The sequence below is a fragment of the Rahnella variigena genome, from assembly GCF_003610915.1.
Classification (GTDB): domain Bacteria; phylum Pseudomonadota; class Gammaproteobacteria; order Enterobacterales; family Enterobacteriaceae; genus Rahnella; species Rahnella variigena.
Genome location: NZ_NSDJ01000001.1, coordinates 3226997 through 3284667, shown reverse-complemented (window position 1 = coordinate 3284667; position 57671 = coordinate 3226997). Strand labels below are relative to the sequence as shown.

Here is a 57671-nt window from a genome sequence, read left to right as displayed (position 1 = left end):
ACTGAGTGCCTATGTGCCGCAGGCCACTGAAAATCTTGATATAAACCGCAAGCGTTATGACATTACCGTACCGCAAATCGGCGTAAATATGCGCCCGCGCAACTCGGTTGATCTGAAGCGCTGGGATAACGGTATCGCCGCCTTTATGCTCAATTACAGCTATTCCGGCTCTACCACGCAGCGCGACGACAGCGGTCAGTCAAAGAGTAACTTCGTTAACCTGCGCAGCGGGGCTAACCTCGGCGCATGGCGTCTGCGTAACTACTCGACTTACAGCGACCAATATACCGAAGGGACTCACGGTGGCGATGACACCAATACCCGTGACTTCGAATCAATTAATACCTACGTGCAGCGTGACGTGCGTTTCCTGCAGGGCGGGCAACTGACGCTGGGCGAATATTCCACGCCCGCCGACGTGTTTGACAGCATCCAGTTTACCGGTGCGCAACTGGCCTCCGATGACCAGATGCTGCCGGACTCCATGAGCCAGTTTGCGCCGACAGTGCGCGGCATGGCTGTCGTGTTATTGATCGGGGGCGTGAATAATGCCATGGCGCTGGGTGTGTGTAGTTATCTTTCCAGACAGCCACTGATTACGGTAAACATGAACGTGACTTCACAGCAGGACTGGCCAAATGGATTCGTCATCGGGGGAGTGGCTTACAGTACAGCCTACAAAGTGGCTGAGAATTGTTCGGGCGAGTATCAAATGACGAAAACAATGAATACCGCTGTCTACCCTTCCTCCACCTCCACGATATTTAAAAGCGGTGTCGAGGGCGTGGGTATCCGGCTCACGATAGGCGGTACCCCTGTGTCTACGGGGGCTAATCAGACCAGTGGTAACGGTGACGGTTCGAGCCCGATTAATCTGCAGAATGTTGACGTTGAACTCATCAAAACAGGGGATATCGTTCCCGGCTCTGTGACTCCCGGAGAGTTAGCCACCGTTGAGATGAAAGACAGCGCAGGGACAAGACAGGTATTAACTATAAATATAGGCTCGGTTAATATTAAGCAAGCTTCCTGCGAAATCACCGGTTCCAGTGCTATCCCTGTCCCAATGGGCGATGTGATGAAAGAAGATTTTCAGGGCAAAAACTCAACGCTGAAACCCCAAAATATCAATATCCCTCTGCAATGCAGCGCGCAAACCAGGGTGAATATCAATTTTGATGCGAAGTCATCACAAGGCAACGGCATCATTGACCTGACGGCGGGCGGAGCAGAAGGTGTGGGCATTCAGCTGAAACTAAACAGCACGCCGGTGATATTTAACAAGACTCTGTTTGTGGCACAGGCCACCGAACAAGGTGCATTTAACATCCCGCTGACCGCGGCCTATATACAAACTGCCGATGATATTGCACCTGGTTCAGCCAATGCGGTGGCGAACTTTACCGTCACCTACGAATAATGTTCAGACATAACCGGCGGCTGATCCTTGAGAGATGCCGCCGCGCTGCACTCTGTTACTGATGTTATCCCGTCTGACCTTCAGCATCACACTACCGCCTTCAAATAACCGCTCCAGTAAAACTCCTCCACACCGTTCAGCAAGATTTCTGAACCGTCCGCACTATCTTAAATTCATAATAGAACTGCTTTTGATTGAGAAGCTGCGGCAGCTGAAACACAGCCAGCGAACGTTAGCGCGCAGTTAAAAAAACGCAGAATTCCAAAGGGTTTCGTTTAAAAACCCTTTGGGGCCGTGTGGGTCAACGCCCACGACCTTGAATCTGAATTCGATTTTAAAAGCGCTAAAGGTCGCCCACCTGCAAAACCTGATATCCGAAGAAGGGCGCACTTGCTGCGCCCTGGATTAACCCGCTATTCAGAGGTAGCCGCTCTTTTGTATGCAGGCCTTAAAGGCCTTTCAACAAACTCCATTGTGACTGGATTAAAGTAACGACTAGGCCAAATCGTGGAGGGAGGAACTCCAATTGCCTGACCGATCAACAATTCGCCTTTTGGCCACGGGCGGGACAAGGCATTAGACAAAGTGGATGAGCCCAGCCCTGCCGCGCGTGATACTGCGGCCAGAGTGGTACCTTTTTTGCGCAGTGCCGCAATAATGTCGGCAGGGTGCCAGTCCTGAAAAGGAAAAGATATGTTGGGTGGATAGTTTGTGGTCATTTCGCAGTTTCCGTTGCAAAGCGATGAGATAGCTACCACAAGAGGTGCAAATCTCTGGGGGTGATAGCTCAGACGGAGTTTGCACTACCGGGCACAACGGATGCCGGCCAGTCCGGAGACTGCCCCCTCTGAGCCACCATTGAGACGTGCATATTACACGAAAGCGTAATAAGCAACAGGTGTGCAAAGGCCTCGATATATAACGTAAACTATATATATCGACGTTGTGACATCCGGGGTGCAAATCCCGGCCACGGATTTTGCCGTAGCAAATCCACTATAGCGTAAATAGGTAGCGTAAACCAAGCGGATAAAAACGTGCATAAATGTTGATTTAATTAGGGTTTTTATCTGTTCAGCTAATACCAAAAAAAAGCCTCCCACATCAGGGGAGGCTTGAACCATTGCTATCAACGGGTTGGATGATTCACTTCTACCGGACGCAAATCAAACAGCAATACTTCTGCCTGATCTCCGTCGGTAAAGGTCAGTTTATCTTCCTGACGAACCCGCGCACCGTCGCCGGTTCTGAACTCGATACCGTTCACTTTAATGCTGCCGCGTGCTACATGAATATAGGCATAACGGTTCGGGTCAAGATCAACTGTCGCCTGTTCCGCGCCATCGAAGAAACCTGCGTAAATCTTCATATCCTGACGAACGGTCAGCGAGCCCTTGTCACCTTTTGGCGAGACGATCAGGCGGAACTGACCGCGTTTGTCTGCTTCAGGGACAGACACCTGCTGATAACCCGGTTCGGTGCCGTTTTCCGCTGGCACAATCCAGATTTGCAGAAAATGCACGCTTTCGTCGCCGGAGTGGTTGAACTCACTGTGCGTCACGCCGGAGCCCGCGCTCATCAGCTGTACATCCCCCGGGACGATCACTGAACCAGTACCCATCGAATCTTTATGCGCCAGTGCGCCTTCCAGCACATAAGAAATGATTTCCATGTTGCTGTGAGGATGCGCGCCAAAGCCGCGTCCCGCTGCCACCTGATCATCGTTGATAACCAGCAGGTCTGAGAAACCGACCTGTTTTGGATCCCAGTAACTGGCGAAAGAGAAGGTGTGACGGGAATGCAACCAGCCGTGGTCACCTAAGCCGCGTTGTTCAGAGAGACGTTGTTCGATCATGGTGTACTCCTCAGTGTGTCAGGGAGGAAGTGCGTTTGCGCTTCCGATGAACAGAGAATACACGTAAACTAATTTGCTCAACAATGCGGTGGTTTGACTATCACTGTCACGTTTTAGTTGACAAAAATGCGGCGTGCCAAAGAGGAGAGAAAGTGATGCAGATAGAAGATCTTCGTATTTTCGTCGCGGTGATTAAAGCCGGAAGTTTCACTGCCGCTGCCGAACAGCTGTTGTTGTCGAAACAGTACGTCAGCCGCCGTATGGCCGCACTGGAAGCGGGGCTGAATGCCCGTTTGCTTAACCGTAATACCCGCAAACTGTCGGTGACCGAATCCGGTCAGCTGTTTGCCGGACACGCGCAGCGCATCCTCGACGATATAGAAGAAGCGGAGCGGGCGGTGTCGCAAAAGCGCCAGGTGTTGCAGGGGTCTTACCGCCTGAGTATTCCGATGTCATTTGGTATCAGCCATCTTTCACCGCTAATTGCCGAATTTCTGAGGCAGCATCCGGCCATTCAGTTTCAGGTGGATCTGGTGGACCGGTATGTCGATCTGGTCGGTGAAGGCTTTGATATTGCGCTGCGTATCGGCAATCTGGCCGATTCTTCGCTGGTGGCACGCCGTCTCGGTGAGCTGAAACGGGTGATATGTTGCAGCCCGCAGTATCTGGAACGCATGGGGACGCCGCAAACGCCGGAAGACCTGCTGCAACATCAGTGTCTGCGTTATGGCCGTGAAGGGCAGACGGGCTGGGAGCTGGATCATAACGGCAAGCGCCGGTTATTCGAAGTGCGCGGCCCGATTGTCAGCAACAACGGCGAAGTGCTGCGCGATGCTGCCGTGGCCGGACTCGGGCTGGTGTTATTGCCAGAATTCATCGTCGGACCGGCGTTGCAGTATGGCGCACTGGTGCGGGTACTGGACGATTTCCACCCCGGCGCGCTGGATCTGCATGCCATTTATCCGCAGCATCGTCAGCGCAGCGAAGTCACCCGCGTGTTTCTGGACTTTTTACAGGAGCGGCTTAAAGCGCAGCGCGTCTCTGCGGCGTGATTTGCCGGATAAAGAGCGCCCGGAACGAAAACTCTGCTCAGGCAAGTTGGCAGGATCAGGCAAGAAATAAAGAGAACTGTGGCTTGCTGCTGCGGGCTTTAAATCTATAGTAAATGGGTCATTAACACTTCAGGAGCTGACTGATGAAAACTGTTGGATTTGCGGCCTACGATCCTAAAAAACCGCTTGCTCCGTACGCCTTTGAGCGTCGCGGCCTGCGTGATAACGATGTGGCAATGGAAATTCTGTACTGCGGTGTCTGCCATTCAGATTTGCATACGGCGAGAAATGACTGGGGCTGGAGCTATTATCCGATTGTTCCCGGCCATGAAATTGTCGGACGCGTAACGCAGACTGGCAGCCAGGTCAGCCGGTACAAGATTGGCGATCATGTCGCGGTTGGTTGCATGGTGGACAGCTGTCAGGAATGCGATCAGTGTAAAAAAGGCGAAGAACAGCTGTGTCGTGAAGGGAATACCGGGACGTACGCCGGTTATGACCGTTTCACCAAAGAACCGACACAGGGCGGATATTCCAAGCATTTAGTGGTGCGCGAAGAGTTCTGTCTGCGTATGCCGGAAGGGTTAGATCTCTCCAAAGCTGCGCCATTGCTGTGTGCCGGGATCACCACCTGGTCGCCGCTCAAAACCTGGAACGTCAAACCGGGCAGCCGTGTGGGCGTGATTGGTCTGGGTGGTCTGGGTCATATGGCGGTGAAACTGGCGGTCGGTCTGGGTGCGGATGTCACCGTGGTCAGCCGTTCGAATGCCAAAGAAGCCGACGCACTGGCCCTGGGGGCTAACCGTCTGCTGGTTAGCGCCGACAGCGATGCCATGGCGCAGGCACACGATCATTTCGATTTAATCATCGATACCGTGCCGGTGAAACATGACGTCACGCCGTACCTGCCGTTGCTGGATGTGGACGGCACGCTGGTGCTGGTCGGGCAGGTCGGGCCGATGGACGAGTTCAACACCGTTCCGCTGCTTTTAGGCCGTCGTCGCGTGGCCGGTTCGCCAATCGGCGGGATCCGCGAAACTCAGGAAATGCTCGATTTCTGTGCTGAGAAAAACATTCTGCCGGATTGCGAAATGATCCGTATGGATGAAATCAACGAAGCGTTCGAGCGCATGGAAAAAGCGGACGTGCGTTATCGTTTCGTGATTGATATGGCTTCTCTGGATGCGCCTGCGACAGTCTGATCAGCAGGATCACTGAGCAGTAACAGAAACAACAATGGCTCCTGAACAAGGAGCCATTTTTTTATGCAGAAACGGGCAGCGATCCGCGTCTTTTCAGCGGTACGGTGATGAAAACCAGGCACAGCACCACCAGTCCGATTCCCGTCCAGCCGAGCGCGGGCAATCTTTCGCCGACAATCAGCACCGCTAATACCGCCGCCACAGCCGGTTCCAGCAGGGTGATGGTGGTCGCCATACTCGCCGGGATCCGCGCCAGCGCATAGCCGAAACAGACGTACCCTACGAACATCGGGATCAGCGCCATGTAAGCGCCGACCGCTGCATTATTCCACGACGCCAGCAGCGGGCCGCCGGTGACAAACAGCACCGGCATCAGGAACAGGCCGCCGAGTCCGAAGGTGGCGCCCATCGCGGCGCGGGAGCCTATTCCCCGCTGCATGAGATGGCGTGCCGCCCAGGAATAGAGTGCGTAAGTCAGACCGGCAAGCAGCCCGAGCCCGATCCCGGCAATGACGCCGGAACCCTGACCGGTTGCCGCATGACCGGCACTTTCCGCCACGCACAGTAAAATCATGCCCGCCACGCCGATGGCAGCGCCGGTCATCCAGCGGCGTGAAAGACGTTGCCCGTCGAGCGAATACTCAATCAGCGCTGATAACAGCGGGGCGGAACCAATGGAAATTACCGTACCCACCGTGACACCGGCCAGATGCATGGAGGCGTAAAATGCCAGCGGATAAATACCCACCGCCAGCGCGCCGGTCAGTAACATGCGCCAGTTCTGGCTAAACCGGTGGCGGCTGGCAATTATGCCTTTGGCGGAAATCAGCGCCTGCAATAATCCGCCCAATCCCATTGCCACCGCACCGATCGCCAGCGGACTGACGTCAGGCGCAAAGGTCGCGGCGGTGCCGGTCGATCCCCATAAAACGGATGCGAACAAAACGGCGAGGATCCCCAGCATGCGTTCCCTGCGGGCGACGATCATGACGCCTCCATCATTTCAGCGGCCATTGCCATTGCCTGACGCACGCACCGGCCATTGCCTTCCAGTCCGGCACGGGAGATCGCGCCTTCCAGAAGAAACGAGAAATGGCGCGCCATCAGCTGTGCTTTGGCTTCGTCAGCCGGGAACAGTTCGCAAAGATGCGCGGTCACGATCGCTTCCACCTGTTCTTTGTGTCCGCGCACGGCAACGCGTCCGGGCGCACCGGCGGGCAGTTCAGCCGCGGCGTTCAGCAATCCGCAGCCCCTGAATCCGTGTTCGTAAGAAAACTCAGCGTGATCGTCGTAAGCCTGAAAAACGGCCAGCACTTTCTCTTTCGCCGTGACCGCGTTTTCCAGTCTGCTGGCGTAAAGCTGCAACCATTCGTCGTGACGGATTTCAATGTACGTCGCCACCAGTTCGGCTTTGGATTCGAAATTGTTGTAGAGGCTTTTTTTCGCCACACCGGCTCTTTTAATAATGGCGTCGATACCAGTGGCGGCGATGCCGTCGTTATAAAACAGTACGCGTGCTGCGCCCAGAAGGCGGTCGCGGGCGCTTTGCGGTGAAGAGTCTGATGTGGACATAGGTTTCTCGTCGCAATGAATTTGCAGTAGGTATACCAGTCTACCTACTTCATGTAAAGCGGGACAACGATAAGAGAAAGTAACGATTTTGGCCGTGCCTTTATTGTGGGAAAGGGACATAATCCGGCAAAAGCCGTGGAGAGACAGCAGGTTGGGTTCATCCGGCGGGCAGCATTGTCGTTAACTTTCGGAGAGAAAAATGATTCATGAATGGCTGAACACCTTACATCTTATTGCTGGCATGTTATGGACTGGCGGGTTGCTGGCGCTGGCATTAGTCAGCGTGGTGTTTCGCAGTGCGGGAACCGGCGCAAACGACGGGCTGCGGGCGCTGGCCGTCACCGTGCAAAAATGGAACCGCTGTATTACCAGTCCGGCGATGATCCTGCTGTGGGTGGCGGGGATCTGGATGATTGTCAGTCACGGCCAGTTCCCGCACGCCTGGCTGCTGATCAAAATGGTGGTGGTGCTGGTGCTTTCCGCGCTGCACGGTCTGCTTTCCGGCAACTTACGTCGTCTCGCCAGCGGTCAGCCCGCGAAAGATTTTGCGCTGGTGCGCAAAGCCGGAACTGTGATTGTCATTGGCGTCATCATCATCGGCATTATGGCCATCATCCGGCCTTTCTAAGATTCTGATTTTAAAGAAGTCAGGCAGATGGCAGAGCAGGAAATCCACGTGAAAGCGTGGATTTTTTTATGTAGGGAGGTACAGATTATCAGCGGTGATTAATAGTCAGGTATGTTTTGTTACAATCTTGAATCTGGTGCAGGAATTGGCAGCGTATAAAATAGTGTTTTGAAACACGCTGAGCTGTTGATTTAACGATGAAATGGTTAACAAAAAATGCGCTCTTGTTCTCAGTCAAAACCTGTATTGCGGCATTTTTAGCCTTATATATAGCCCTCGAACTCAATCTCGATAAACCGGCCTGGTCGATGGTGTCGGTGTACGTCATCTCACAGCTTTATTCTGCGTCAACACTTTCCAAAGCCACGTACCGCTTTCTCGGCACCGTGCTGGGCGGCGTTTTTATCTTTCTGGTCTATCCGTTTACGGTCACCGACCCGGTGCTGTTCAGCCTCAGCGTGTCGCTGTGGGTGGCATTTTGCCTGTATCTTTCGCTGCATGACCGCACGCCGAAAGGCTACGTTTTTATGCTGGCGGGCTACAGCGCGGCGATCATGGGATTTGCCGACGTCGATACCCCGATGTCGATCACTTATACGGTGATTTCGCGTGTCGAAGAAATCACCGTGGCGATTGTATGCAGTACGCTGATCCACATGCTGGTGTTTCCGGTGCGCATGCGCAATTTGCTGGAGAACAGCGTCAACAACTGGTACGAAAGTGCCAAAAAGCTGTGCAATGAATTACTGACCGTCACCGCTAAAGATCCGCTGCCGGAGCGGGAACATATTCTGGTGCAGATGGCTAACTATCCGCTTAGCGTGGAAACGCTGATTACGCACTGCGTGTTTGAAGGGGATTCTGCCCGCAGGCTGATCCGCCTGGTGATGGCACAGTATCAGCATTTGTCGTATCTGATCCCCACGCTGACGGCCATCGAAAAGCGTCTGAATCTGCTGGCCGAACAGCAAATCCCGTTTCCTGATTTTGTCTCAGAGACGTTCAGCCAGTTTCTGCTGTGGCTGAACAGCGCCGAACTCAGCGGTAATGCGCAGGGCATTCAGGCGGAAATCCGTGCGTCGCAGGCCCGCATCAAAAATCTTTATGAAAGTGGCGAAATGACGCCGGAAGAAGGGCTGCTGTTCACCGGCCTGCTTGAGCGTTTGCAAAACTTTGTTCACATCACTGAATCGTATTACGGCGTAACCGAGCGGGTGACACAGTTCAGTAAAGAGAAAAAGCGCAGCAAAATAAAACTGGGGCTCAGGAAGCATATTGATGAAGGGATGATTTTACTTTCTGCGTTTTGCGCCTTCACCGCCACCATGATTGGCTGCCTGTTCTGGATAGGCACCGGCTGGCGCGACGGGGCATCTGCGCCGATGATGGCAGCGGTTATCTGTTCGTTCTTTGCCTCGCTCGACAGCCCGATTGCCTCGATGAAAGTCTTTTTGAAAGGGGTGCTGATCGCCATCGTTATCAGCGTGATTTACGCGGTGATCTTCATCCCGATGGCGATCACCTTTGAGTCGCTGATTATCTGTCTGGCACCCGGTTTGCTGGCGCTTGGGCTGGTCATTGCTAATCCTTCGACCAATTTTATCGGCCTGATTATCGCCACGCAGATCCCGGGTTTTATCGGCATGGGGCATGATTTTAAACCTGACGTGCTGGTGATTGTGAATGCGGCGATTTCGACGATTGTCGGGATAATGATTGCGCTGCTGACCACCGCGCTTATCCGTAATAAGCGGCCTTCATGGACGGCCAAACGTGCGCTGCGCAAAGGCATCAAAGAGCTATTACAGTTCACCAGCGAAATCAAAATCAATGCGTCTTCGCTGCGCGGAAGGCAGCAATACGTCGCCAGTATGCTGGATAAAGTGAACATTATTTTGCCGCGTAACAAAGCGGATCCGTCACCCAAAGTGGCGCTGGGCGGGAATCTGATCACCGAAATCTGGCTGGGCGTGAACTGCTATGATTTTTATGCCCGGCATCAGGACGTATTGAAAAATCATAACGTTGAAACGGAAGTGCTGATGTATGAGATTAATAATTACATCAAAAAGCGGCTGAAAAATATCTACATCGGACCGCCGGATTCGTTGCTCAATGCGCTGAATCAGGCGCTGCTGCGGCTTGAAGCGTTATGTCGTGCGGACATCGAACTGTTCACGCCGCTGTTCCATCTGTTCAACATCCGTATGGCGCTGTACCCGACCGCACGCTGGCCGGAACTGGCGTAACTCTAACCGAAACTGCCCGCGCCGCTGTTCCTTAAGATGAACCCGCGGCGCGGGTTTTTTATGCTTCGTTTTGTACCAGTGCAATCAGCGTGCAGGGCACCGGCGGGGTATTGCCGTCCCTGAGCACCACCAGCGTGTCGTTTTCCCGCACCGCAAACAGAGGCAGCACGCCGCTGTTTTTCTCCAGGTAATCTATCCAGCCAAAACTTTCATTCAGCTGCGTGGCTTTGATCACCGCACCTTTCGCCAGCAAAGAGCTGAGCTTCGAATAGGTGGTATCGCTGTTGAACACCACTTCATTACGCTGAAAACGACTGTTTTCCTGCGAGCGGGCACCTTTGAGCGCGGGCCCGGAGCGCACGGCAAACACCTTTTCCCGGCCGAAAATATGCCCGAAATGATACACCGCCAGCGCATTCTGATGACGGTTAGGTGAAAGCGCCAATACCTGCGATACACCGCTCAGATCGAGAAAGTTTTCGGCATGTTCTGACCACGCATTACCGTAATAGGCCGGAATGCCGTCCATCCGTGCCTGCCGGTAATATTCCCAGCTGCTGTCGGTGAGGCGCACCGGAATATCCTGCTTTATCAGCACTTTCGCCAGCATCCGCGCCACGCTGTTCGCACCGACGATCAGCACGCCGCGCGGCGTTTTCTGCTGTACCCGCAGCGCACGGGCAATCGCCCGGCTGGTCAGGCTTTGCAGCACCACGGTGCCAATGATAATGGCAAAGACCACGGTCACCAGTTTGTCGGCCTGCGGATAGTTCATGCGTTGCAGCGTCAGGGCGAACAGCGAACTGACCGCCGCCGCCACGATGCCGCGCGGAGAAATCCAGCACAGCAGCAGACGGTCACGCCAGTGCAGGGAAGAACGCCACGTCGAGACGGCAATACACAGCGGGCGGGCGATAAACTGCACCACCAGCAACAGGCCAATCAACGGCCAGCCCATTTCCACCAGTGCATGAATATCGAGGCGCGCCGCAAGAATGATAAACAGTGCGGAAATCAGGATGGCCGAAAGCTCTTCTTTAAAAGCCAGAATGTCAGTGGTATCGACATCGCGCATATTCGCCAGCCAGATGCCCATGACGGTGACGGTCAGCATGCCGGATTCATCTGCAAGGGCATTGGAAAGCCCGAACGCGGTCAGCATCACTGCCAGCACGCCGAGGTTTTGCAGATAAGCGGGGATCCACACACGGCGCAATGCGACGCCCAGCACGTAACCAAAAACTGAACCCAGTATCAGCCCGGCGGCAGCGGTTTCGCCCAGCGTCCAGATAAGGTGCGTCAGCGATTCAGCGTGTTCACGCAGGGTAATAAATTCAAACACCAGCAGAGTAAAAATCGCGCCCACCGGGTCGATCACAATCCCTTCCCAGCGCAGCACCTGGTTAATGGCTGCATTCGGACGCACCACGCGCATTAACGGCGCAATCACAGTCGGGCCGGTTACCACGGTCACCGCACCGACCAGTGCGGCCAGTTCCGGCTCAAAACCAAGCAGCCACCAGCAGGCGAGGCTGATCACGGCGAACGTTACCAGCATCCCGATAGTGACGAGATTGCGCACCACGCCGCCCAGTCCGCGGACTTCGTCCACACGCAGCGTCAGCGCGCCTTCAAACAAAATGATGGCAACCGAGATCGACACCAGCGGAAACAGCAAATTGCCAAACAGGGCATCAGGCTGGATGACATGCGTCACCGGGCCAAGTACGACGCCGAGTAACAGTAAAGGCAGGATGGCCGGGATTTTTAATAACCACGCCAGCCACTGCGCCAGCAAGGATCCCAGACCAATGATGACCAGCATCAGCGGGGCGGATAACAGCATAAAATTTCCCTTTTATTGAAAGACACGAAAGACCAGCTGACGGCCATAGACAAAGTTTTTTAATGAGCATAATCGGGCATCAAAAAGCCCGCAAATTTGCGGGCCTCTTTTTATTGCATATAAACAAAATTATTGTATAGAAACAAAAATCTTATTTTTTCTTATACACATCGGCATTGCCGTGAATTTTGTTGTTGGTGTTGCCTGAGGTTAATACGATAACATCACCGCCTTTTTTATCTGCCTTCTTGGACAGATCTTCCAGCGCGCCAGACTGAGACGTTTTATTCGACGTGCTGACCGTACCGATTTTGGTGTACTGAGATTCTACTTTTTCGAACTCGGACTTTTTCATCAACTGAGCAGAAAAAGCACTGGAGGAGATCAAGCTTGCCAGAGCCACTGCCAGTATTACGCTAATTTTTTTCATGTATGCCTCAAATGTCAGAATGCCCGTTAAGGGAAGATGTGCTTGCCATAAGCGAATTTATAATTACCCTGTTGGCGACAAACCTTGCTGTAAAACAACGATTTATCGCTAACATTAAGTAATAGGCAAGGAAGTTAATAATTTCAATGCTGAAATAAAATATTTAGCGATAAGTGCGTTTTTTGGCTTTTTATGCTACCTGATTTGGTACGGTGTCAGTCATTGCCCGCCAGCAGTCAGATTAATAAGGAAAGTATGTTTTCACTTGAATCTCTTGAAGCACTGCTCAGAGCGCACGGGCTGCTGATTATGACGCCGCTGGCCATACTGGAAGGGCCGGTAGTGACGGTCATCGCCGGTTATTTTGCACGTCTCGGCTATTTAAGCTTAACCGGGATTTTTGCTGTGGTCATGGCCGTGGAAGTGTTCGGGGATCTGCTTTTTTACTCGCTGGGACGCTGGGTGATTGGCGCGGACGGCAAACCACCGCGCTGGCTTATCCGTCTCGGCCTGACGCAGGAACGGCTGGATAAAGTGGTGAGCAGTTTTGCACGCAAATCCGGACGATTGCTGGTGCTGGGTAAACTGACGCATTCCGCTGGCGCGCTGGTGCTGACCGCTGCGGGCATGGCGCGTATGCCGCTGGTGCCTTTTCTGTTCTATAACATTATTGCCGCCATTCCCAAGACCTTGTTTCTGCTGGCTATTGGCTGGTTGTTCGGCGATATCCTTGCCGAAGTGAATAACTGGCTCCTTTACGCCTCTTTCATCGTGCTGATTGTGGCGGGCGGGGTGATCGTGAACTGGCTGAAATCAAAACAATAATCGCGTGAATTTTCATCTGCTTACAATTCACCCCGGTTTTTCGGCAAATTTACATTTCTCACGCAATCTGTTGCAAATCCACATACTCCATTCCTTTCCAGCCATAGCGCCAACTGATATCAATTATCATTAATAATTTGATAATGCTTCTTGTTGCTGGAGTCGCCTTTGTTAGCCACCTTTATTATCGGTTTGCGTGAGGGTCTTGAAGCCGCACTGATTGTCGGCATTATTGCGGCCTTTTTACGTAAAAACGGCAAAAGTCTTTTTGCGATGTGGGTGGGCGTCGTGCTGGCGCTGGTGCTCTCCGTCATAGTCGGTATTGCGCTGGAAATGACAGAGCGCGCTTTGCCGCAGGCCAGTCAGGAAGGGATGGAATCGGTTATCGGCGCGATCGCGGTGTTCTTTGTCACCGGCATGATCATGTGGATGAATACCCACGCTCACAACATGAAAAAAGAGCTGGAAAACGAAGCCGCCGAGGCCATCAGCCAGTCCAGCGCCTGGGCGCTGGCCAGTATGGCGTTTCTGGCGGTGCTGAAAGAAGGTTTTGAAACCAGCGTATTTCTGCTGGCGACGTTCTCGGTGGCGCAGTCCGCGATGTGGGCCGCTGTCGGCGCAGTGATCGGCCTTATCGTTGCGGTGATCATCGGCTGCGGTATTTATTTCGGCGGTATCCGCATCAACTTATCGCGCTTCTTCCGCTATACCGGCCTGTTCCTGATCCTCGTGGCAAGCGGACTGATCATCACTTCACTGCAAACCGCACACGAGGCGGGCTGGCTGAATATCGGTCAGCAACGTATTGCCGATCTCTCGTGGCTGGTTCCGCCGGGCACCATCCGTTCCGCGCTGATCACCGGCGTGCTGGGCATTCCGCCCGATCCGAATCAGATCCAGACCGTGGCGTGGCTGCTGTATATCGGCATTGTTTCGGTGAGGGTGTACTGGCCTGCCCATCGTCGTCCGGCTGCGAAAAAAGCAGCGCGTCTTTCTCTGGCTTTCGCCGGTGTGATGGCGCTCGCCGCGCTGGGGCTGTTTCTGTTTTATCCCCCGTTTACCCTGCAATTGCCGGACAACGCGCCGCTGGTCAGCGACGCGCAGCAAACGCCTGCCGGTCAGGTGCAACTTCTCGTCACCGCCGGTAACGGCTATCAGCTCAGTCTGCAATCCGCCGCTGGCAAGATTACGCAGATAGCGCTCCCTGTGGAAAAAGCCACAATGGGTGAACGCGCAGGACTACCGACGCGGGAATGGAACACCAAAACGTCCCTGACGCCCGCCGGTGCGCCGGACATTGTCACGCTGGATCGGGTGGTGGCGCTTTACGGTAACCGTATTCCCATCGGCCTGAATCCGGCCATACATCCGGGGCCATATCAGGCACAGTGGACGGTGCATTGCAACGTTCATGTTACTGCTGCCGGTGACAGGTTACTCGACGCCAGCGGGCAGGCCGAAGAAGTCATCACGCTTTCGGGCAGCGGCCTGCAATCGCCGCGCACCGTCACGGTTCGCACACCCACTGCCGATGTTTCTGCCTGCAACTGGCAGGTGAGCAACGCGTATCAGCTGCACGTATCTGACGCTCTGCAACAAAGACAAACTTATCAGGACACTTATCGTTTCCGGGCTTACATGCTGCCAGCTTTGCTGGCGGCGCTGGCCCTGATTTTTGCTGTATCTGCACTGCGGATTTTACTGCAATTCCGTCATAAGCGGTCATCTGTCAGCCGGGAATATGACCTGTCATTCGGTTCCCAATCACACAAACATTTGCCAAAAAATAAAGGATAAGTAATTCATGCGTAAGAAGAATTTTAAGAAAAAAGAATCGCTGATGACCGCCGCGGGCCTGACGGCAATGTTGATGTTTTCGCTTGATGCGCCAGCCAGTGCCTCACAGGCACCGGTGACGAACGGCGTTTCGCAGGTGAATATCACCATGACCGGCGACAAGGGCGGCACCTGTGTGGTGGAACATAATTCGGCAAAAGCCGGTCCGGTTACATTTAACGTGGTCAATAAAACCGCGACGGCCATTACCGAACTGGAACTGCTGAGCAACAATCGTATTCTGGGCGAAAAAGAGAACCTGGCGCCGGGGCTTCCGGCGGTCAAATTCACCCTCACGCTGGATGGCGGCAAATATCAGATTTACTGTCCGGGCGCAGAACATGAGATGACGGATTTCACCGTGACCGGTGAAAGCGCCGCGCAACCGGCGGGCAGCACCGCAACCATTCTGGCGCAGGGCACCAAAGATTACGCCACCTACGTCAACGGCGTGGTGGATGCGATGGTGGTGGCGGTTAACCGCCTGAAAGCCGACATCGATGCTGGCGACCTGGCTACCGCAAAGGCAGATTATGCCAAAGCGCGTCCGTTCTATGAGCGTATCGAATCAGACGTGGACGGTTTTATTCTGCCGGGCTTCAAGGCGACGGATAACGCCGGCAACCTCGATTACCTGATCGACATGCGTGCTTCAAATCTCGATCCGAAAGCGGGCTGGCACGGTTTCCACGCCATCGAACGTGACCTGTTCGGTCAGGGAAAAATCACCCCGGAAACCAAACAGCTGGCGGCTGAATTGCAGAAGAACGTCGCACAACTCGATACGCTGACCAAAGCCCTGACGTATAAACCGGAAGATCTGGCTAACGGTGCTGCCGACCTGCTGGAAGAAGTGCAGAACACTAAAATCAACGGCGAAGAAGAAGCGTTCAGCCACTTTGATCTGGTGGATTTCGCCGGTAACGTCGAAGGCGCACAACAGGCGTTTGCCTTCCTGCAACCGGGTCTGGAAAAAATCGATCCGGCGCTCACGAAGCAGGTCGCCGCGCAATTCGCTGCGGTCCATACGCAGCTGGAAACCTACCGTGATGCCAGCGTCCCTGGCGGATACAAACATTACACTGCTGAACTCAAAGCCTCTGATGCTGCGAAGCTGAGCCGTGCTATTCAGGCGTTGCAGGAACCCCTGTCTAAAATCGGTGAGAAAGTGGCGGCTAATAAGGGAGCCTGATGAATGAGTGAACAACGCGAACCGGCCAGGGAGGCCGGTAAGTTTTCCCGCCGTGATGTGCTTAAAGGCGCGGTAGCCGGTGCCAGCGCCCTGGCGATCCCGACCGTTGCCCACGCGCACGGTCAGGCGGTGGCGGCACAGGATCCTGAAGACAGAATCGATCTGTCGCGTCAGTATCCGTTCTATGGTGACGGCGGGCAGGTCGGCGTCACCACGCCGCCGCAACGCCATATTATGTACATGACCTTTGATCTGACCACCACCAGCCGTCAGGATTTACAGGTCTTGCTGGCTCGCTGGTCATCGGCGATTGCGCAGTTGATGAAAGGCGGCATTATCGGTCAGGTGGAACCGGCGCGTGACAGCGGCGTGGGAATGGACACCGGCGAGGCGATGGATCTCGGTCCGGCGTCACTGACCGTCACCGTCGGACTAGGTCCGCGCGTCTTCACCGACACTTTCGGGCTGGCGAAACAAAAACCGCCACTCATGCGTGAGCTGATGAAGCTGCCGAGTGACGATATGCAGCCGGAACTGACCGGTGGCGATCTCTCGTTGCAGGCCTGCGCTGACGATCCGCAGGTGGCGTATCATGCCATCCGCGATTTAGCGCGTATCGCCAAAAGCACCGGCGCGGCAGCGACACGCTGGACAGTCATGGGCTTTGGCCGCGCATCTGCCGGTAAAGGCCAGTCCACGCCGCGTAATCTGTTCGGTTTTAAAGACGGCACCCGTAACATCACCGAGAAAGAAGATTTTGATAAGTATGTCTGGATCAACGATGGCGGTCCGGCGTGGCAGCAGCAGGGCAGTTATCAGGTGGTGCGGAAAATCAAAATTCATATTGAAAGCTGGGATACAGACCGGGTCAGTGACCAGAATAATGTGTTCGGACGCCATAAAGTTTCGGGTGCGCCGCTGACCGGCACCAAAGAGTTTGATACCCCGCACTTCACCCAAAAGGATGCCGATGGCAATTTAGTTATTCCGGCAACCGCGCATATCAGTCTGGCGGCACATGAAAACAACGGCGGGATTAAAATCCTGCGCCGTTCTTATAATTACACCGACGGGCTGAATAATATGGCGCAACTCGACGCCGGATTGTTGTTCATCAGCTATCAGAAAGACCCGGTGCAGTTCGAAGCCTTGCAGACAAAACTCGGTGCATCGGACGCGCTGAACGAATACATCTCGCACATCGGTTCGGGGATCTTCTTCGTGCCACCGGCACCAAAAGAGGGCTCTTATATCGGGGCGGAGATGTTTGAGATGTGACGGTGGAAAGGTTTTACGCTGCATGAGGTTGAGGGCAGCGTAAAACCGGTGTTGCACTCTGAGGGGCTGGTTTGTGCCAGAAGCGGACGTTAGTTAACCCAGTTAAGTGAAATGCGAATACATTTTGCGTTAACTGTTATGGCCAGTGAATGTTTCAGATGGCTTTCTCACTGGCCAGTCGTCATGTCATTTAATTCAGTTCTGCGGCGTGCCCGGTTTTATCCGTAAGACCGGACAACACCGCTAGTATCAGTGCAATGACAGACAATATAGCGCCTGCCCAATTTGGCGATTGCAGACCGAACCCTGCAGTAATCACCGCGCCACCCAGCCAGGCTCCCACGGCATTACCGAGGTTGAAAAGACCGATATTAACCGCAGCGGCCAGCGTGGGGGCACCCGCTGCCCGTGCTTTATCCATCACCAGTTTCTGGATAGGAGAAACTGTCGCAAATCCAAACGCAGCCATCAGGAAAATGCAGAGAGCTGACATAACCCGACTGTGCGCTGTAAAGTTGAATACCACTAACACGACGGCCTGAGCAGCCAGGGTGATATAGAGCATCGGCATAAGAGCGCGATCGGCATACCGGCCACCAAGCTGGTTTCCCGTAAACAATCCCAGTCCGAACAGCAGCATCAGCCACGCGAGGCTGCTTTCACTGTATCCTGCCAGATCCGTCATCATTGGTGCGATGTAGGTAATTGATGTAAAAAATGCCCCCGGCCCGAAAACAGTAATGCCCATTGCCAGCAGCACGTTGACGTTTTTGAAGGCGTTAAACTCATGCGCAAATCTCTGGTTCTGGGGTTTTGGCTGGTGCGGGATGAGCATTCCGATACTGATAACCGTAATGACCCCTATCACCGCTATTGCCATAAAGGCATCACGCCAGGAGAGGTGTTGACCTATCCAGGTACCTGCGGGTACGCCTATAAGGTTTGCGACGGTCAGCCCCATAAACATGAACGCAATGGCTCTCACGCGCTTAGACGGTGCAACCATATCTGCTGCAATAATCGAACCAAGGCCAAAGAAAGCGCCGTGCGTCATCGAAGTAATAATTCTGCCCAGTATGGCAATGCCAAGTGTCGGGGCAAACGCCGTCACCAGGTTACCGGCCACGAAGAGCAGCATCAGGAAAACCAGCATGGCTTTACGCGGGACTTTTGAACCCAGAATAATCAGGGCCGGTGCGCCGACGAAGACGCCCAGCGCATACGAGGTTGCCAGATAACCGGCAACGGGGATGGTGACGTTAAAATCAACGGCAATGACGGGAAGCAGTCCGGCAATGATGAATTCAGTGGTTCCGATACCGAATGCACCTATTGCCAGCGCCCACAGAGCTAATGGCATAACAAATATCCTGTAAGTAACATTATGTTTTACGTGTGAACTGCTCCGGCATACGGGAAAAGTTTCAGCCCGTAAGGCAACAAAAGCAGCGGGACGATAAGGATATAAGTTTGCTTAAAGGCGATAAACAGCCCTGATATCGCCTCAGTGGCGACAAAATGTCTACTTCAGCGTGCCGAAATAGCCTTCCCCGGCCTTTTTTAGCAGTTCGTCAACGATGAGGCGAACTCTCGGTATGAGGTGCCTTGTTCGGGGCCAGATGACGTTCAACTCAACCGGGATGGGGGCATGGTCTGCCATCACGGAGATCAGGTTGCCTGCGGCGATATGGCTGTTAACCATAGACTCAGGAAACTGCGCTATCCCCAAGCCAGCCAGACAGGCCTGAATCATGGCATCTCCGTCGCTTATCTGATGTGCTGTGGGGGATATAAATTTTACTTCACGCTCCCCGACCTTTCGCAGCCGCCAGGCAAGGGGCGCGCCCCGACGGTAGCCCATGATGCAGTAGTGGCTTTTTAAATCCTCCATATCGGCAGGCAACCCATTCTGTTCAAGGTAGGCCGGAGAGGCGCACAGGATAAGCCGCTGCTGGCTTAGCCGACGGGCGATCAGCTCATCGGTGCTCTGTAGCTCCCCAAGGCGCAGAACCAGGTCAACGCCTTCCTCCACCGGGTCAATAAGACGGTCATTGAACGTGAGCGCCAGCCGCAGGGCCGGGTAGCGGGTCATCATCTCGATTAATACCGGCATCATCAGATTCCGTCCGAAAGACGCAGGCATATCAATACGGACCGTCCCGGCGGGATTTTCCTGGCGTCTGCTGAGCGTATTCTCGGCAGAGTCGAGAATTTCAAGCGCCGAGAGGCAACTGGTGAGGTAGGCCTCTCCATCACTCGTCAGGCTCAGTTTACGCGTTGAACGGTGAAAAAGGCGCGTTCCCAGTCTCTCCTCAAGCCGTGCAACACTTTTACCAACGGCCGATTTAGTAATACCCAACTGCTCCGCGGCCTCAGTGAAGCTGGTCGATTTCGCCGTAATAACAAAGTTGGTAATTCCTCGCAGGGATTCTGCTGAAAGTCCGGTAGACATAAAGTTGACTCTGTGACGACTCATAGTGTGTTTATCGATGTGTAATTCTATACCAGGCTTATCGCTATCAGTAAACAAAGCACTGGCAACCGCCGGATAATCCTTTTTTTAATTACAGGGGACAGCCATGTCATATGAAAAACCACTCAAATTTGTATCTCTTCTGGGTAGCCTTCGCAAAGCATCTTTAAACGCCATTGTGGCGCGCAATCTTGCTTCACTTGCACCACACACATGTGGAGATTAGCGCTCTCGGCTCTGTAGGAGAGATACCGCACTATGATGCAGACCTTCAGGCGCATGGCTTCCCCGATGCGGTGGTGACAATGGGAAAAACAATATCGGCAGCGGATGCGCTGATTATCGTCACGCCTGAATATAACTACTCCGTCCCGGGCGCCCTGAAAAATGCGCTGGACTGGCTTTCCCGCCTGCCGGACACCCCAGTTGCCGGCAAGCCTGTCGCCATACTGACGGCATCACCCGGGGCGATAGGCGGTGCGCGTGCCCAGTATCACCTGCGCCAGATTCTGGTCTTTCTGGACGGACGGGTTCTTAACAAGCCTGAAGTCATGATCGGGCAGGCACCCTCCCGACTGGACCCGGAAAATGACAGCTTAACCGATGCGGACACCCGCAGCCTGATATCAGCTCAGCTCGCTGCACTTGCAAAAATGACGGCCAACCGGGGCTGATTATCCCATCACACTTATCCGTAAACCCAGAGAGAGAAATTTATGTCTACTGAAACTATTCGCGGTATGGACCACGTTGGCATCACCGTTTCTGATATTGATGAGGCGACACGCTTCTTCGAAGAAGCCTTTGGTGCAGAAGTTATCTATGACTCCGTTTCACGATCGGATGAGGACGTGAAAGGGGAAGAGACGGAAAACATCCTTAATCTGTTTCCGGGAACACGTATCACCACGGTCAGGATGATGACGCTGAAGCACGGGCCGGGGCTTGAGCTTTTTGAGATGAAGGGGCCAGAGCAGAATCAATCTGTGCGGCCAAGCGACTACGGGTTACAGCATTTCGCCGTATACGTTGATAATATTAATGAGGCCATCAGCCTGTTTGAACGTGCCGGGGGGAAAATGTTTACCTCTCCTCAGCCGCTGATGTTTCCAACTGAGGTCGGAGACAACAACTTCTTTTGTTACGGCCGCACGCCGTGGGGCAGCGTCATTGAGCTGATCTCTCTGCCCTCAAGAATGCCTTATGAAGATCACACGTCTTTGCGCCGCTGGAAACCCTGAATTTGACCGGGTGCGTCAGAACAGGCGTACCCATAAGATTTGAACGTCCGATTTTCGCTCTTTGCGGGCGCTGGCCAGCGCCTGTCTGCTTTGTGCCAGGAGCGGACATCAAATCATGCTATCAACATAAATGATGGTTTAGTAAAACCTCAAAGAAGTTAACCGGAGTAAAAAATGCGTAGGATCATTGTTGTGGAGTATGAAGAGCAATGGCATACCCGATATGAGGCTGAAAGGGGCTTATTACAGAACACGCTGGGGAAGGTAATTTCACAGGTTCATCATATTGGCAGTACGTCTATACCGGGGCTATCAGCAAAACCAATCATAGATATATTGCTGGAGGTATATGATCTGGATGAGCTGGATAAATTAAACTTTGCAATGGAGCGTGCCGGATACTGCGTTCGTGGTGAAAATGGAATTTCAAATCGAAGATATTTCACTAAAGGAGAAGAGCACCGTAGTCATCACGTTCATGCTTTTGGTGTAGGCAATCCTCAAATAGTAAAACATCTGGCGTTCCGCGATTATTTGAGAAAAAACAAGAAAGAAGCTGATGAGTATGCTGAGATAAAGCATGCTGCAGCACTGGCAAGTGAGGATAATATTCCTCTCTATAGTACTCTTAAAGCCGACTTTATCGCTCATCATCTCCGGCTGGCACTTAGAGACTACAAATAACAAAAGTTACTTTCGGCACAAATGCATGATGTGGTGGTATGTCCGCATTTCGCTCACAGCCGACCTTCAGCTCAAACAGTTCGTCCTCAACGTGCCAGGAGCGGACGTTGAAGATCCGTCCAACAAAGGAGTTGGGAAGAAGTTTTTTTTGTAGAAAATCCGCTCAGTATGAGTACTAAAGAAAAAAATAGTGCATACTTTGCGCAATACATTTATGGATAGCGATCTTCATCCGCATGGAATTTTGGACGTGATTGATTTCATCAATTTTAATGACCGCCATAAGAAATTCAGTTCTTTATTACCACATGCTAAAAATGTGGCTGAATATTTGATAGCCGGATTAAACATTCGCATCTTTGAACCCACAAGCGTAGTCGAGGATGTTCTTATCGTTTACCACGGTGGGGGAGTCAACTCAGATGCTGGTTACGATATCCTTGCTCACCAGATAAGTCATCGTGGATCTATTTGTACATGCCTCATAGATATCCGTGGGCACGGGCGCTCATTGGGTTATAAAGGAAGGGTTTCTAATCCTAAGCAGGTCTGGCTGGATATCGACACTGTTCTTGAGCATGTGCGCGTAAAGTTCCCCAGCGCCAGAATCCATCTGCTTGGTCATTCAAGCGGAGGGGGAATGTTGATCAATTACTTTACACGCTTCACACCCTCCCAAAAAAGTGACAGCCTGATTTTAATTGCGCCAGAGTTTGGGCCTTTTGCGCCAGCTAAAATTTTCAGAAGAGCAATGGTTCCATTCGCGTCGGTGAGCAAGTGGCCTTTCATACTCAATGCGCTCAGTGTGGGATTACTATGTGGTGACAGTTATGCAGTTACTCTTAATTTCCCCAATGAGGTTATGCTATTAAGGCCTGAATTCGTTCAGCGATACAGCGTGAATATGGCGAATGCTTTGACGCCGCGTCAACCTGCAAGGCAAATTGCAGCATTGCCATTACCTGTAACTGTTCTGATTGCAGAAAAGGACGAGTTATTTGATGCAAGACAATTGTCAGAATTTGTAGAAGGATGTGGTAACCCGAATTTATGTAGTATGATTATTGAGCACAGTAAACACTTAGATTGCATTTTTGATGTTAGTGAAGAAATTTGTCAGCATTTGAAGAGGTGCATTTCCAGGCAAAGCATATTGTGAGTATCTAGTTCTGCTAAATTAGCTCTGATCATTATTGAAAGCTATTCGCTAACAGCGGACCTTCAACTCGGTCAGTCTGTCCGATAAATGCCAATAGCGGAAATTACTAACATCGCGTTCGATTAAAAGTTAGGGAGCACGTCAAAATGAATTACATTAAGTATTGGACTAACAGAAAATAGTAATGGACCTTTTAATCAGTAAGGAAAAGAGCGCATGATTATACCCACTCTAAAAACAGATCGTTTGCTATTAAAACCATTAGTTTCCAAAGATGCGCTCCAGATTCAGAAGCTCTATCCGCGCTGGGAAATTGTGCGTTATATGGTGTCATCAGTTCCCTGGCCCTTTCCTGACAATGGTGCAGCGCATTACGTGAATAATGTCGCGCTGCCCGCTATGGCAAAAGGCCATGCCTGGGTTTGGACCATACGGCAACGGGATAACCCTGACAATTTGATAGGCGTTATCTGCTTGGACGAAGCGGAAGATAATAATCGTGGTTTCTGGTTAGTACCTGAGTATCAGGGGCAGGGATTAATGAAGGAAGCAAGTATCGCGGTGACAAATTACTGGTTTAATACTTTGAAGAAGCCTGTTTTACGAGCCCCAAAAGCGGCCGAAAATATACGTTCTCAGCACATTTCAGCCAGTAGCGGCATGCGACTAATCAAAACGGAAAAGAAACAGTTTGTCAGCGGTCTTCTGGACTCAGAATTGTGGGAGATTACTCGTGATGAGTGGAATGCCCATCACTCAAGCTAACAGGATACAATGTCAGCTCCTCGCTCATAGCTGCCGGTTAGATACCCATACACCGGGTGAACAGCTCAGACATGTATTAAAAGTTCTACATAAAGATTTTGTTGTGACGGGCGGTCAGCCTGTATTGAACAGACGGAAGGGTCTGTCCAGATAGCGCGAGAATTTAATGGCAGGCAATAAAAATGCCGCTTATGCGGGCTATATTGTACATAGCTGCACAATCAACTGGATCGTAAACTCTCAATTGCACTGTTGCTAAGCGTGAGAACCGATTTAACGCTGACGCTGATCCTATCGATAATGGCCTGCCGGGGGCCAAGACGCCATTCTTCACTGTTATAAAAAAATTCCTGAGAGGATTTCAGCTGGGAGAGGCTGTCATAAGCTCTAATCAGATAGTATGCGTCGTCGTCATGGGCTGATATACCAAAAGAAATAATATCCATACCCGCTGAACGGTGAAGTGGAGCACTCTCCTCCGTCATGATTCTGTGGAAATCTTTCCCTGTGCCGGGTTTTAGGGTGTACAGCAAGAATTCGACTGTTTTCATCTTTGATATCCTTTTCATTTTTCTCATCATAGCGAATTATTAGCCGTGGAGCCGTGAACTTGTCAGAATTGACGCAGCGTCCAGATTGACACTGGTTCTTTCCTCATCATGCTGTGCCTGAGCGTCTCCAGAGTGCCTAAAGCGGACATTGATTAACCCCGGAGCCAGGGGGTGAAAGTAAATCCGGTAAGCAACCCTTCAGGGCTGAGTAGCCGAGTGACTGTTTGCGCTCATAGTTCTGTGCAATCACTTTATTTTTTATTCAAAAAAATTGATGAAAAACACATTCACTTACATTTGTTTACTTAAAGCAGGCGATTTTAGAGAATACATTACACAAAGAAAATGTGGCTATCCTTCTGCCGTAAAGAAACAAAAAAAACGTGTCAAAATGATTTGCATATTTAATTTTCCATTTATGTTGTGAAAAGGAATTCAAAATAATGAGACATGTCCATTTTAGTATTTTTTCCATTTTTAATCATCAAGTGATGGCTTCAGCATTTTTGATTGTCTTTTTATTTTCCCCGGCACCATGTGGAGCATATGAGGAGATCGATCTCCCGGACGTGAAGGTTCTTTTAGATCCTCCTGAAATATATAGCAGGGGGGATGTGCTTTATTATAATGGAATAATTACAGACACTTCTTACGTTGCTGTTTTGAATCTAACCATAAATCATGACATCAAAAAAATATCTATAAATAGCATTGGTGGTGATGCCAGAAATGCTATGGAGATAGGTGACTACATCTACAAAAATGGCCTCAGTGTTGATGTGCGTAGTGTTTGCGCTTCTGCCTGTGCTAACTATATTTTCCCGGCCGGGAAGAATAAATATCTAGGTAATAATTCATATCTTCTGTGGCATGGTGGTGTCAACGGCCCTGAGAGAGAGGTAACAGTATCAGGAAATATTTCTAAAGATGATTTTTTTATGCTTCAGGAATTTAAAAAATTAAAAAATGATGACATTGCATTCTATAGAAGAATTGGTGTGAACATCAGGGTGTCATTTTGTCCGCAATTAAAAGATGACTATAAAGAAAGATTTCCGGAGAAATGGTTTTCATACCCTCCGGAAGACTTGGAAAAATTTGGTATAAAAAACATTCACTATGCCATTTCAGCTTCTCAATGGATTCTCTCCATGAGAAATAAGCACGTTATTTTTGCCAGTTACTGTAATTAAGAGAAACAACAATGCGTGAGCTTTCTTTAAGTGAAATCCTTACGTCCTTTGTGAGTACCGCCCCATCATCTGTATCGGGGCGGATCGAGTGTGTATTTATTGACAGTGCAATCGCACTACGTTCAGAAGCTATATGTCACTTTCAAGCTTCCAGTGGGCGATGCTTTTCGTTGCACAATCGGGCTGTTGCGTGCATCACCAGCCAACTGCGTAAAGCCTGTTGCGGCAACCACGCTCCAGTCTTGGTTGAACTTGTGTGTCCAGTCCATATTCAGTGAATAGGCATAAATCCCGGAACCGGCATCATATTGACTAAACCCCGATGCGGCTGACTGTGATGAACTTACCCCGTAGTAAGTTTGCATATAGTTGCCTGTTCCCCAACTGCTGGTCAGCGCCATCGTCACGGTATTTTCCGATGAGCTATAAAGCGGGCTGATAATGCCGAAATGCAGGGCCGCGCCATTGTCCCGCTGAGAAAATGGCACCTCAGCCTGCAATTGCAAATGAAGCCAGTCGGTGACCTTATACCCCAGACCCAATGCCCCGATAGCCGAGCCTTTGACATCGCCCATACCCCGCAAGTCGTCACTGCCATCGCTCAGTGAGTCGCTGTCCACGTCATGATCCTTACGGCCTGCGCGATAGCTCAGCGCAGTACTGTAATCCAGCTTGCCGGTGCTGTTGCCGTAACCGATACCCCGCGTGGTACTCACGAAGAACCCATTATGCATCGAGTAATCAAGCACCAGGGCTGTCGTGACGCGGTTTTCATCCGAACCAGAATAAAGTGGCGTAACATCCACGCCTCCTCCCAACGTTAAGGCGTTACCCTGTTGTGGTTCTGCCGCAAGTGTTGGGGTGGCCAGTAACGCCAGCAGCGCGCCCGGCAGCATTTTTATCAAGGTGCGTCCTGAGAGTGAATAGGGGAACTTATGACGCAGTTCGAAGTTGCTCATTAAAGAAGTCCTTATGGATTCAAACGATTACGATGCAAGTGGGTTTTAAACGCCAGAACGCTCAGTTTGAATACGCACCCTAAAGTTCTCATGAGCTAAAAATGAAGAAATACTTAAGCACGTACCGGTGACACAAACCTGATAAATTTCCTGATACCGTTTTTTTCTTCAGACGTTCTTCATTCACTGTTGATAACGTAACTATTGTGAAAATTCTCCTCATCGAAGACGACCTGGATCTCGGCAACGGCGTACGTATTGCCCTTGCAGATCAAGGATTAGATGTCATATGGGTTCGCCGCAAAGTGGATGCGCTGCATCAACTCGATGCCTGCGTGCCGGAACTTGTGTTGCTCGACCTCGGACTGCCCGACGGCGATGGCATGAGCCTGATGGCGTACTTGCGCCAGCAGCTCAAGGGGATCCCCGTCATCATTCTGACCGCGCGCGGCACTCTGCAGGATCGCCTGTGCGGGCTGGATGCCGGTGCCGACGACTATCTCGTCAAACCTTTTATTCTTGCCGAGTTATTGGCCAGGGTGAGAGCCCTTGCGCGACGCAGTTACGGTTTTGAGAATGAGGTGATAGAAATTCGTGGGTTATCTCTCCACGTGCCGACTCGTCGCGTGACAGTGAGCGCGCGGAATGTTGAGTTGACGGCAAGTGAATACGCGCTGCTTGAAACTTTAATGATGCGCACTGATCGCGTGCTTACACGAAGGTTTCTGGAAGAAAGGATATTCGGCGCAAAAGAAAATATGAGCAATGCACTCGATGTGCATATGGGTAATTTACGTCGCAAAATCGGCGACGGCTATGTACGAACGGTGAGGGGCGTAGGGTATGTCATTGATACTGTGCCGATTCAGAAAGGGGCTGGTTGATGCGAAATTTTTGGCGCCACCTGAGAACTCCAACGCTCGTACGGCGAATTATGATCGCCCAGATGCTACTGCTTACACTGCTTTGGTGTCTTTTTCTGACCTACATTTTGTGGGAGAACTTGCGTAGCCCCCCTATGCTAACGGGCAACAATACCTACGAAACCATTCTTACATTGGTTGATCGTATGGATGATCGCCCGCAGGATCGCAACGCGGTGCTGGAAAAGTTCAGCACCGCGTTGCGGGAAGGTTATGGCGGAGGTGAAGATCCGAAACTGTCAATCAGCCTAATCGTTCGGAAGAATAAAGAGATAATTTATTCATCTGATGGCGCTCCGGCAGGGGTGACAAACACCCTGTATGGGAAAATTCAGAGCATTCAGAGTGAAGGTCGCACCTGGACTAGCCGTACTCTCAAGTCCGGGAGATCCGATGCGGAGGTAACACTTGTCACGCCTGCCGGCGGCTGGAACTTTTTTATATACCTGAACTCGCGTGGATACTACATATTGCCGCTACTGGTGTGCATTCCTTTTCTTTTGTTTCCCGCGTGGCTGTCAATCCGTATTGCAATGCGCCCCTGGAACAAGGTGATAAATGAAATTTCCTTACGAACTTCAGAAGATCTCTCTCCCTTAAAAGAAGTGCCAAAGCACATGGAGCTTCGCCAAATGGTGGACGCTACTAATCTATTTCTCGCCAGGGTGCGAGAGAGTTCTGATAGGGAACGGGTTTTCATTGCAGATGCCGCTCACGAACTGCGTACCCCACTGGCTGCGATGCGAATCAATGTGGAGGCTTTGCAGTCCTATGTAAGCAGCGATAATCAACAGGAGTTACTTGCAGGGATTATTCGCAGCAACAGCCGTGCAGCGCGTCTTGTCAATCAGTTGCTGCTGATGATGCACAGCGAAGTGCGCATTGACACTGTTATGGAGCCTGTGCCGCTGACAACGCTCATACAAGAGCGAATGGCTGCACTGGCACCGCTGGCGGCTGAGCGCAGGATTGAGCTCGAATTCTACTCTGATGATGAAGTCTGGATCACAGGCGTCAGGGAACGCCTGATGTCGCTGATTGATAATTTAATTGAAAATGCCGTGAAGTACAGCCCTGAGGGCGGACGGGTTGAGGTAGATGTACGATCACTTGATAAATCTGCTCAGCTACGTGTTTCAGATGCAGGGCCCGGCATTCCATTTGAATTGAGGGAGCGCGTGTTCGATAGGTTTTTTCGCGATCCCAATCAGATACAAAGCGGGAGTGGACTGGGGCTTGCCATAGTCAAAGCGGTTGCGCAGCAACATAACAGCAGCGTATGCCTGAGTACGTCTGCAGAAGGTGGGCTCATGGTTACTGTTGACTTTCCAAACCACAAGTCCGCCTGAAAGAAAACATGATTTTGATACCAGCCCAGCGGAGGGCCTCTGTCAGAACAATGGAGTTGAAATTGAAATATTTGACGCTGTCTACACTATTATTTTCTATCTCAATCAGCGGGTGCGCCATAACCGTCAGCGAATTAAAAAGCAGTCAATCATCCTATGACGGCAGCTTCACGAGCAAGACGGAGCCCTCCGATACCTATCGAACCTTAAGACACATGGCAAGGCAGTGCCTGGAATATGAGGCATATTCAGGAAATCCGGTCATCGTATTAAGCGAGTTTGACGGTGAGCGCAATGAAGGTGAGATCAATCAAAAGCTCCTTGCGCAGGGACTGTTGATTAACAACACGCTAATTGAAATAGAAAGACATGATGGGGACAAAGCACAGGTCAGCCTATACACAACCAAGAACATCTTGAGTGTGGGCATCAGGTCGCCAAATATAAGTGATATCAAGCGCTGGGCTGACGGCGATAGAGCTTGCTAGAACGACACTCTCGTCAATACCGTGAAGCATCTCAGGCCATATGACTTAATCCCCCGTTGATTTACACACCGCGATTTAAGTAATGCCTTCATCAGTAATGAGAACAACTGCGAACGTCTGCTGTTCGCTCATGAGGGACAATCATACTTAAATCTCCCACATTGCAGGAGGTTTGAGCATGAACACGTCACCGTGGAACAAAGACCGTATCATCGGACAAAAAAGACCGCTTCAGATATCTCATATCTGGGGGATTCGAATTAGACTTAAACTGGAAGGCAAAACGCGCGATTTAGCCCTGTTCAACATGGCCTTAGACAGTAAACTCAGGGGCTGTGATCTGGTAAAACTCAAAGTATCAGATGTTGCATATGGCAGTTCTGTTTCGAGCAGAGCAACGGTGTTACAACAGAAAACCGGTAGCCCCGTCCAATTTGAGATAACCAAAGGGACAAGAGAAGCAGTTGCAGCGCTAATAAAGCTGGGTAATCTGCACAGTAAAGACTACTTGTTCCAATCTAGGGTCGGTTCTTGCCAACACATTTCAACCCGGCAATACAACCGTATTTTTCATGGATGGGTAGGAAAGCTTGGTCTAGAAGATTCGCTGTACAGCACACACTCCATGAGAAGAACAAAACCTTACCTGATATACAAGAAGACCAAGAATCTCCGGGTCATCCAACTTCTGTTAGGTCATAAGAAACTGGAAAGCACAGTGCGATATCTGGGCATTGAAGTCGATGATGCGTTAGAGATCTCTGAGTCGATTGAAGTCTAAGGTTGTCAGGGCTGCAACAGCAGCCCTGTGCCAGGCGCGGACATTTCACGATTCTGCTTATGTGGCCAAAATCGGTATTCCACTACACTTTATAGAATTTATATCAATAGGTAAGATAAAATGAAGGTTAATTGGAGTTTCATTCGGTTACACAGACTCACCGTTCAGTTCATGATGTACTCAGAAATTATCACTGTCAGAGTTCATGAAAAAAATACAGGTAAGGGATTATCAGATGCCGTCTCTATACACACTCAATGACCTACTCGGGTTGCTTGTTTTTTCCCGGAAATATCACTTTCTCCACAATGATCTGGACCGCCTGTTCATTGCATGGGCTGAAGACCAAATCACCGAAGGAAATGATTCAGAGACTCTTTTAATTCTCGCTTCACTGGGGCTTGATAACCAACCTGAGCGGACCGAGGTTGAATTATTTATCTCACGGTACATGGCAGAGCAGCGGATAGATCTGCCACCGCTAAAAACAGCAGCATTGGTCTGGATTAAGCTGTTTGTGCGTCAACTTTCCCAGTTTGCGTCCATCCATGATGCAGAACAGAAAATGTATTTTCTGGTGTGTCATTGGCTTGAACCTGACGTAAAGATTTTCGCTGCGGTCGTCGATACCCTGAAATCGCTATACTGGCATCTCTTTGATGAATGGGGGGGACCAGGCACAAGCGAAGCAGCAAGGATGGATGAGTCAGAATTCTTTGAGCTGATTAATCGTGCGATACTGCCCTATTCCCGTAAAATTGAGGCCCCAGATTGGCTGGATCTGCTTGTTCGGTAATTTTTCCCAGCATCCTGAAAGATGCATTTTCTGTGTGCATAATTCCATCAGATTTGACTTCCCTTTCGCATTTTACTTGAGTATATCTAGCAAGAATATCATCGTTCACCCGAGGAACCTTGGCATAAGATCGAACGTGATTTAACAGCCGCTCTGTGCCATAAGCGGACTTTGCAAACATCACTGTTTTATTAAGAAGGTAACGGGTCATAACATGTGGACTTCATTGACTGCGTTCCATCAACTCAAGCGTCTGACCATCGGGGCTTTGTAAATATATTACTCTGGTTCCCTGCATGGGTCCTGACAAGACTGTCTGAGGTTTCCCTGGCGTCTTCCAGCCATAGTCCGATACTTTGCTCAAGAGCGTATCAAGATCCTCGACTATAAACGCAAGGTGAGCGTAGCCAGGGATGTAGGGTGCTGAAGGCTCTTCTGGCTGTTCAATGTTATTGTATTGCAGTAATTCAATTTTAATACCAGCCAGTTCAAGCAAAGCCATTCGTACATCAGCTCCCCTTGCGCCTGTCACTTCATCAATAATAGGTCCAGACATTTTCCCTTCGCGTAATAACTCCCCTCCAAGAATATGAGTCCAGAAAAATAATGAGTCTTCAATATTTTTAACTGAAAAACCTACGTGATTAACACTTAAGATCATGAGATTACCTGCTGGGTTTTGAAAATTTAGCATCCAACTTTCTAAAATACCTGTTTTATTTCTTCACGATAAGTGCGATGGGATTTTTTCAGGAAAAAAAGCACAATTAAGTGCGGTCTGAAAAATATATTTACGATTCATCCACAGCGACAGCTGTACAGGTTACCTGCTCACTGTTGATAAATACGCGACTGCGTTACAAGCCTGTATCTATTGTAGGAAAACTGCGAATGACTATATCTCGCTCTTAGCAGACCTTCAGCGTGACGTGTTTGTCTGCTAAGTGCCAGGAACGGACGTTATGCTAAACATTGATGAGATGATTCGGTTGGAGCGTACGCTTAGCCAGTTTCTTTTGCAGAATGATAACGACGATGGGGAACCCTGATGCGGATATTGCACAAACCCCCAGCAACGTGTTCATATTTTGTGGTGCTATGGCGTGCCCAGGTAATAGAAAAGCGGACAGAAAAAATGCGACCGTTGTGATCAGGTACATTATTGATGACTGCAATGAAGAGAATCCCGCTCGCTGCCTGTCATCAGGAAACTGAATGCTCAACGCCGAGGAGGAAACCAGACGACTGTAAGATGCACCGAGAAATAAAATAATAAATAGCGCCGGATGCGAATAGCCCATAACAGGTATTAGCAAAGCGAGTAAAAAAACGAAAGTTGACCCTGTAGCCAGACTCACAGCAGAAAAATGCGGAGTTAACGCGCCTGTCATTTTTGTTGACAGGTATCCTGCAACGCCCCCGGCGAAAAATAGCCATGGCAGCAGGTATTGAGAGGCCCCCAGTTGCTGGGTCATTAATGGTACCAGAACAGGAATGACCAGCATCGGGCTAAACTGTACCAGCGCATTACTGGAAGCGAACAGTAAAGTATTAACGTCGATAGGCATTGCGTGGGGTGTGTCGAAAGAGACTGGATCCTTAGGGATGATGGAAACAATCAGTGGCAATGCCAACAAACACAGCGTACTGATTAACCACAAAGCGACATGCCAGCCGTAATGAGCACACACAAATAGTATCGTGGGCGTTCCGACAATGCTTACCATCGAAAAAGATGCAATGACCGTCGCCAACATTTTTCCTCGCAAGTTAGCCGGGGCGAGATTTATCAATATACTGATACCCACCCCCATTGTTGTGCCTCCTACCAGTCCTGCGCAGAATCGTAATGCAAGAAGAAGGCTAAAGCTGGAGGTAAATGTCGTCAAAAGTGTCAGTAGGCAGAGTAGTGCCATATTGGCGATTAAAAAACGTTTCTTATTAAAACGACCAATCCAGTAAAAGGCGATAATTCCCGACAGGACCGCCCCGGAGGTATACATGCCGGATACGTAGCCTGAGAATGATACGGGAACGGCGAAGTTTGCTGCCATAAAAGCAAAAACAGGGTTGAACATCATATATTCCAGTGCATTTGTGAACTGGATAAACGCTATGACAACCGCTATCCGGATGAGGGCTTTATGATTAAACGTTGGTGTGATCAATGACATAGCAAGCGACCTGTGGATGAAAGATATCTGAGTTTAACTGCTATCAATGTTGTTCAGTAGGTGGTAAAACTGGCACTTATTGTTATCATTTATGGGATAGTTGATGCGGCCAGTTCTTGATTTTAAAACCCTGAAAGTTTTCATTGCGGTGGTTGAAAGAGACAGTTTTGTTGGGGCATCTAAAGTCCTTGAAATGCCGACATCAAACGTGAGTCGTTGTATTTCTCAGTTAGAAGACAGACTGAATCTTCAGCTCATTGAGCGCAGCACCCGACATATGAAACTCACACAAGCGGGGCACCTGCTCTATACCCGGACGAAGCCATTACTGGAAGCGCTTGAACAAACTGAAACAGAATTAACGTTGCGGCAGATGCAGCTCAAGGGGCCACTACGTATCTGTATTCCCAATGAAATAGGTCCTGCACTGCTGGGTTCTGTGATTGCCGATTTCGCCTGCCAGCACCCGGATCTGGAAATTAGCTGTGTTACAAATTTGTCTGGTCTTGAATCCCTGCGAGACGATCTGGATTTAGCCATTATTGTGAGCCGTGGCCAACTGGATGACAGTGATTACATAGCCCGTCATCTGGTAACTATTCCTTGCACCATCGTTGCAGCCCCCTCCGTTATTCAGCGTTATGGCATCCCTTCTCGTATACAGCAATTTGAAACATTACCCTGTATTAGCACGGTAAATGCACTTAAAGGTGCTCCCTGGCAGTTTGTAAATAAAAAGGGGGGATTCGAGACGATTAAGGTTAAAGGCCATTACCGGGTAAACAGCGGAGAGATGGCAGGACGCGCAGCGGTAGCGGGTGCAGGTTTTGCTATTCTATCAAAACAGGCCTGCCAACCCTACATCGACGATGGACGGCTTATCGAGATTAAGTTTGAACAACCGCCAGCCCCACTTCAATTGTTCGCACTTTATTCAGACAGGCGTTATTTGCCCGCTAAAACACGAGCACTTATTGAATACATACATCAGAATTTGAGCAATACATCCTTAGCGACCTAAGGATACATTAAACAGCCACAGAGAGTCCCGGTGTTACAATGGTCTCTAAATGCGGAATGTCTGCTGTTCGCTCATAGCTGCCCGTCAACTTTGTGCCAAAAGGGGACATTTTCAAATCTCGCTCTATTCATAAATGGCTACCCATTCTTTAACCCTCAAAGACTGTATTTTTTCATTTTTATACTTGTTTTTAAGAAAACTGTTGACCATGGAGAACAATCGTTCTACCTTCATCTCATGAACAAGAAGCCAACAGATACCCGCGAAAAAATCCTGACTACTGCTGAGCAATTGATTTACAGGAATGGAATTCATGCCACAGGCATGGACCTTCTGGTCAAGACCTCAGGCGTAGCTAGGAAAAGTATTTATCGCTATTTCGCGAACAAGGATGACGTGGCAGCCGCCGCGTTGAAAGAACGTGATGAACGCTGGATGAACTGGTTCAGAACTGAATCTGATAAAGGTGATACTCCTCAGAAGCGCATTTTGAATATGTTCAGTGTGCTCAGGGGCTGGTTTGATTCAGAAGGCTTTCGTGGTTGTGCTTTTATAAATACAGCCGGAGAAGTTGGTGATCATAACGACCCCATTCGTCAGATAGCAAAGCTGCATAAACAAAAATTGCTGGATTACACGCTCGATCTCACGGAGCAATTAAACATTGAGCAACCTGTCGTTCTGGCCAAACAGTTGCTGATTCTGATAGAGGGCGCAATCACCATATCCTATGTGATGGGCGATAGCAGCGCCGCCGACAGTGCAAGGGAAGTTGCGGAACGTTTGCTGGAACAGGTCTCTCCTTAGGTCTGAGTAACAAAACTGTTTCTATTTATAGTTCCAATTTTACGGGAGGTTTTACCATGTCCGATACACACATTCGCCAGCCACTTCCACCTTTCACTCACGAATCGGCGACTGAGAAAGTTCGGCTCGCTGAAGATGGCTGGAACAGCCGCGATGCCGAAAAAGTATCGCTGGCGTACTCACTGGAGACCAAATGGCGGAATCGAACAGAGTTTGCAAATAATCGTGAAGAAGCCAAAGAATTCCTCACACGTAAGTGGAACAAAGAACTTGAGTATCGTCTCATTAAAGAGTTGTGGACGTTCGGTAGCAACCGCATTGCTGTTCGATACGCTTATGAATGGCGTGACGACTCAGGTAATTGGTTTCGTTCTTACGGGAATGAAAACTGGGAATTTGAAGCAGATGGCCTGATGCACCGTCGCTTCGCCTGTATCAATGACATGCCTATCAAAGAAGGTGACCGCAAGTTTCACTGGCCCCTGGGGCGTCGCCCAGATGACCATCCGGGGCTGTCGGAGTTAGGTCTGTAAATTTGACGGTTATCTCGCCAGAAGCGGACCTGCAGGGTTTTTAGATGGCCACCTCAAGAAGTGGCCAACTTTTATCGACCACTTCACTAATGATCCAGATAGAGGTAGTGCATCCAACTGGTCATACGCAGCAGTACTTTACGCATCACTGAAACATGGGCGAAATGGTCCGAGTACACGGCCACTTGTGCGTAAATACCATCAGGCAAAACGTCAATTTCATTGTTTGGCGCCAGTTCAATGATGGCAATCACGCTGTCGCTGCCCGCGACGTTACTCAGTGACTGAAGGGCACCCTGAGCCTGATATGCCCCTCCTGGTACTACGGGAAGAATACTGGTTAATTTTCCAGAAAATACTTGCCCTGGGAGTGCGTTGAATACAACTTCAGCCTCATCGCCAGCCTCCAGTCGTAGCAGCGAGTTTTGTCTGAACTGAGCTATGATTTGCCTTTTTTGCTGAGGAATAAATATCATTACCGGGCGCAGGGGAAGGGAAGCCGCATATGTTCCAGGTCGAATCAATACCTGAGTTACATAACCGTTACTCGGGGCTCGAACGACGGTTTGCTCAAGATTATATTTAGCTTCTGCTAGCTGAGCTCTGATACTCACTATTTGCGATTGCTCCCCGTTCAGCACACTGTCTAACTGACTTCGAATCTGTGACTGCTCGGCAACCGATCCTTTCACAAGCGCATCCTGAGCCAGGTAGTTTTGCCGGGCATTATCAATGTCGCTTTCAGAAAAAGGGTTTACACGCGCTTTGCTCCCGGTAAGGTAACGTTGGTAGTCTTTATATAAACGATCGCGTTCGGCACTGACACGCGATGTATTAGCGATAGCGCCCTCTAATTGTCCCTTGAGTACTTGATTATTGTGAATAGCCGTCACCAGATCAGCTTGTAATTTATCAACACGAGCCTGGAATCGGGATGGGTCGATCCTGAAAAGAAGGTCTCCTTTTTTCATTAACGTATTTTGTTTATTGGTTACCTCACTAACAATCCCCGTTACCTGAGGAGTAATAGGAATTGAAATAACCGCTTTTTGCGCCAAATCTGTATAGGGATGGTTGTAATTCATCAATAAAATGAGCGCGCCAATTAAAAAAACGCCACCTAAGGCCGCAGTGGGTATTGTCCATTTATTTACCGGTATTTTGAAAATCTTAAATATTGCCCACGCAAAGGCGACATAAGTCAGGATAATGAGTAAATCCATCGTGTTACTCCAATGGAGGAATGTTGGTGTTTACCAGTTTTTGTTCTAATTCCGTGACCCGTTGCTGCAACTGGGTCAGCGAAGCTTCCTGAGTTTGCATGCCCCATCCGCGTTCGGGACGATACAATGTGGCCCATATCCATAAAAACGGCCAAATAACATGTAGCGTAAATAAACTCACCCAGCCTGCCACGTGGATAGCATCAGCATGAGGATGATTTCTGGATTTGGCAATGAGATAGGGAATATCATGAAGAATAATAATCCCATAGAAGATAATGAGGAAGACTACAATAAGGACACCCAACGCAAAATAATTCAGGAACATAGCGGCCTGGAACCTCAATAAGTGGTGTTGAGTAAATAATAGACGTTAAATAACATTGCCGCCTTTTTTTTCTGCGCATTAATACACTATACTGAATGTTGACAGAGTACTTAAATTTAAATTCATGAAATTAATGCCGTTTTATTAAAGATGGACTGCTTTTCATAGTGCTTTCTCAGAACTCATTTGAAGAAAAAACATTTAATATAACTATATTCCACCAGCAAAGGGTTTTAAGGGAGCCAAGTATGGTGATGCGGTTCGCAATTTATCAGTTCAAAATGGTCATCTTATTAATACTATTACTGGTAAACGCGAAGACTTTTTCCGCCGGTGGGGACCTCATCAAGAAACGGGCCGATGCGGTTCTTTCACTGATGACCTATACGGTGGTGCCTGATATCACCGCCAGCGACCTCAATATCCGCAATACATCCAACGAGAGTACGGCGCTCACTCTTACCCAGATCGGTGGCGGAGCTACGTTGAGTGAAACGGTCCCCATCTATCTGGAAGGAGTTCTGGGATATAGCCGATACGATCCGCAGTTCGTTGTCTCCAATGGCAGCGAGAGTCGTAATATCCCGGTCAAATGGAACAGCGTGACTGCCACCGGGGGCATTGGCTGGGACATCAGGCTACTCAAAGATAAATTGGGGGGTAACCTGGTATTACGCCCGATCGCTAACTTTTCGTTAGGTACCGTGGCGAGCGATTTACGCATCGGCGCCCGGGCGCTTGAACGCCAAAGCGGCGGTGAGTACGACTTCCTCGACGGTGGACGCCTCAATGCCTACGGGTTGGGCGGAGCACTGATGCTTGACTACGAACTGTTCTCTAAGACCCAGGATATTGACCTGGAATTACGCTATTCCTATCAGCATTTGCAAAGTTTCGCCAATAGCCCGGACGTTGTCAGCGGCAACGCCGACGCGGAAAATATCGGGCTATATCTGCGCCGTAGAGCGCCAATAGCCGACTGGACGCTATTGGGTAAACCAGTACGGTATGTAATGGAAGGTGCACGCACAGAATACCTTGGAAATCAACGAGGTCAGTTAGGTTTTGATAGCTTAAATTCGTTAGGTCTGGGGCTGGAACTCGACAGCAGCAAGTATGATATTGTGATCAGCCGTACACGCGTGGTCGCACGCTACATGTTCGGAAATAACACCTCGGGTTACGGTATCGGCATGGCAATCAGTTTTTGATTGCGCAACCTGGCCGGTGGCGATTTCAGGGCATCGGGACAAGAGGTAGACTTTTTAAGTATTCGGTTGTCAATTTAAACTTTCTACATACTATTTTTTCTTATAACCATTGCGGTGCCGGAAATTATATTCGGGGTATTTGCTGAGGCTAAACGTAGATATCACCACCTTTATCATCCGCTTTTCTCCGCCAGTCAGTCTGTTTTGATTATACACATCCATGAATAGTCATTTTCATTTTCCACTATTTTTCAATAAACCGCGCAGGACTACAGTAAGTCCATGCCGCAAACGCGGCTCACCGAAACTCCACTGATATTGAGGAATGAAAATGAGCAAATTACTGAGCGGAAAAATTGCACTGGTTACCGGCGGCACCAGCGGTATTGGTCTGGCAAGCGCAAAAGAACTGGCTGAGCAGGGCGCACAGGTACCGCTGGGGCGACTGGGTGAACCAGAAGAAATCGGTAAAGTGGTGGCGTTTCTGGCTTCCGATTCCGCCAGCTTTATCAACGGCACTGAGCTGTTTGTAGACGGCGGTATGGCGCAGGTGTGATGCGCGATTAATACCAGGATAAAAAAAACCGGCCAGCGGTAATCCACTGGCCGGTTGTGCTTTTTCAGAAAGCCTATCAGAACATCAATACCATCCACGGATAGGCAATCAGCATCATGCCGCCGAGGAAGATAGCACCGAAGATGGTGCCAAGACGCCAGTAGTCTTTGGTTGGCAGATAGCCGCTGCCGTAGTAAATCGGACTCGGGCCGGTGCCGTACGGGGTGATGATCCCCATCACGCCCAGCGATGTCACCATCATCAGGCAGTAAACCGGCATGTTGATGCCCGGAATAGCCGCCGCAATAGTCAGCATTGCCGGTAACAGCGCGGTGGTGTGTGCCGTGGTGCTGGCGAATAAATAGTGCAGCAGGAAGAACGCAATCAACAGCATGACGGCCGCCACCTGCGGGTCGAATCCGTCGAGCAGTTGTCCGCCTTCTTTACCCAGCCAGGCAATAAATCCGACGCGGGCCAGACCATCCGCCAGTGCCACCAGCGTTGCAAACCATGCAAAAGTGTTCCAGGCCGGTTTGTTGCTGGTGATGTCGTTCCAGTTCAGCACGCCGGTCCACAGCATCAGCACCACAACCAGCAGCGCAGCCATGGCAGGTTCAATCCACGACGCGGCAAAAATCCACATCAGCAGGGCAGAACAGACGAAGATCAGCAGCAGGATTTCGTTGCGTGACAGCTTACCCAGTTTGTCGAGTTCGCTTTTCGCCCAGCGCGGTACCTCATCATTGATCTTCACTTCCGGCGGATAGAACCAGTAGGCCAGCAGCGGCATGGTCAGGATCAACAGCACGCCCAGCGGCAGGAATGCCAGGAACCACATGCCCCAGGAGATGGTAAAGCCGGTGATGCTTTTGACTAACGCCAGCGCCAGCAGGTTCGGCGCAAGTGCAGAAAGAAACATCGAGCTGGTGATACACGCGGCGGTAATCGCCACCCACATCAGATAAGAACCGATTTTACGCGCACTCGGGTCATTGGGCTTGGAGCCGTATAACGGTGGCAGGTTGGCGATGATCGGGTAAATCGTCCCGCCGCTGCGCGCGGTGTTGGACGGCGTAAAGGGCGCCAGCAACAGGTCCGCAAAGGTAATGGCATAACCTAACGTCAGGCTGCGGCGACCAAGGTATTTCACCAGGATCAGCGCCAGACGGCGGCCAAACTGCGTTTTGTCATACCCTGCGGCAAACATAAACGCACCAAAAATCAGCCAGACCGTTGAGTTACCGAAGCCGCTCACCGCCCATTTGAAGGCTTCAGTTGGCATCTTAAATTTAGGGTTGGCGATTTCTTCCGGACTGAATAACAGCCACTGGCTGAACAGGGCGATGACGACAACACCGGTCAGGCCAATTACCGCGCCCGGCAGGGGTTCGAAGATCAACCCGACAATCACGCCGACGAAGATGGCGAAGAAGTGCCATGCATAAGGTTCAAGCCCCGCAGGCACTGGCGTCAGCAGTAACAGCACTGCCACCAGCACCGGCAGGAATAGCATAATCAGATGTTTTTTTTGACTCGCGGCAGGCGGTGCGGCCTTGGCGGGATCATTCAGCGTGGATGTGGGTTTCATAAATTTTATCTGCCCGTAATTGAGAGTGAGCCTGACGCCCCGGTTATCGTGTTCTGGTTCAACGAACCCTTTATTATGCTTTATCAGAAATGTGTTAAGCGGTACGTAATGATGATGCAGCCTTTGTGACGCAATTAAGACGTTACTATTATTCTTAGGATAAATGACACGCGCCATTCACTAATATTTAAATGAATGTCATTACAAAAGTTGTGGTTATTTATTTCCTGAAAGAGTCCGCTTATGTGAATGTAGAGTAAATTTGAGTAAACGCCAACGTTCCATCCAACTTGCTGATTTTGCAGGTGAGATTTTTTATGTTAATCTAAAGTTGATTTTTGTCAACTCATCATTAACACTTGAAGGTGGTATTGGTTTTCATGTCGGGTAAATAAACAACTCCTGCTTCCAGCACGTTTATAACGCCAATTTCATCGCCTGATGCAAATAAATTAGCCAACAGATTTCTATATTCGCCTGCTTCGTATTGCTTAATTAATCGGTAGTTTTCTAACGGTAGGTAATGCGGCCACGGAAAAATTCAAGACTTACATATTTCGGAGTTGATCATAATGAATAAGCTGACCCCGGTACTAAATCCGCTCACGCTTCCTAACGGTGCGGTACTGAAAAACCGTCTGCTGATGGCACCCATGACCACCTGTACCGGCTTTTATGACGGTACCGTCACCAGTGAACTGGTGGAATATTACCGCGACCGTGCTGGCAGCATCGGCACCATCATCGTCGAATGTTGCTTCATAGATCGTATGGGTCCGGCGTTCCCCGGCGCTATCGCTATCGACAGCGACAACAAAATTTCCGGTTTGAAGAAAATTGCCGATGCCATTAAATCCAAAGGCTCGAAAGCGATTTTGCAGATCTACCACGGCGGCAGAATGGTGGAGCCGGAACTGATCGGCGGCCGTACGCCTGTCGCGCCAAGTGCTATCGCTGCTCCGCGTGAAGGCGCAACCCAGCCGAAAGAACTGACCGGTGAAGAAGTAGAAACCATGATCACCAAGTTTGGTGATGCCGTTAACCGTGCGATCAAAGCAGGCTTCGACGGCGTGGAAATCCACGGCGCTAACACCTATCTGATCCAGCAATTCTATTCGCCGAACTCCAACCAGCGCACCGACCAATGGGGCGGTGACCGCGACAAACGCGCCCGTTTCCCGCTGGAAGTCCTGGAAATCACCCATAAGATGGCAGAACGTTTCGCCGACAACTCTTTCATTATCGGCTACCGTTTCTCGCCGGAAGAGCTGGAAGTGCCGGGCATCCGCTTCGACGACACGATGTATCTGCTGGAAAAACTCGCCGCGCGCGGGCTGGACTACGTGCATTTCTCTGTCGGTCAGCTGCTGCGTCCTTCCATCGTCGATACGCAGGATCCGACCCCGCTGATCACCAAATTCCGCGCCATGCGTTCTGAAACGCTGGCCAAAGTGCCGGTAATTGGCGTCGGCGGCGTGATTAACAAAGCCGATGCCGAGAAAGGGCTGGAATACGGCTTTGATCTGATTGCTGTCGGTAAAGCCTGTATCGCCTATCCGGACTGGGCCGATCGCATCATTAACAACGATCATCTCGAGCTGTTTATCGACAGCCACAAACGCGAAGAACTGAATATCCCTGAACCGCTGTGGCGCTTCTCACTGGTTGACGCCATGATCCGCGACACCAGTGTTACCGGCCGTAAATACAAAGCGGGCGTTTATCAGGAGAAAGTCGAAGCCGAAGCGCTGAAGCTGAAAATCAGCGTTACGCTCGACACCGACCGTATTACCGACATTGCACTGGTCAAAGACGATTCGCTGGACGTCGATTTCACCACCACGTTCGAGAGCCTGCGTACCCGTATGCTGGTCGCCAACAGTCCGCACGTTGATGCGATCACCGGCGCGACCACGCAAAGTGAGGCGCTGAAAAAAGCCGTTTCCCGCGCACTGGCGACCTCCAGCAAAGAACATGTGATTGAAGAAGGCGGCAATCCGCAGGCGCCGCAAAACTTCGACGTTGTGGTCATCGGCAGCGGTGGCGCAGGTCTGGCAGCGGCGATTCAGGCGCATGACGAAGGTGCGCATGTGGTGATTATCGAGAAAATGCCGACCATCGGCGGCAACACGATTAAAGCCTCAGTCGGGATGAACGCAGCAGAAACGCGCTTCCAGAAAATGAAAGGTATCGAAGACAGTAAAGAGCTGTTTTATGACGAAACGCTGAAAGGCGGCAAGTTCAAAAACAACCCGGTCTTGCTGCGTGAGTTTGTGGAGCTGGCACCGGAAGCCGTCGAATGGCTGGCAGCGAAAGAAATTGAACTGAATGACATCACCATCACTGGCGGGATGAGCATCGACCGTACGCACCGTCCGGCGGATCGTTCAGCGGTAGGTGGCTTCCTGATCAGCGGTCTGGTGAAAAACATCAACAAGCGCGAAATTGAAGTGCTGCTGGAAACCTCGGTCGCGGAAATTTTGTCTGATAACGGCGTAGTGACTGGCGTGAAAGTGGTGGATGAGTATAACGACAGCCGCATTCTGAATGCGAAAAGCGTGATTGTCGCCACCGGTGGTTTCAGTGCTAACCGCGAGATGGTGGTGAAATATCGCCCTGAACTCGATGGTTTTGTGACGACCAACCACCCTGGCGCGACCGGCAGCGGTATCGCCATGCTGCAAAAACTGGGCGCAGACACCGTGGATATGGGTGAAATTCAGATCCACCCGACGGTTGAGCAAACCACGTCCTATCTGATTTCCGAAGCTATCCGTGGCGGCGGCGCGATCCTGGTCAGTCAGGCTGGAAAGCGTTTCTACAACGAGATGGAAACCCGCGACAAAGTGTCTGCTGAAATTATCGCCTTACCAGAGAAAAGCGCGTGGGTTATTTTCGACGAACAGGTGCGGTCGAATAATAAAGCAGCCGATGAATATATCGCCAAAGGCTTTGTGATCAGCGCACCAACGCCGGAAGAACTGGCGGTGAAACTGAATATGGATCCTCAGACACTTTCTGAAACCCTGCTGCGCTACAACCTGTTTGTGGTGGAGAAAAAGGATGAAGACTTTGGCCGTACCACCGCGCTGCGTCATCCGCTCAATCAGGGACCGTTCTTTGCCATCCGCATCGCGCCGGGCGTGCATCACACCATGGGCGGTGTGACCATCAGTCCGGATACCGCTGTGCTTGATGCGCAAAAACAGGTGATCACCGGTGCCTGGGCCGCAGGTGAAGTGGTCGGCGGTATTCACGGCGCAAACCGCATCGGTGGTAACGCTGTCGCCGACATCATTATCTTCGGCATTCTCGCCGGTAAGAATGCGGCGGCGCTGGCGAGACAATAATCGTCAGAATGTGAAAGGCTATAAATGCGAAAACCCACGTACGAGCGTGGGTTTTTTTATAGACAAGGGATGCTTCAGCCAAATGTCTCACGCACGGCCTGAATAAAACTGCGGATTTTCACAGTTTGCCTTAATCCTGCCGGTGTCAGCACATGCATAGGTCGTGAAGGCCCGTCGTAATCCGGTAACACCTGCACCAGTCGTCCCGCCCTGATTTCTTCACGCAGCACATCTTCCGGCCCCAGCGTGACGCCATATCCGCTGACGGCGGCGTGCAGCAGTGCCCGCCAGTCATTGGAGCGCAGACGGCCTGCCGGCTGGATTTCCTGCATTTTCCCGTCCTGGTAAAATTGCCAGCGGCAGGGTGCCTGTGGCGACCAGATACCGTAAACCAGACAGGAATGGGCGGCGAGATCCGCCGGTGTTTCAGGCACACCATTTTGCATGAGATAACCGGGGGAGGCGCAGGCAATCAGCCTGTACGGTCGCAGCGGATAGGCAATCATCTGGCTGTCGCTGAGTTCACCAATTCGCAGGATCACTTCGTAACCTTCTTCAACCGGATCGACCATCCGGTCACTGAGCGTCAGCTCGACCTGCGTTTCAGGGTACTGCGCCAGATACTGCGTAATGAAAGGTGCCAGCGAGGACGTGCCAAAAGTCACCGGCGCATTCACGCGCAACGTGCCGGAGGGCGTGACTTTCATTTCCAGCGCGATGGCATCAGCAGCCTCGGCCTCAGAAAGCACGATCTTACAGCGTTCATAATAGCTGCGCCCGATGTCTGTCAGGTGCTGACGCCGCGTCGTGCGGTTAATCAGCGCCGTCCCCAGCCGGGATTCGAGGCGCGCGATATGTTTCGCCACCATCTGCGGCGAAATGCGTAATACTTCTGCCGCCGCCGCGAAAGAGCCCAGATCGGCAGTTCTGACGAACACATTCATGCTGGTTAAACGATCCACGATTGCCTCTTATTTGTTGTTTGTTTATGTCTGCGAAGGCGATTTATCAATAATGAGTGTGGAATTATTCTTACCCTATCGACAACAAAATGAAAGGTGAGAATCATGAAAATAGGCATTATTGGTGCAGGATTTGTGGGCAGGGCGGTGGCTAAACTGGCAATCAAGGCCGGACATCAGGTTATGCTCAGTAATTCACGCGGCCCTCAGACGCTGTTCAGCCTGAAGCCGATGATCGGCTGTGAAATCGGTAACGCGGCAGACGCCGCTTCTTTTGGCGATATTGTGCTGATAGCCGTGCCACTGACGGCTATCGGGCAACTGCCGGTGGCCGAAATCGGCGGAAAACCGGTAATTGATGCAGTGAATTATTACCCTGAACGCGACGGGCAGATTGCTGAACTTGATGATCAGACGACGACTACCAGCGAATATCTTGCAGGTTTTCTGCCACATTCCAAAATCACAAAAGCGTTCAATGCGATTCAGATGACGGATCTCGAAAGCGACGGTTTGCCTGCTGGCGCCCCGCAACGTCGCGCGTTGCCCGTCGCTGGTGATGATGCGGAAACGAAAAAGGCAGTGATGGCGCTGTATGACGCCTTTGGTTTTAACGCTGTTGACGTCGGCGCACTTTCAGAAGGCTGGCGCTTCCAGAAAGGCATGCCGGCTTATTGTGTGCGGATGACGGAGAATGAATTAAAGGCATCGCTGGAAGGGGCGGTAAGACCGGAACCCGCAGGAAGATAAAAACAGGGCTTTACCTTGCTCGTCCCGCCTGGAAGGGGGACGAGTTGATCGCGCGGTCAGTTGTCAGCAACGGCGACAACCCGTGTGGTCAGCGCAATCCCGGCGCTGATCAGCGTAAATAACGCGATGATCCACGCCATCGTCCACGGCGTGCCATCACCCGCCAGCGCCAGTAATAATGAAGAAATAATCCCGCTGCCGTATTGCAACGAACCCATCAGTGCAGACGCTGAACCGGCAACATTCGGTACGGCGTCCAGCGCGGCCGCCGCCGATGTTGCCGCTATCACGCCGTTCATTGAGAAGAAGATAAACACCGTCACGACGATCAGAACCACACCGCCTGTGTGCATTCTTACGCCCAATGCCAGTACCAGTGCGGCGAGTGCGGCAACAGTTACGGCGCATTTTAGCAAAGTCTCCAGCGGGTAACGATGCACCAGCCGGCGGTTGACCACGCTTACTGCCATCAGTCCGACAATATTGACCGCGAACAGCCAGCCGTAATGTTGTGGATCGACGCCGAAATAGCTGATGTAAACAAAAGGTGAGCCGGTGATAAATGCGTAAGCGGCGATGTAATAGAACGTCAGGCACAGCGTAAAACGCATATACTGCGCATTGGACAGCAGGGTGTAATAGTTGCGAAACGCGCCCGCTAACGAGGCTTTTTCACGTTTTTCTTCCGGCAAGGTTTCCGGCAACCAGATTAAAGAGATCAGCATCAGGGTGCCGATCGCCGTCAGCAACCAGAATATGCTGTGCCATGACGTTATTTTTATCATCTGCCCGCCCAGCAGCGGACCGGCGATTGGCGCGATAGCCATGATGATCATCAGCGTTGAAAGCATCTGTGCGGCACGAGTCCGGCTGAACAAATCACGGATCATTGCCCGCCCAAGCATCGGGCCAGTACAGGCACCGAGTGCCTGGAAGACCCGCCAGAAAACAATTTGTCCGATATTTTCTGACAGCGCGCAACCGACTGAACCGACAATAAACAGCACCATTCCGGCGAACAGCGGCAGGCGACGACCGAAGTGATCGCTGACCGGCCCCCAGATCAGCTGGGCAATACAAAAACCGATTAAAAAGCCGGTGATGGTCAGTTCCGCATCACCGTGTAAATCTTTTGCCATTACGGGCATCGCAGGTAAATAAATGTCGGTTGATAAGGACGTAAATGCCATTAACGCGCTGAGGATGAGGATAAAACTAAGGCCCGTTGTGTTGCGCGCAGCGCCCGGAGTCTGCGACTGAGAATCAATCATGATTTTTCTTATGAAGATAATGAAGAAAAGCGATGTTACCGGTAAATGGGCGGGGAATAATCAGGTGTAAAGGCATAAACGTTATGAATAAAATTCATGAATATACTTACTGTATTTATATAAAAATATTTTATTCTTTTACAGACATGAAAACTGTGTCGTGAGAAAAAATTTCTGTTCAATATTATTGTCGTGCAGTGACTTCGAAGACGCCCCCCTTTGACTCTGCCTTCTTGAACGTCAGCGATGGTATTCATCAACGAAATATCAGTGTGAAAAATATCTGGCTAGTGAATTAAATTGGTTAGTGACTCTACTTAAAGCGAATAAAAAGAGAGTGCCGCTTTACTCTCTTAAAGTGTATAATCACATTTTTATTTAGTGCGGAACTCTAGAAATAATGCATTTTGAAACAAAAAGAGACATCCTCAACGCGCATATTAAAATAATATTTGACTCACTTATTCCCTATTCAACGAAACTGTCAGTGATGGATGGTAGTGATTTTTTTTATACTGATGAGCAAAATATTTCATTTGTCTATTTAGTGAAGTCTGGACATTTTCTCGTCAAAGACCTCTCTGCGGGAATGAGCATTAAAACGGTATCAGCACCTTATATTTTTGGTATGGCACAAGTGTTATATCCGGAACAAATGGGTCTTTTGGCCATTGAGCATATTTCAGATGGTGTGATTTATCGGTTAGAAAGTCAGCGGGCCATTGAAATAATTTCCAAAAAACAATGCTGGAGTTCTCTGGCGCATTTTCTGGCATTTCAGGTCGGTTTCCTGTCCAGCCGGTACTATGATATTTCGCATAGAAGTAGCTATCTGGTGATTAAGTCATTATTGCTCGAAATGAACAATGAGCCTGATGAAATAATCCAAAATTACAGTATTGAAAAATATATCTCAGAAAGATGTTACCTTGGCAGAAGTGGAATAATGAAGATTCTCTCTGATTTGCGTAAGGGCGGATATATTGAAATAAAAAGAGGAAGGTTGATAAAAATAAATAAACTCCCTGAAAAATACTGATGACTTATGAGGGAGTCACCGATGACTCCCTCATAAACGTATTAATCGTAGCGTATATTAAATGTCGCTTTACCATTGGCTTTACCCGCAACCACGTTATCCATTATCTGGTAGTATTCAACACTGAATAATAACGAGGTTGTCCCCATCACGTCTGATGTGAAGGGGATATCTTTCCTCAACTCAACTGGCTGACTGTTATGTTTGATTCTTAGACTGATCCCTTCGGCACTGCCTGAGGTTTTATCTAATGCAATCAGTCCATTGGAAGGCTTTGCTTCCGGCTCTGTGCCGTCAAATACAATACTGTATTGCATTTGGGCATCACAATTGAGATCAATTCTGAAATTTCGCTCGCCTACGCTGCTACCCGGCCCTTTAAAATCTTTAACATCAAAGCGCCCTAAATCAACGTGAATATTTTCATCGGAAAGTGTACACGCAGAGGGCGCGATTATGGTACTGCCAATATTAATGTGAGTAATATCACTCCCGCCGTCAGTCATTAATTTAGCATAACGCCCTGCGGATAAAACGCCTGCCGTTGTTTTTCGGTCATTAGTTTTAATCAACTCAAGTTTGTATTGTGTATTGACCGGAATATCACGTTGGCAAATCGTATTGTTACATTTTAAATCAAGATCCCAGGGGAATGGGTGTTCAGTTAATGATAAACGATATCCAACCCCCGGAATATTTGTACTGTAAATATTGTTTTTTAATAAATTCCCCAGATTAATCCTGGCGTTTATTTTCCCGCCCCCCTGACAGTTGAGTATCTTACTGGTTCCGCCACTGGAAGGGTCCGTCAATACCTGTTCATAAAGCACGTAACCCGCCGGACGATTGTGCGGGATCACGATATGTCCTGGTGTAAATGTTAATTCCCGCGCTTGCTCAGTCGATGTGCATTGTGCATGGCCTTGTGCAGAAAAAAAGAAAAGAAAAAATACCCCTGTAGTCGTGAGGAATTGTGACCTTTTAGTCACTGGCTTTCTTGCTGTTCCTGGCTGTAACATTATTTATCTCCTAAACACATAATCCATTAACTTCTACCATTGAGAATTTTTTTACTTTACTGTCTTTGGGAAGATCGGGAAGTTCAAACGCTGCCTTACATTGCTCATCCTCTTCATCTCCCCATTTTACGGTCACGATTCCTTTTTTTGGCATACCAATTAAATACACCAAGCCATTATCCGCAACAATACTATTGCTACTGTTTTCACCTGCTGTTGCTGTCGCGCCGAAAGGAATTTCATGATTGTCAGGGCGCGATAATGTCATTAATACACGCTCTCCTGTTCGGACATTAAAGTCAGCTAAAACTAATGCACCATCCGTAGGGATGACATTATTCATCGTTGTGGCAATCTCTAAATTACTTCCCAGAGAATCAGTGTCGAGCCCAATTGCGTTGACACGGTAGGGCTGTATATTTGGCACGACGGCATATCCCCGGCTGTCGGTTTTAATTCCGACACCATTTGTAATCGAAATATTTTCCTGGTCAGGTATTCTGACTAATGCAATAGGCGCATCGGAAGATAATGGCTGGGAGAGTGTTACACCATAAGGATGTGCCAGTATTGCCCCCCGGATACCATAACTTAAGCGTCGGTTTGATAAAGACTCGCTGTAATTGCTGGTCAGTTCAGCAGATGCTCCTTTATAGACCGCATTAATGCTGCCGCCATCACTATCGTTTCCCACAGTGGAATTGATACCATAATTCAGGTTGTTGTCTTCAAGAAGGGTGCCATTGATTCCTGCCGTCTGGGTAATGTGGTTGGAACTGTCTGATGTCATGGAATATGTTGCCCAGGTTTGCGGCAATAAACTTTCTAAAGGTACCTGTAGATTTAAGGCGAGTTGTTTATCCGGCTTGCCGTTTTCGCTCTGTGTATAGTTATAGTTAATGCTTAGCGTCGTAGCCCCATAGCTACCGCTATAGGAAACAGAAAAATAATTATCGGGTTCCTGATCCCAATAGTTTTGTCTGTATGCATAGACTGAAATGGAACCATAATCTTTCAGAGGTTGGCTGAAACTTACTTCATAGCGGTTATGTTTTTGGTCAGATGAAGAATTTGAATCATTACTGATAATATCCAGCGCATCTTCAAAAGAGTAATAGTCTTTATCCGGGAAAAGGATAGCAGATAAATTAATTTGTGTTCCCGTGCTGTTAAGAGATTTCGCATACTTTAAACGGTATGACTCTCCTGAAAAAACTTTACCGTCAGTGCGCGTTTCAGAATGTGTTGCATCAACAGACACAGAACCGAAAGACCCCAATCCGAGGCCATAGCCAAGCTGTTGCGCTGTATATTTTTCGCTGTTGGTTATGCCACCGTATACGGTCATGTCATGTGGCAAGCCATAAAGCCCGGTAATTAAAGCAACATTTGGATCTTGAGACGAACCACTGTCATTGTTATATTTACCCGCCATCACTTCGTATTTCAGATGTCCTTCCCGCTGCATGACAGGGACTGAACCGAAACTTTGCGTAAATTTGCGTTCACTACCGTCAGCTTCCTTAACGGTGACGTCAAGGTCTCCACCTCCCGTACTGGGAAATAAATCAGTGATCTCAAACGGACCCGCGGGGACATAGGCCTGATAAACCACATAGCCACCCTGACTGACTGTGACCTGAGCATTTGCGGTATTCGCTATGCCGCGAATAACAGGCGCAAAGCCACTTTCTCTGCTTGACATCATTCTGTCTTCCGAGGCAATTTCCACCCCGCGGAAGGCTAAACTATCAAAAACATCACTTTGGGTTGAATCGTCACCCAGTGTTAATTTACCTTTTATTTTTGCAATATCCTTTTGCAGGTAAGTATTGATATTATTCCATTTATCGCCACTGGAATTATGACTCCAGGTTGTGTAATTTCTTAATCGCCATGCTCCAAGATTTACACCATTACGTAAATTAAGGTACTGATCACCTTCTTCAGAACCGATATTTTTATCATGGGTTTGAGCACCGCTAAAGTCATAGCTGGTAAAAACAGTTGTCAGCCCCTGACTCCATTGTTCGGGATCAATGTAATCGGAAGGGATATTTTTCATTAAGATTTGTGGGATATTAATCATAACGCGTTGTTGTTTGAAATTAAACTTAGCGTATGCTCCTTCAATTTTCTTATCAAGATCTACAATGATGCTGTCGTCTTTAGTGTCTGCAAATGCAGGAATTTCATCAATTTTAACACCTGCTTTACGGTATTGGCTCAATGGGATCTCTGGTTCTAATTCTCCTTTTTCATTCTCTACAAAATTAATTTCATGTTGTCCGATGCTTTGTTCATTTATGTATATTTCGACGTGATATATACCAGGTAACTGTTTACCCGGCGTATTGAATCGAGACAGGTCTACCTGCTGTTCACCTTCTGGGCCATCTAATTCGAGTGCGCTTGCGTCATAATATTTTTCTGCGCTTAAGGCTAACGTCGGGTTCAGGATGATCAATAATTCAGCACACGTTATGCAGGCTATTTTACTCCAGGAATATTTTGGCCTTTTTGCGGCTTTTAGGTAGAAAAATTTTGACATGATCAATCCTTTAATCTTACAGCTGCGCCTTCCTGCGATATGAATAAAAAGGGAGCAATTCTGACGTCTTGTCAGCGAGACTTCTTAAGTGAAAACACAAAAAAACAAAATGCCGTCCTCATCAGTAAATGCGGACGGCATAAAAAATTAACTGAAAAATCAGAGCTTCGATGTTTCTGCCGGTGTTGTCTGGCCTTGATCGCCCAGCGTTGTCCATGAAACCGTCGCTGTGCTTGACGAATTTCCTAAGTCATAAGTCATTGAGGAAACAGGCGCGAGCATTGCTTTGTTTTTAATCACCAGTTCTTTGCCATCTACTTTGACTGAGGAAAATGTCAGATAATAGGGAGTTGGATTCGTGGCAACGAGTTGGTTTCCCTGCTTTTTAAACGTGATTTTTTGATAAGCGCGGGTGGCTTTATCCCCGGAGAGCGCTTCAGGACGATAAATAAGTTTCAACGTTGACTTGACTGAAAAAACCATCGTGTTCGAGTCTTTCTTTTCCGTCTCAGGTATGGACTTAATATTCAGCCAAAAGACGGACTCGTGATCAGCGGGCAGAGCGGCACCATTATGAATAATACGCAACACATTTTCTTCGCCTGCAGAAAGGCTGAAGAGGGGAGGAGTAACGATAAAAGGAGATTTAACTTTCGATTTTGATTTTTTCTTTATGGCATCTGTTGCAGATGGGGCGTCTGATAATGATTCAACCCACGATTGGATCAGATAATTGTTGGTTTTGTCTGGGTTTGATATCTTTATGACGGAATCCTGTCTCTGTTCCTCATAAATAACACGTGTCGCACCGATTTGTATACCCGCGAAAACGAATGATGATTGGGTTAATAAAATGAGAGGCAACAGGGCCTTTTTAACAAATGACATAAAGAGATCCACAAATTGAAAAAAATAGTGAGCCTTATTTTATGAGACACCCTTTTCAGGTTGTCTCATAAAGGACTATTGTTTACGGCTATCTGTTATTCGTACAAAACAGAAATATTGGTAGCCATAACAAACTGACCCACTGCGGCATCACCTTTGGTAGAGCGAATATTTGCAGTGAAAGGCAGTTCTATTCTTGTATCACTACTGGCCGGTGCAGCCACCTGGATCGGTGTGTTAGGTGATATCTGGGTGCCATGGCTATCTTTCAGCTCAATAACGACACCGTCATCCTGTCCATGCGATACAGCAAAGTCGCCGGTTGAACCATATTCATCACCAGAAAACTGGAACTGAAAGCTGGAATAACCTGAAGGGCAACCTGTCATATTGACTTTGAAGTTGACGGCCGGAGATGTTGCACCCACGGCTTTGAGAGCATTAGCATCGATATTACCCAGTTCGATAATGCTATTGTCTGTACCCGTATTATTGACATCAATTGTACAGATACTGCCTGCTAAATTTCCTTTAAAATTAACGGTACCGGTTGCCGAGGCGGTTTCCATTAAGCCCAGAGTAAGTAAGATACTCAAAGGAAGTGCGATAATTTTTTTGTTCATAATATATCCGTATATTGGTGATGTTTATTAACGTTAATTATTTATGCGTAGTGGGAAAGTGTGCATCAAACATCATTCATAATGAACATTTATACCATTAGCCATAACGAAACTACCTTGATTAACCAATTCGTTTACTGCCAATAAGTTTACAGTGAAATGCATGTTAGCAGACTGTTCATCTTTAGAGATATTAGCTGCAATTAACTCTTTAGATTTGACGTTCCGACCTTCGCTGTCTTTGATTTCATAGAATACACCGGAACCCATTGACTCCGGAGCAAGGTAGTAATTGTCATTGAAAGATGAGCTGGTGCCAGCAAATTCAATTGAATAATTTGAACCACCGGTACAATTCTTAAGGCTTATAGTGAATGGAACGGCAGCTGAAGTTGCGCCACTATTAGCGTTCAGCGCACTAACCGAAATGCTGCCCATATCGACATCGCCTACTGTAGAACCACTGTTATTCACATCAAGGACGCAACTACTCGCCCCTATTGTACCGGTGAAAAGTATAGAAGCAGCAGAGGCAGTATTCATACCGCCAATCATCATTAAAGCTGCAATGGATACAGGAAGTAATTTTTTGTTCATATTTAATCCTTTAATTTACGAGTAATGCCCGACGTATCTATCCGTATAAGGAATGTTTACCTACCTAAATATAATAAATACATATTATATAGAGCTTGCTAACTATAAAGACAGATTGATGTTATAGCTATAGCAATTTTCTAATTGTCCAAATTCGGATTTTAAAAAAGAATTAAATCAAACTAAGGAAAAGTTGTAATGAGACAACAGGGAAGGGGCGTGAATATTAAGCTTATTAATTAGATGAAGAGAGGTGAAACCCATCTTCCGCAATGCCATTTAATAATAAGGCGGTGCTGCAAAAGATGGGACAGAACAGTGTATTATTTAATCTCAGTCACGAAGTTCTCCCGGCTGCGGCGAACTTTTTTCAGGTTCACAAGCCAGTCGCCTTCGTGAGCACGGTAGCCCAACGGCAGCATTACTACGCTGCGTAAGTTTTTCTCTTTCAGACCGAGAATTTCATCCACGGCGGCAGGATCAAAGCCTTCCATCGGGGTGGCATCGACTTCTTCAAAGGCGGCAGCAATCAGCGCGGCGCCCAGACCGATATAGGCCTGACGTGCAGCGGCCTGATAATTTGCCTCGGTACCGCGTTCTGCCACGATGCCCAGCAGCATCTGGCGGTAGTTTTCCCAGCCTTCGTTTTTAAAACCACGGATATCATTGGTCAGGTCAAACATCATGTTGACGCGTTCCGGCGTGATGTCGTCCCATGCCGCGAATACCAGCAGGTGAGAACAGTCGGTGACCTGCGCCTGATCCCAGGACACAGTGCGGATTTTGGCGCGGATATCCGGATTGGTGACTACAAACAGTTCGAAGGGTTGCAGTCCGCTGGATGTCGGTGCCAGACGAACGGCTTCGAGAATGCGTTCCAGTTTTTCAGTTTCTACCGTTTTGCTGGCATCAAATTTCTTGGTGGCATAGCGCCACTCCAGGCGTTCATTCAAGGTCGTCATATTTCATTTCCTTTGAGGTGTGTAAGGCGTGAATATTCGCATGAACCCGCACCGCAGTTTTATGGATTTGAGCCCTGCGCAGTACTTATAAGGGCTGATAAATCGCGTTCATATTCAATAAGGTTTAGGCGTATTCGTGAGCTTCGCCAGTTCTTCCATAAAGTGCTCAGAGAAAGCGGAAACCAGTGGTGCAGGGCGGTTAGGCAGCCTGAGCAGGTGCATTGGTCTGGATACCGGCGCGTAATCAGGCAACACGCGACACAGCCTTCCGGCATCGATGTCTTCCTGTAACACCACGCACGAATGCATGACGATCCCAAGCCCCGATAATGCCGCCTGACGGATAGCTTCACCAGAATCGACGGTGAGTCTCGGGGAAACCTGTGCATCGACCAGCCCCTGCGGTCCGTTAAGTGGCCAGAGATGATCAGCACGCCATTGGCTGAAACTGATGCAGTTATGAGCGGACAAATCAGCCGGACTCACGGGCGTGCCATGTTTATCCAGATATGCAGGCGATGCCGCCAGCAGCATTTCATACGCAGGAAGCGGCACGGCGATATAGCCTTCATCCTGCAAGCTGCCAATCCGGATGGCTATCTGGAAGCGTTCCTCAATCAAATCCACCCGCCGGTCGCTCAGCACCAGACAGGCATTCACGGCGGGATAGCGCTGTAAAAAGGTCGACAAGATCGGCGTCAGGATCCGCTGTCCGAACGAAACCGGTGCGCTGATACGCAACAGACCGGTGACTTCTTCGTTGAGATGCCGCGCCAGTGAATCCGCATCTTCCACAGTCGCGAGGATCTGCACGCCGTACAAATAAAAACGATGCCCGGCTTCTGTCAGTCCCTGACGCCGTGTCGTGCGGTTGATCAGCACGCAACCTGTACGCTTTTCCAGCATCTGAATATGTTTGCCCACCATCGCTGGTGTAATGCCCAGCTTATCGGCGGCTGCGGTAAAACTGCCGGACTCTGTCGCGCTGATAAAGGATTCAATGCACTTTAAGTAATCCATTGTTTCGTCCGGTTAGAATAAAGAATCACATTATAAATTTTTATTATCGAATTAATAAAGCAGACGTCACTTTATCTGCGCTATCCACATGCCGATAATCGCCGCCATACCCGTAAAATTCTATTTTAAGGAACGGCAATGCAGGCACTGGTTTTTGAAAGTACAGGTACGGCAGAGGTGTTACACATGCATGAAGCGCCAGATCCGGTGCCGGCCGCCGATGAACTGCAGGTGGTGGTGACCGCTGCCGGACTGAATTTCGCCGATATTTATCGCCGTCAGGGACGTTATCCGCTGGCAGGCAATTCACCGTATATCGCCGGTTATGAAGGTGCCGGGCAGGTGATTGCCGTCGGAGAAAACGTGAAAGGCTGGAAAGCCGGAGACCGCGTCGGTTTCGCTGATGTCCCTCTGGCACATGCCAGTCATATCCGTGTCCCCGTTGAACACGCTATCCGCCTGCCGGAATGGTTGTCAGAATCCGATGCCGCAGCCGTGTTATTGCAGGGGCTGACCGCCGATTATCTGCTGCACGACGTGTTACCTCTGCGTGCAGGAATGCACGTCGCGGTACTGGCGGCGGCGGGGGGCGTTGGCCGCTTGTTGTTGCAGATGTTGAAACATCAGGGCATACATGCGTTTGCTGTTGCGTCGAATCAGGACAAGCAGTCTGCCTGTGTTGAACTCGGCGCAGAAGCCGCGGCCGGTTACGATACCTGGCCTGCAAAGGTGCGGGAATGGCAGGGCGCGGGCCTTGACGTGGTGTTTGATTCTGTCGGTACAACGCTGACAGAAAGTCTTGATTCGCTCAAAGACGGCGGGCGGGTGGTGTTGTTCGGTATGTCAGGCGGCGCGCTTTCTGCATTTGATCCCTCACGTCTTCAGCTAAATTCGCACGGTATATTGGGTGCCGATCTCTGGACTTATCTGGTATCCGGTGAAGAGCGCCAGCGTCGCGCAGACCGTCTTTTCGCCCTGATAAAAGACGGAAAGGTGATATTGCCGCCGGTCACTGAGTTCGCATTATCTTCCGGTGCAAAGGCTCACCGTTTGCTCGAAACCCGCAGTTTCAGTGGCAAAATTATTCTTAAGCCATAAAAGACTGCTGCGGAGAGTATTGTTAACACCAGTTGCCTGATGAGAAGAAAAATCCATGCCTTGCGTGGATTTTTTGTCTGTGCTCGAGCGCCTATTTTTTCTGAAAAAGTGTTCTAGAATTGAAGCACAACTTGTCTGGTAAATAGCTTCTTACTTTCTGATAAGACTTACTTAAAAGAACAATTATTCTCAAACATAAGTGGGTGCTGTTTATGGTTACGCGGCGTGACTTGATTACCTATACTTCATTTTCAATGGTGCTCTCCGCGCTGGGTTTCACGCCAGCCGTCTTTGCAGCACAAGGTTTAAAACTGGGAACTGATACGCCTTTTAGCTTCGAAGGGCTTATCCAACAGGCAAAAGAAAGCGCCAAAAGTCCTTATGTTGCGCCCCAACAGGTGCCCGACAGCGCAGTGGCCAGCATCAATTACGACATCTACAGCAAAGTCATGTATAAGCCGGAATATGCGCTTTTTAATGAAGGCGTCAGTCGTTTCCCGGTGACCTTCTTTAGCGTCAGCAATTTGCATAAATTGCCGGTAAAAATGGCGGTGGTCGAAAACAAACGCGCCCGTGAAATCATCCAGAATGCGGATTATTTTATCTTCCCGGATAATAGTCAGGGTGCGCTGTCCGCTGTGAAAGGTAACGTTTTCAGTGGCTTTCGCGTGCTGGAACATCGGCAACCCCTTAACAAGCCGCCAGTGAAAGACTGGGTATCATTTCTGGGGGCATCCTATTTCCGTGCTGTGGGCGAACTCGGCCAGTTTGGGGTGTCTGCACGCGGCGTGGCAATTAACACCGTTTTTGGCGACACCAAAGAAGAGTTCCCCGACTTCACGCAGTTCTGGTTCGAATCTCCGGAGAAAGACAGCGATCGTCTGGTGGTTTATGCACTGCTGGATGGGCCGAGTGTCTGTGGTGCCTACCGTTTTGACCTGCAGCGCACCCAGGGCGTGGTGATGGATGTCGACTGCGTCCTGTTTTTACGCCGTGACGTGGGGCGTTTGGGTATCGCCCCGCAAACCTCGATGTTTTGGTTTTCCGAAATGGCGAAAGGATCCGCTTCCGACTGGCGACCTGAAGTCCATGATTCCGACGGTTTAGCGGTCCTGACCGGCAGTGACGAACATATCTGGCGGCCACTGAACAATCCCTTGCAAATCAGAGTCTCAGCATTTAGTGACAATAATCCGCGGGGTTTTGGTCTCATGCAGAAACAACGCGATCCTGAAAGCTATCTTGGCTCAGCGGGATATGAGCGGCGCCCGGATTTGTGGGTTGAACCGAAAGGTGACTGGGGCAAAGGCTCAGTACAGCTGATAGAAATCCCTACTGACGACGAGATTTTCG

General features: G+C 49.7%; 54 protein-coding genes and 2 pseudogenes (2 of these 56 running past the window's edge). 30 read left to right on the top strand and 26 right to left on the bottom strand.

Going from position 1 to position 57671, the window contains the following annotated elements; genetic code table 11:
* Positions 1–1420: the 3' portion of a FimD/PapC N-terminal domain-containing protein gene (locus tag CKQ54_RS15210; RefSeq protein WP_120349680.1), read on the top strand. 461 nt of this gene lie to the left of the window's left edge; only the last 1420 of its 1881 coding nucleotides appear in the window; its start codon lies off the left edge, out of view; its stop codon occupies positions 1418–1420.
* Between the two features lie 413 nt (positions 1421–1833).
* Here the strand turns inward: CKQ54_RS15210 and CKQ54_RS15200 are convergent, their stop codons facing one another.
* From CKQ54_RS15200 to CKQ54_RS15190, 3 genes are all read right to left on the bottom strand, one after another.
* Positions 1834–2139, bottom strand: a complete 306-nt coding sequence (locus CKQ54_RS15200) for a helix-turn-helix domain-containing protein (protein ID WP_120162468.1) — start codon at positions 2137–2139, stop codon at positions 1834–1836.
* 68 nt (positions 2140–2207) lie between these two features.
* Positions 2208–2291 carry an ash family protein gene (locus tag CKQ54_RS26100; protein WP_112288766.1) on the bottom strand — a complete coding sequence of 28 codons (84 nt, stop codon included), beginning with the start codon at positions 2289–2291 and terminating at the stop codon, positions 2208–2210.
* Between the two features lie 258 nt (positions 2292–2549).
* Positions 2550–3275: a pirin family protein gene (locus tag CKQ54_RS15190; RefSeq protein WP_120162469.1), complete on the bottom strand. Its 726-nt coding sequence runs from the start codon at positions 3273–3275 to the stop codon at positions 2550–2552.
* A gap of 155 nt (positions 3276–3430) precedes the next feature.
* Between CKQ54_RS15190 and CKQ54_RS15185 the strand changes: the two genes are divergently transcribed.
* Both CKQ54_RS15185 and CKQ54_RS15180 read left to right on the top strand, forming a co-directional pair.
* Positions 3431–4327, top strand: a complete 897-nt coding sequence (locus CKQ54_RS15185; protein ID WP_120162470.1) for a LysR family transcriptional regulator — start codon at positions 3431–3433, stop codon at positions 4325–4327.
* Between the two features lie 143 nt (positions 4328–4470).
* Positions 4471–5529 carry an NAD(P)-dependent alcohol dehydrogenase gene (locus CKQ54_RS15180; RefSeq protein WP_112288763.1) on the top strand — a complete coding sequence of 353 codons (1059 nt, stop codon included), beginning with the start codon at positions 4471–4473 and terminating at the stop codon, positions 5527–5529.
* A 61-nt stretch (positions 5530–5590) separates the two neighbouring features.
* Here the strand turns inward: CKQ54_RS15180 and CKQ54_RS15175 are convergent, their stop codons facing one another.
* Together CKQ54_RS15175 and CKQ54_RS15170 are read right to left on the bottom strand one after the other, a co-directional pair.
* Positions 5591–6517 (bottom strand): DMT family transporter, encoded by a 927-nt coding sequence (locus CKQ54_RS15175; protein ID WP_120162471.1) that lies wholly within the window; start codon positions 6515–6517, stop codon positions 5591–5593.
* Positions 6514–7101, bottom strand: a complete 588-nt coding sequence (locus CKQ54_RS15170) for a TetR/AcrR family transcriptional regulator (RefSeq protein ID WP_120162472.1) — start codon at positions 7099–7101, stop codon at positions 6514–6516. The genes CKQ54_RS15175 and CKQ54_RS15170 overlap by 4 nt, the downstream gene beginning before the upstream one ends.
* 199 nt (positions 7102–7300) lie before the next feature.
* Between CKQ54_RS15170 and CKQ54_RS15165 the strand changes: the two genes are divergently transcribed.
* Positions 7301–7729: a CopD family protein gene (locus CKQ54_RS15165; RefSeq protein ID WP_120162473.1), complete on the top strand. Its 429-nt coding sequence runs from the start codon at positions 7301–7303 to the stop codon at positions 7727–7729.
* Between the two features lie 197 nt (positions 7730–7926).
* Positions 7927–9978 (top strand): FUSC family protein, encoded by a 2052-nt coding sequence (locus CKQ54_RS15160; RefSeq protein ID WP_120162474.1) that lies wholly within the window; start codon positions 7927–7929, stop codon positions 9976–9978.
* A gap of 58 nt (positions 9979–10036) precedes the next feature.
* Here the strand turns inward: CKQ54_RS15160 and CKQ54_RS15155 are convergent, their stop codons facing one another.
* Both CKQ54_RS15155 and yahO read right to left on the bottom strand, forming a co-directional pair.
* A complete protein-coding gene (locus CKQ54_RS15155; RefSeq protein ID WP_120162475.1) occupies positions 10037–11824 on the bottom strand; it encodes a cation:proton antiporter in 1788 nt (595 codons plus the stop codon).
* Positions 11825–11975: 151 nt separating this feature from the next.
* The gene (gene yahO / locus CKQ54_RS15150) at positions 11976–12254 is read right to left on the bottom strand and encodes a DUF1471 family periplasmic protein YahO (protein ID WP_120162476.1); all 279 of its coding nucleotides are present in this window, start codon (positions 12252–12254) and stop codon (positions 11976–11978) included.
* Between the two features lie 255 nt (positions 12255–12509).
* Here yahO and CKQ54_RS15145 point away from each other — a divergent pair, with 255 nt between their 5' ends.
* The 4 genes from CKQ54_RS15145 (at position 12510) to efeB (ending at position 17385) form a co-directional block, all read left to right on the top strand.
* Positions 12510–13079 carry a DedA family protein gene (locus CKQ54_RS15145; protein ID WP_120162477.1) on the top strand — a complete coding sequence of 190 codons (570 nt, stop codon included), beginning with the start codon at positions 12510–12512 and terminating at the stop codon, positions 13077–13079.
* Between the two features lie 168 nt (positions 13080–13247).
* Positions 13248–14876 carry an iron uptake transporter permease EfeU gene (gene efeU, locus CKQ54_RS15140; protein ID WP_120162478.1) on the top strand — a complete coding sequence of 543 codons (1629 nt, stop codon included), beginning with the start codon at positions 13248–13250 and terminating at the stop codon, positions 14874–14876.
* Between the two features lie 7 nt (positions 14877–14883).
* Positions 14884–16107, top strand: coding sequence for an iron uptake system protein EfeO (gene efeO / locus CKQ54_RS15135; protein ID WP_120162479.1), 1224 nt, complete (start codon positions 14884–14886; stop codon positions 16105–16107).
* Positions 16108–16110: 3 nt separating this feature from the next.
* A complete protein-coding gene (gene efeB / locus CKQ54_RS15130) occupies positions 16111–17385 on the top strand; it encodes an iron uptake transporter deferrochelatase/peroxidase subunit (protein WP_120162480.1) in 1275 nt (424 codons plus the stop codon).
* Between the two features lie 190 nt (positions 17386–17575).
* On the opposite strand, the gene CKQ54_RS15125 is transcribed toward efeB, so the two are convergent.
* Entirely contained in the window at positions 17576–18745 is a 1170-nt protein-coding gene (locus tag CKQ54_RS15125) for an MFS transporter (RefSeq protein WP_120162481.1), read from the bottom strand.
* A 162-nt stretch (positions 18746–18907) separates the two neighbouring features.
* Positions 18908–19837, bottom strand: coding sequence for a LysR family transcriptional regulator (locus tag CKQ54_RS15120; protein WP_120162482.1), 930 nt, complete (start codon positions 19835–19837; stop codon positions 18908–18910).
* A gap of 127 nt (positions 19838–19964) precedes the next feature.
* Here CKQ54_RS15120 and CKQ54_RS15115 point away from each other — a divergent pair.
* From CKQ54_RS15115 to CKQ54_RS15095, 5 genes and pseudogenes are all read left to right on the top strand, one after another.
* Positions 19965–20532: pseudogene (locus tag CKQ54_RS15115) on the top strand (NADPH-dependent FMN reductase).
* 42 nt (positions 20533–20574) lie between these two features.
* A complete protein-coding gene (locus tag CKQ54_RS15110) occupies positions 20575–21099 on the top strand; it encodes a VOC family protein (protein ID WP_120162483.1) in 525 nt (174 codons plus the stop codon).
* Between the two features lie 174 nt (positions 21100–21273).
* Positions 21274–21783, top strand: a complete 510-nt coding sequence (locus CKQ54_RS15105; RefSeq protein WP_120162484.1) for a GrpB family protein — start codon at positions 21274–21276, stop codon at positions 21781–21783.
* Between the two features lie 190 nt (positions 21784–21973).
* Positions 21974–22942, top strand: coding sequence for an alpha/beta fold hydrolase (locus CKQ54_RS15100; RefSeq protein WP_244220218.1), 969 nt, complete (start codon positions 21974–21976; stop codon positions 22940–22942).
* Positions 22943–23158: 216 nt separating this feature from the next.
* A complete protein-coding gene (locus tag CKQ54_RS15095) occupies positions 23159–23707 on the top strand; it encodes a GNAT family N-acetyltransferase (RefSeq protein ID WP_120162485.1) in 549 nt (182 codons plus the stop codon).
* Positions 23708–23928: 221 nt separating this feature from the next.
* Here the strand turns inward: CKQ54_RS15095 and CKQ54_RS15090 are convergent, their stop codons facing one another.
* Positions 23929–24258 carry an NIPSNAP family protein gene (locus tag CKQ54_RS15090; protein WP_120162486.1) on the bottom strand — a complete coding sequence of 110 codons (330 nt, stop codon included), beginning with the start codon at positions 24256–24258 and terminating at the stop codon, positions 23929–23931.
* A 152-nt stretch (positions 24259–24410) separates the two neighbouring features.
* Positions 24411–24485: pseudogene (locus CKQ54_RS25795) on the bottom strand (glyoxalase); the annotation flags it as partial.
* 216 nt (positions 24486–24701) lie between these two features.
* Here CKQ54_RS25795 and CKQ54_RS15080 point away from each other — a divergent pair.
* Positions 24702–25451, top strand: a complete 750-nt coding sequence (locus CKQ54_RS15080) for a hypothetical protein (protein ID WP_120162487.1) — start codon at positions 24702–24704, stop codon at positions 25449–25451.
* A 122-nt stretch (positions 25452–25573) separates the two neighbouring features.
* On the opposite strand, the gene CKQ54_RS15075 is transcribed toward CKQ54_RS15080, so the two are convergent.
* Positions 25574–26410, bottom strand: coding sequence for a MipA/OmpV family protein (locus CKQ54_RS15075; protein WP_015689968.1), 837 nt, complete (start codon positions 26408–26410; stop codon positions 25574–25576).
* Positions 26411–26616: 206 nt separating this feature from the next.
* Between CKQ54_RS15075 and CKQ54_RS15070 the strand changes: the two genes are divergently transcribed.
* The 5 genes from CKQ54_RS15070 (at position 26617) to CKQ54_RS15050 (ending at position 30747) form a co-directional block, all read left to right on the top strand.
* On the top strand, positions 26617–27294 hold the full coding sequence (locus tag CKQ54_RS15070) for a response regulator (protein ID WP_120162488.1): 678 nt from the start codon (positions 26617–26619) through the stop codon (positions 27292–27294).
* Positions 27294–28682, top strand: coding sequence for a sensor histidine kinase (locus tag CKQ54_RS15065; RefSeq protein WP_120162489.1), 1389 nt, complete (start codon positions 27294–27296; stop codon positions 28680–28682). Before CKQ54_RS15070 ends, CKQ54_RS15065 begins: the two co-directional genes overlap by 1 nt.
* 50 nt (positions 28683–28732) lie before the next feature.
* A complete protein-coding gene (locus CKQ54_RS15060; protein WP_183065295.1) occupies positions 28733–29170 on the top strand; it encodes a hypothetical protein in 438 nt (145 codons plus the stop codon).
* 178 nt (positions 29171–29348) lie between these two features.
* Positions 29349–29951 (top strand): site-specific integrase, encoded by a 603-nt coding sequence (locus tag CKQ54_RS15055; protein WP_120162491.1) that lies wholly within the window; start codon positions 29349–29351, stop codon positions 29949–29951.
* A gap of 235 nt (positions 29952–30186) precedes the next feature.
* A complete protein-coding gene (locus CKQ54_RS15050; protein ID WP_120162573.1) occupies positions 30187–30747 on the top strand; it encodes a hypothetical protein in 561 nt (186 codons plus the stop codon).
* A 223-nt stretch (positions 30748–30970) separates the two neighbouring features.
* Here the strand turns inward: CKQ54_RS15050 and CKQ54_RS15040 are convergent, their stop codons facing one another.
* Together CKQ54_RS15040 and CKQ54_RS15035 are read right to left on the bottom strand one after the other, a co-directional pair.
* On the bottom strand, positions 30971–31408 hold the full coding sequence (locus CKQ54_RS15040) for a VOC family protein (RefSeq protein WP_120162492.1): 438 nt from the start codon (positions 31406–31408) through the stop codon (positions 30971–30973).
* Positions 31409–31712: 304 nt separating this feature from the next.
* Positions 31713–32921, bottom strand: a complete 1209-nt coding sequence (locus tag CKQ54_RS15035; RefSeq protein ID WP_120162493.1) for an MFS transporter — start codon at positions 32919–32921, stop codon at positions 31713–31715.
* Positions 32922–33024: 103 nt separating this feature from the next.
* On the opposite strand from CKQ54_RS15035, the gene CKQ54_RS15030 reads away from it, so the two are divergent.
* The 3 genes from CKQ54_RS15030 to CKQ54_RS15020 all read left to right on the top strand — a co-directional run bounded on the left by CKQ54_RS15030 (position 33025) and on the right by CKQ54_RS15020 (position 35282).
* A complete protein-coding gene (locus CKQ54_RS15030; protein ID WP_120162494.1) occupies positions 33025–33942 on the top strand; it encodes a LysR family transcriptional regulator in 918 nt (305 codons plus the stop codon).
* 237 nt (positions 33943–34179) lie between these two features.
* A complete protein-coding gene (locus tag CKQ54_RS15025; RefSeq protein ID WP_120162575.1) occupies positions 34180–34749 on the top strand; it encodes a TetR/AcrR family transcriptional regulator in 570 nt (189 codons plus the stop codon).
* Between the two features lie 56 nt (positions 34750–34805).
* Positions 34806–35282, top strand: coding sequence for a nuclear transport factor 2 family protein (locus tag CKQ54_RS15020; RefSeq protein ID WP_120162495.1), 477 nt, complete (start codon positions 34806–34808; stop codon positions 35280–35282).
* 86 nt (positions 35283–35368) lie between these two features.
* On the opposite strand, the gene CKQ54_RS15015 is transcribed toward CKQ54_RS15020, so the two are convergent.
* Complete coding sequence (locus CKQ54_RS15015; RefSeq protein ID WP_120162496.1) at positions 35369–36505, bottom strand: HlyD family secretion protein; 1137 nt, start codon at positions 36503–36505, stop codon at positions 35369–35371.
* A 4-nt stretch (positions 36506–36509) separates the two neighbouring features.
* Positions 36510–36833 carry a DUF3302 domain-containing protein gene (locus tag CKQ54_RS15010; protein WP_120162497.1) on the bottom strand — a complete coding sequence of 108 codons (324 nt, stop codon included), beginning with the start codon at positions 36831–36833 and terminating at the stop codon, positions 36510–36512.
* A gap of 248 nt (positions 36834–37081) precedes the next feature.
* Here CKQ54_RS15010 and CKQ54_RS15005 point away from each other — a divergent pair, with 248 nt between their 5' ends.
* Positions 37082–38044, top strand: coding sequence for a hypothetical protein (locus CKQ54_RS15005; RefSeq protein WP_244220217.1), 963 nt, complete (start codon positions 37082–37084; stop codon positions 38042–38044).
* 325 nt (positions 38045–38369) lie between these two features.
* Positions 38370–38600 carry an SDR family oxidoreductase gene (locus CKQ54_RS25535; protein WP_120162498.1) on the top strand — a complete coding sequence of 77 codons (231 nt, stop codon included), beginning with the start codon at positions 38370–38372 and terminating at the stop codon, positions 38598–38600.
* 76 nt (positions 38601–38676) lie between these two features.
* Here CKQ54_RS25535 and CKQ54_RS14995 read toward each other — a convergent pair whose 3' ends face one another.
* Positions 38677–40188, bottom strand: a complete 1512-nt coding sequence (locus tag CKQ54_RS14995; RefSeq protein WP_120162499.1) for an anion permease — start codon at positions 40186–40188, stop codon at positions 38677–38679.
* A 572-nt stretch (positions 40189–40760) separates the two neighbouring features.
* Between CKQ54_RS14995 and CKQ54_RS14990 the strand changes: the two genes are divergently transcribed.
* Entirely contained in the window at positions 40761–43538 is a 2778-nt protein-coding gene (locus CKQ54_RS14990; RefSeq protein ID WP_120162500.1) for a flavocytochrome c, read from the top strand.
* Positions 43539–43612: 74 nt separating this feature from the next.
* Here CKQ54_RS14990 and CKQ54_RS14985 read toward each other — a convergent pair whose 3' ends face one another.
* Entirely contained in the window at positions 43613–44500 is an 888-nt protein-coding gene (locus tag CKQ54_RS14985; RefSeq protein WP_120162501.1) for a LysR family transcriptional regulator, read from the bottom strand.
* A gap of 105 nt (positions 44501–44605) precedes the next feature.
* Here CKQ54_RS14985 and CKQ54_RS14980 point away from each other — a divergent pair, with 105 nt between their 5' ends.
* Positions 44606–45250 (top strand): NADPH-dependent F420 reductase, encoded by a 645-nt coding sequence (locus tag CKQ54_RS14980; protein WP_120162502.1) that lies wholly within the window; start codon positions 44606–44608, stop codon positions 45248–45250.
* A gap of 56 nt (positions 45251–45306) precedes the next feature.
* On the opposite strand, the gene CKQ54_RS14975 is transcribed toward CKQ54_RS14980, so the two are convergent.
* Complete coding sequence (locus CKQ54_RS14975; protein WP_120162503.1) at positions 45307–46521, bottom strand: multidrug effflux MFS transporter; 1215 nt, start codon at positions 46519–46521, stop codon at positions 45307–45309.
* A gap of 400 nt (positions 46522–46921) precedes the next feature.
* On the opposite strand from CKQ54_RS14975, the gene CKQ54_RS14970 reads away from it, so the two are divergent.
* Positions 46922–47560 carry a winged helix-turn-helix transcriptional regulator gene (locus tag CKQ54_RS14970; RefSeq protein WP_120162504.1) on the top strand — a complete coding sequence of 213 codons (639 nt, stop codon included), beginning with the start codon at positions 46922–46924 and terminating at the stop codon, positions 47558–47560.
* 41 nt (positions 47561–47601) lie between these two features.
* Here CKQ54_RS14970 and CKQ54_RS14965 read toward each other — a convergent pair whose 3' ends face one another.
* The 7 genes from CKQ54_RS14965 to CKQ54_RS14935 form a co-directional block, all read right to left on the bottom strand.
* Positions 47602–48579, bottom strand: coding sequence for a fimbrial protein (locus CKQ54_RS14965; RefSeq protein WP_120162505.1), 978 nt, complete (start codon positions 48577–48579; stop codon positions 47602–47604).
* A gap of 10 nt (positions 48580–48589) precedes the next feature.
* Positions 48590–51130 carry a fimbria/pilus outer membrane usher protein gene (locus tag CKQ54_RS14960; protein ID WP_120162506.1) on the bottom strand — a complete coding sequence of 847 codons (2541 nt, stop codon included), beginning with the start codon at positions 51128–51130 and terminating at the stop codon, positions 48590–48592.
* A gap of 159 nt (positions 51131–51289) precedes the next feature.
* On the bottom strand, positions 51290–52018 hold the full coding sequence (locus tag CKQ54_RS14955; protein WP_120162507.1) for a fimbrial biogenesis chaperone: 729 nt from the start codon (positions 52016–52018) through the stop codon (positions 51290–51292).
* Between the two features lie 95 nt (positions 52019–52113).
* A complete protein-coding gene (locus tag CKQ54_RS14950; RefSeq protein WP_120162508.1) occupies positions 52114–52641 on the bottom strand; it encodes a fimbrial protein in 528 nt (175 codons plus the stop codon).
* 72 nt (positions 52642–52713) lie between these two features.
* Positions 52714–53238 carry a fimbrial protein gene (locus tag CKQ54_RS14945; RefSeq protein ID WP_120162509.1) on the bottom strand — a complete coding sequence of 175 codons (525 nt, stop codon included), beginning with the start codon at positions 53236–53238 and terminating at the stop codon, positions 52714–52716.
* A gap of 323 nt (positions 53239–53561) precedes the next feature.
* Positions 53562–54200: an NAD(P)H-dependent oxidoreductase gene (locus tag CKQ54_RS14940; RefSeq protein WP_120162510.1), complete on the bottom strand. Its 639-nt coding sequence runs from the start codon at positions 54198–54200 to the stop codon at positions 53562–53564.
* A gap of 114 nt (positions 54201–54314) precedes the next feature.
* Positions 54315–55220, bottom strand: coding sequence for a LysR family transcriptional regulator (locus CKQ54_RS14935; RefSeq protein ID WP_120162511.1), 906 nt, complete (start codon positions 55218–55220; stop codon positions 54315–54317).
* A gap of 138 nt (positions 55221–55358) precedes the next feature.
* On the opposite strand from CKQ54_RS14935, the gene CKQ54_RS14930 reads away from it, so the two are divergent.
* A complete protein-coding gene (locus tag CKQ54_RS14930) occupies positions 55359–56318 on the top strand; it encodes a quinone oxidoreductase family protein (RefSeq protein ID WP_120162512.1) in 960 nt (319 codons plus the stop codon).
* Between the two features lie 230 nt (positions 56319–56548).
* Positions 56549–57671, top strand: partial view of an OpgD/OpgG family glucan biosynthesis protein gene (locus tag CKQ54_RS14925; protein ID WP_244220216.1) — the 5' portion only. The gene runs 464 nt beyond the window's last position; the window shows 1123 of its 1587 coding nt (coding positions 1–1123); it begins with the start codon at positions 56549–56551; its stop codon lies off the right edge, out of view.

What these genes read in the sequence shown, in the direction of transcription:
- CKQ54_RS15200 (WP_120162468.1), bottom strand. Translation starts at nt 2,139, where the DNA reads ATGACCACAAACTATCCACCCAACATATCTTTTCCTTTTCAGGACTGG.
- CKQ54_RS26100 (WP_112288766.1), bottom strand. Translation starts at nt 2,291, where the DNA reads ATGCACGTCTCAATGGTGGCTCAGAGGGGGCAGTCTCCGGACTGGCCG.
- CKQ54_RS15190 (WP_120162469.1), bottom strand. Translation starts at nt 3,275, where the DNA reads ATGATCGAACAACGTCTCTCTGAACAACGCGGCTTAGGTGACCACGGC.
- CKQ54_RS15185 (WP_120162470.1), top strand. Translation starts at nt 3,431, where the DNA reads ATGCAGATAGAAGATCTTCGTATTTTCGTCGCGGTGATTAAAGCCGGA.
- CKQ54_RS15180 (WP_112288763.1), top strand. Translation starts at nt 4,471, where the DNA reads ATGAAAACTGTTGGATTTGCGGCCTACGATCCTAAAAAACCGCTTGCT.
- CKQ54_RS15175 (WP_120162471.1), bottom strand. Translation starts at nt 6,517, where the DNA reads ATGATCGTCGCCCGCAGGGAACGCATGCTGGGGATCCTCGCCGTTTTG.
- CKQ54_RS15170 (WP_120162472.1), bottom strand. Translation starts at nt 7,101, where the DNA reads ATGTCCACATCAGACTCTTCACCGCAAAGCGCCCGCGACCGCCTTCTG.
- CKQ54_RS15165 (WP_120162473.1), top strand. Translation starts at nt 7,301, where the DNA reads ATGATTCATGAATGGCTGAACACCTTACATCTTATTGCTGGCATGTTA.
- CKQ54_RS15160 (WP_120162474.1), top strand. Translation starts at nt 7,927, where the DNA reads ATGAAATGGTTAACAAAAAATGCGCTCTTGTTCTCAGTCAAAACCTGT.
- CKQ54_RS15155 (WP_120162475.1), bottom strand. Translation starts at nt 11,824, where the DNA reads ATGCTGTTATCCGCCCCGCTGATGCTGGTCATCATTGGTCTGGGATCC.
- yahO (WP_120162476.1), bottom strand. Translation starts at nt 12,254, where the DNA reads ATGAAAAAAATTAGCGTAATACTGGCAGTGGCTCTGGCAAGCTTGATC.
- CKQ54_RS15145 (WP_120162477.1), top strand. Translation starts at nt 12,510, where the DNA reads ATGTTTTCACTTGAATCTCTTGAAGCACTGCTCAGAGCGCACGGGCTG.
- efeO (WP_120162479.1), top strand. Translation starts at nt 14,884, where the DNA reads ATGCGTAAGAAGAATTTTAAGAAAAAAGAATCGCTGATGACCGCCGCG.
- efeB (WP_120162480.1), top strand. Translation starts at nt 16,111, where the DNA reads ATGAGTGAACAACGCGAACCGGCCAGGGAGGCCGGTAAGTTTTCCCGC.
- CKQ54_RS15125 (WP_120162481.1), bottom strand. Translation starts at nt 18,745, where the DNA reads ATGCCATTAGCTCTGTGGGCGCTGGCAATAGGTGCATTCGGTATCGGA.
- CKQ54_RS15120 (WP_120162482.1), bottom strand. Translation starts at nt 19,837, where the DNA reads ATGTCTACCGGACTTTCAGCAGAATCCCTGCGAGGAATTACCAACTTT.
- CKQ54_RS15110 (WP_120162483.1), top strand. Translation starts at nt 20,575, where the DNA reads ATGTCTACTGAAACTATTCGCGGTATGGACCACGTTGGCATCACCGTT.
- CKQ54_RS15105 (WP_120162484.1), top strand. Translation starts at nt 21,274, where the DNA reads ATGCGTAGGATCATTGTTGTGGAGTATGAAGAGCAATGGCATACCCGA.
- CKQ54_RS15095 (WP_120162485.1), top strand. Translation starts at nt 23,159, where the DNA reads ATGATTATACCCACTCTAAAAACAGATCGTTTGCTATTAAAACCATTA.
- CKQ54_RS15090 (WP_120162486.1), bottom strand. Translation starts at nt 24,258, where the DNA reads ATGAAAACAGTCGAATTCTTGCTGTACACCCTAAAACCCGGCACAGGG.
- CKQ54_RS15080 (WP_120162487.1), top strand. Translation starts at nt 24,702, where the DNA reads ATGAGACATGTCCATTTTAGTATTTTTTCCATTTTTAATCATCAAGTG.
- CKQ54_RS15075 (WP_015689968.1), bottom strand. Translation starts at nt 26,410, where the DNA reads ATGAGCAACTTCGAACTGCGTCATAAGTTCCCCTATTCACTCTCAGGA.
- CKQ54_RS15065 (WP_120162489.1), top strand. Translation starts at nt 27,294, where the DNA reads ATGCGAAATTTTTGGCGCCACCTGAGAACTCCAACGCTCGTACGGCGA.
- CKQ54_RS15060 (WP_183065295.1), top strand. Translation starts at nt 28,733, where the DNA reads ATGGAGTTGAAATTGAAATATTTGACGCTGTCTACACTATTATTTTCT.
- CKQ54_RS15055 (WP_120162491.1), top strand. Translation starts at nt 29,349, where the DNA reads ATGAACACGTCACCGTGGAACAAAGACCGTATCATCGGACAAAAAAGA.
- CKQ54_RS15050 (WP_120162573.1), top strand. Translation starts at nt 30,187, where the DNA reads ATGCCGTCTCTATACACACTCAATGACCTACTCGGGTTGCTTGTTTTT.
- CKQ54_RS15040 (WP_120162492.1), bottom strand. Translation starts at nt 31,408, where the DNA reads ATGATCTTAAGTGTTAATCACGTAGGTTTTTCAGTTAAAAATATTGAA.
- CKQ54_RS15035 (WP_120162493.1), bottom strand. Translation starts at nt 32,921, where the DNA reads ATGTCATTGATCACACCAACGTTTAATCATAAAGCCCTCATCCGGATA.
- CKQ54_RS15030 (WP_120162494.1), top strand. Translation starts at nt 33,025, where the DNA reads ATGCGGCCAGTTCTTGATTTTAAAACCCTGAAAGTTTTCATTGCGGTG.
- CKQ54_RS15025 (WP_120162575.1), top strand. Translation starts at nt 34,180, where the DNA reads ATGAACAAGAAGCCAACAGATACCCGCGAAAAAATCCTGACTACTGCT.
- CKQ54_RS15020 (WP_120162495.1), top strand. Translation starts at nt 34,806, where the DNA reads ATGTCCGATACACACATTCGCCAGCCACTTCCACCTTTCACTCACGAA.
- CKQ54_RS15015 (WP_120162496.1), bottom strand. Translation starts at nt 36,505, where the DNA reads ATGGATTTACTCATTATCCTGACTTATGTCGCCTTTGCGTGGGCAATA.
- CKQ54_RS15010 (WP_120162497.1), bottom strand. Translation starts at nt 36,833, where the DNA reads ATGTTCCTGAATTATTTTGCGTTGGGTGTCCTTATTGTAGTCTTCCTC.
- CKQ54_RS15005 (WP_244220217.1), top strand. Translation starts at nt 37,082, where the DNA reads ATGGTGATGCGGTTCGCAATTTATCAGTTCAAAATGGTCATCTTATTA.
- CKQ54_RS25535 (WP_120162498.1), top strand. Translation starts at nt 38,370, where the DNA reads ATGAAAATGAGCAAATTACTGAGCGGAAAAATTGCACTGGTTACCGGC.
- CKQ54_RS14995 (WP_120162499.1), bottom strand. Translation starts at nt 40,188, where the DNA reads ATGAAACCCACATCCACGCTGAATGATCCCGCCAAGGCCGCACCGCCT.
- CKQ54_RS14990 (WP_120162500.1), top strand. Translation starts at nt 40,761, where the DNA reads ATGAATAAGCTGACCCCGGTACTAAATCCGCTCACGCTTCCTAACGGT.
- CKQ54_RS14980 (WP_120162502.1), top strand. Translation starts at nt 44,606, where the DNA reads ATGAAAATAGGCATTATTGGTGCAGGATTTGTGGGCAGGGCGGTGGCT.
- CKQ54_RS14975 (WP_120162503.1), bottom strand. Translation starts at nt 46,521, where the DNA reads ATGATTGATTCTCAGTCGCAGACTCCGGGCGCTGCGCGCAACACAACG.
- CKQ54_RS14970 (WP_120162504.1), top strand. Translation starts at nt 46,922, where the DNA reads ATGCATTTTGAAACAAAAAGAGACATCCTCAACGCGCATATTAAAATA.
- CKQ54_RS14965 (WP_120162505.1), bottom strand. Translation starts at nt 48,579, where the DNA reads ATGTTACAGCCAGGAACAGCAAGAAAGCCAGTGACTAAAAGGTCACAA.
- CKQ54_RS14960 (WP_120162506.1), bottom strand. Translation starts at nt 51,130, where the DNA reads ATGTCAAAATTTTTCTACCTAAAAGCCGCAAAAAGGCCAAAATATTCC.
- CKQ54_RS14955 (WP_120162507.1), bottom strand. Translation starts at nt 52,018, where the DNA reads ATGTCATTTGTTAAAAAGGCCCTGTTGCCTCTCATTTTATTAACCCAA.
- CKQ54_RS14950 (WP_120162508.1), bottom strand. Translation starts at nt 52,641, where the DNA reads ATGAACAAAAAAATTATCGCACTTCCTTTGAGTATCTTACTTACTCTG.
- CKQ54_RS14945 (WP_120162509.1), bottom strand. Translation starts at nt 53,238, where the DNA reads ATGAACAAAAAATTACTTCCTGTATCCATTGCAGCTTTAATGATGATT.
- CKQ54_RS14940 (WP_120162510.1), bottom strand. Translation starts at nt 54,200, where the DNA reads ATGACGACCTTGAATGAACGCCTGGAGTGGCGCTATGCCACCAAGAAA.
- CKQ54_RS14935 (WP_120162511.1), bottom strand. Translation starts at nt 55,220, where the DNA reads ATGGATTACTTAAAGTGCATTGAATCCTTTATCAGCGCGACAGAGTCC.
- CKQ54_RS14930 (WP_120162512.1), top strand. Translation starts at nt 55,359, where the DNA reads ATGCAGGCACTGGTTTTTGAAAGTACAGGTACGGCAGAGGTGTTACAC.